Raw genomic sequence first — 57,671 nt, forward strand, 5'->3', positions numbered from 1 at the left:
AGAGATTCAAAAAATCCAGCCGAGGTTTCGGAAGGGAGATTGAAAATCATGAAGAAGACTAACAAAATCAGCGCGGCTTTGCTTGCCGGAGCGCTTCTTATGCCTGCGGCACTTCCGCACTCTGCAGACGCAGCGGCATCCAATATCAAAATCTTTATCGACGGGGTGGAGTTGAAATCGACCCAGCCGCCGATCGCCCAGGGCAGCCGGACGCTTGCGCCTCTGCGCAGCATCTTCCAGGGGCTGAATGCCAAAGTCAACTGGAACCAGAAAACGCAGACGATCACCGCCTACAAAGGCAGCAACACGATCGTACTCAAGATCGGTTCGAAGGTCGCTACGGTCAATGGACAAAAAGTTAATCTCGATGTTCCCGCCAAAGCCATCAAAGGCAATACGGTAGTGCCGCTTCGGTTTATCGGCGAATCGCTTGGACAGGACGTACGCTGGAACGCCGCTTCGCAGAGCGTTATCATCACCACTACCGCGGAGCTGACGGCTCCTACCGCCGTCACGGCGCGCAGCCTCGGCCGGTACGGGGACGGACGCGACCTGCAGGTATCGTTCAATAAATCTTCGGATGAAGGTTATGTCGACCATTACCGTCTGTTCGTCGTGAAATCGGGTACGCCTTTCAATGCGTCCATGGCCACGTCGTCCGGCAACAAATACACGACGGTCCTGCCGACAGGCGCCAACCAGAACGTGACCCTGGCGGCGAACGCTACGGACAGCACCGGTGAAACGCTCAAGTCCGGTCAGGCCTACCAGGTGTATGCCGTTGCCGTAGGCAACACGTATGCGGGCGGCAAGATCGAACTGTCTTCGGCTTCTTCTGCCGTTACCCTGAGCGGAGGCACGGCAGCAGGTACCGCGACTGCCGTCAAAGCGACCGATGTAGGCGACTACAGAGACGGACGCGATCTTACGGTCAGCTTCACGAAAGCCCAGGACGAGACGGGCATTTCCGGCTACCGCGTATTCGTGGTCAAGACGTCCGATGCGGCTTCCTTCAACCAAACTTCGGCGAATGCCGTAGCCGCGCAGAACTATACGTCGGTTCCCAAAGGCTCCGCTTCGCCTAGCGTGACGCTGACCGGGCAAAGCCGCGATACTTCCGGCAGCCTGCTCCAAAACGGCGTGCCTTACACGGCCTTCGTAATGGGCGTGAGCGCTTCTAACACGCCGGCAAACAATACGCTGTCGGCCGGATCCGCTTCGGTGACCCTGGCCACTTCCGGTTCCGATGTATCCGCGTCGAACGTAACCGTGAGCGACGTGAGCGATTACGGCGACGGACGCGACCTTCGCGTCATGTTCGACCGCGCCGCAAACGAAGCGAACGTGAATCAGTACCGCGTGATGGTCGTCAAGGATTCGAAAGCTGCCGGATTCAATATCAACTCGGCGAATGCCACAACGAGCGCCAACTATACGGCCGTCAATAAAACAGGCTCCAACCTGGTGCAGACGCTGAACGCTTCCGTACGCGATACGGACGGAGACGCTATTCGCAACGGCGTCGCTTACCGCGTGTACGTACTGACTGTAGGTTCGGGCACTTCGACCAGCACCAACGTGCTGTCGGGCGTGTCGCAGCCGATCACGTTGGGCGGCAACAATGTAGGGACCGCGTTGACTCCGGTACTTAGCGATTCCGGCAATTCCGGAGACGGACGCGACCTGCTCGTAACCTTCGGACGCGCATCCGACGAGAGCGGCATTTCGGAATACCGGGTGCTGGTCGTGAAGTCTGCCAGCGCTTCGAATTTCAATCTCTCGTCCGCTCTCGGTGTACCGGCGGCCAACTACACGGTGCTGCCGCGGACCGGTTCGAACCAGAGCACGTTCCTGAACTCGTCTACCCGCGACGTGAACGGCGAGCCGATTCGTACCGGCGTTGCTTACCGGGTGTTCGTCCTGTCGGTCGGATCGGGTAACGCGAACAACAATGCCGACTTTGCTCTGTCGGGCGTATCCAATCCGGTGACGCTGTCCAACGGTTCCGCCGCAGTCGGCGTGACGGACGTGACGGCAGCAGTCAAGAGCATGACCGGCAACGCCAGTGACGTCGAAGTTACATTCACACGGGCTCCGGGCGAGACGGATGTCAAAGAATACCGCATCCTGGCGGTTCCTTCGAGCCAATCCGGATCTTACAGCCTGGCGAATGCCAATGCGGCTTCTTCCTACACGCCTGTAGCTGCGGCCGGTACCGGTCAGGTTCGTCAGGCGCTGACTGCAGGCAGCCGTGATGTAAACGGCAATCCGATCTCGAACAACGGAGCTTACCGCTTCTACGTCCTGACGGTATCCAACAACGGAGCCAACCTGCTGTCCGACCGTTCGAACGAAGTGACATTGAGCGAAGCCGGCGCGCCGGCGGCAACCAATGTCAGAACGTCCGCCAGCGGCCAGACCGTTACGGTAAGCTTTACGCCTCCGACCAACTCGGCCGGCACCGCTTATTACAACGTGATGCTTGTGCCTACAAACAGCGCTTCCGCCTTTACGGTAGGTCAGGCTAACAACGTATCCGGTGCGAGCGTCAAGTATTCGACCGGCGGCAATGTAACCTTTACGGTCAATAACGACCGTGACGCTTTCAACAATCCGCTGCAGGCGGGCGTGCAGTACCGCGCCTTTGTCCTCTCGGTTGCCGACGGCGTTCGTGCCACAGGCAACGGACTGTCCGAAAATGTCAACAACGACTTCTCTCTGACCAATTAATCGGGGATAAGCCGGGAACGCCGACCGCACACGCTGCGATTCGTTCCGAAGAAGCTCCCGGACTTTGTCCGGGAGCTTCTTTTTTTGCAGTAAAAAAGGAGTGCCGATCCTAAAAAGGACCGGACGGCTTATCCGTCGCCGTATCGTCCAGGCAAAGTGTTCCGGGCCGGGCGGCGTTTTGCCGTTTGTCACCTGGGACGGGCTGTATTATAATGAAAGTTGCTTTAAATTTTCATTCTATTTCATTTTGCACACTATGAACCCGAAGGGAAGACGCCGATGCTGCCGATTCAACCGCAAGCCGTTCAAGAACTGCTGGACAAGCTGAAAGACCGGGAGCTCTATCTGCATCTCGAACTGACCAACGGCGCCTATACATTCGAGCGCGACCGCTCCAAGCTTGTCGCTTCGAACATGATCCGCAACGTTAAAGTCAGCTATTCGCACGGCTCCATCTCCGGAAGCGGCCCTTACCGGGTCGGCTTGAAAATGCCCGAAGGATGGATCTATGCCGAAGGGCTGACGCACTACGAGGAAAGCGAAACGGAAAAGGCCGTATTGGCCGGCAACGATCGCGACGGCAAACTCGTGGTGAGCCTGATGCTGAGCTCCGAACCGTTCTAAATCGATTTTATCAAGGCGGCTTTCACCGCATTCGGAAAGGAGCGGGTACATCCCGTGGAACGTCATGTTTTGATCGTATTTCCCCATCCCGACGACGAGTCGTTTACCGTCTCCGGCACCGCCGCTTCCCATCTGCAGAGCGGGACTCCCGTCACGTATGCCTGTCTGACGATGGGCCAACTTGGCCGTAATCTCGGCAATCCGCCATTCGCGAACCGAATCACGCTGCCGGCGATCCGCCGCGCCGAACTGGATGCGTCCTGTGCGGCAATCGGTATTACGGATCTGCGTATACTCGGTTTTCACGATAAAATGATCGAATTCGAAGACCGCGAACTGCTCGACGGCAAGCTGCGCGAACTGATCGAGGAACTGAATCCTTCGCTGATTCTTACGTTCCATCCTCTGTACAGCGTGCATCCCGATCACGATGCCTGCGGCGCGGCCGTGGTGCGCGTAGTCGAAGCGATGAAACCGAGCGATCGTCCCAAGGTGCACACGGTCGCTTTTGCAAAAGGCCATGAACGCGCACTCGGTCCGGCCGACGTTCAGGTGGATATCACCTTGTTCCTCGAGCAGAAGGTTGGCTCGATCAAAGCGCACAAGTCGCAGTTTCATACCGATCCGGTCTTCGAAGGCCATTCCATTCACGATCCGGTGCTGCGCGAACGTTTTGCCACCGAGAAGTTCTGGACCTACAAGTTTGATCCGCATCCGAAGAAGCGCGGATAAGAGGAAGAAAAAGGAGCGGCCCCCGTACGGGGGCCGCTCCTTTTTGGTGTGCGCAGCCTAGGGTTGCGCGCTGCGCTCAGAGCGGAACGTCTTTGCGTCCTTTCTTCATCGGCGAGCCGCATAACGGGCAGGGCTTGTGCGCGGCGTTCATGTCTTTGCTGTGCATGATCCGGGTCCAGGCGACGCAGGAACCGGACGTGCACAGCCACGCGGGAACGCTCTGGGTTCTCGCCGGCGTTCCGGCGGCAGACGAACCGCCGAAGCGGCCGGGGGTGCCGGAAGCGGCATCCGATCGGCCGTACCGGTCGGTCCGGACCCTGCCGAACCGGCCGGGATCGGGTGCTCCGCCCCGCCGGCCGCCGTATTCGGCGCGCGCCGCGGCATCCGAAGCCGCGGTCTCCTGTCCGAAAGCGGACAGGAGAAAGCGCGAGACGGCGGCTTTCTTGCCGCGCTGCACGGCGGGCGAACTGACGAACAGCTGCTCCTTCGCCCGCGTTACGGCGACATAAGCCAGTCTGCGCTCTTCTTCGAGCGCTTCGGCGTAGCTGGCTTCGCCTTCGAGGCCGACGCGCGTATCGCGCAGCGAATCGGCGCCGAGCGCGGAAGCATGGGGCAGCGTGCCTTCGGACGCGCCGATCAGGAAGACGGCCGGGAATTCCAGGCCTTTGGACTTGTGAATGGTCATCAGGGCGACGCGGTTGCCCTGCGCCTGAGATTTGACGGCCGCGGTCTGCTGGTTGCGCAGCAGCATGTCGTCGACAAAGGCGAGGAACGAGACGATGGAATCGAACCGTCCGGCGGACGTCTCGAGTTCGTCGAGCATTTCCTTGAGCATCTCGCGGTGCGAGGTCTGCTCGCTGTGCTCGCCCGCCTGGATATAGGCGTCGTAGAAGCTTTGGCGGATCTGGGTGACCGCGGCGGCCGGGACCAGTCCCTTGAGCGAGCGGATCACCTCAAGCCGCTGGCGGATCTTGTCGAGCTGGAAGTCTTTCAGCCCCGGAAGCGTCAGCAGATGGACGAGGGGCCCTTTCTTGGGCCGTCCTTCGTCCGTGGCCTGGATATGCGCCATGCCTTTGTCCCGGGCGATATACAGCGTGGGCAGCACGCTTGGCATCGCATCGAAGTCGCGGCGGTTGATCGACAGCCGCATATGATCCAGTACCGGCTTGACGAGCCAGTGCTCGTACAGCAGGCGCCCGTCGCCGTAATCGATATGCGGAATATCCCGCATGACGAGCTGCTCGAGCACCGCCCGGTTGCTGCTCGAAGACCGGTACAGCACGGCGAAGTCGCCGTAGCTGCGTCTTCCGGCCGCCACTTCGCGGCCGATGTGGTCGACGATGGCCTGGGCTTCGTCGTCGGCCGATTCCGGCCGCATATACGCAGGCAGCAGAGCGCCGCCGTGTGCGGCGCGCAGCGTCTTGCTGCGGCGCATCTTGTTGTGCCGGATCACTTCGTTGCCGAGTCCGACGATCGACGGCACGGAGCGATAGTTGATATCGAGCGTCACCACGCGCGCTCTCGGATACAGCTTCTCGAATTCGAGAATAAATTCGCTGCGGGCGCCGTTGAACGAATAGATGGTCTGGTCGTCGTCGCCCACGACCATCAGATTGTTGCGCGGGGCGGCAATCATCTTGACCACTTCGTACTGCAGCAGATTGGTATCTTGAAACTCGTCGATCATGAGATGGGTGAAGCGGCGGCGCAGCCGTTCCAGCAGTTCGGGCCGGGCTTTGAGCAGCGCGTGCGCATCGGTCAGCACGTCGTCGAAGTCGATTCGCCCCGTCTCCTGCTTCCAGGCTTCGTACCGCAGCAGAATGCGCTTCATCTGCCGGTCGGTATCGCTCTTCTCGGGAAGCTCGCCGGCGGGCATCAGGTTTACTTTGTAGGAAGAGAGCAGTGCCAGCAGATTCTCGGGCGGATAAGCGTCCGACATGCCAAGCTCGCGCATGATCTGCTGAAGCTGGATATGCTGCCGCCGCGTATCCCCGAAAATTTCTTTCTGCATGCCCTGGCTGAACAGCAGCCACAGGCAGAAAGAATGGAATGTCCGGGCCTGGATGCGTCCGGCTTCGTATTCGCCGATGCCGGGCAGTCCGGCGATCCGCTCGCGCATTTCCGCGGCGGCTTTGCTGGAGAAGGTCAGCAGAAGGATGCCGGAAGGATCGACGCCGCAGACATCGAGCAGGTAGCCCGCCCGGCAGACCAGGGTACTGGTCTTGCCCGAACCCGCCCCGGCGAGTGTCAGCAGCGGCCCTTCCGTGCAGCGGACCGCCGCGATCTGCGCCGGGTTCAGCACGATGCCCGTCTGCTCGAGCAGACGGAAATAAGCGGCATCCCGCTCTCCGCGTTCGCCGGCCTGCTTTTTCGGTTCGCGCCCGGCATTTGCCGCGATTTCCGCGCGGGGAAGCTTCCCCGAGGATACGCCGAACGGTTTATTTTCAAATCTGGATGTCGTTGCTTTCTCCACTGTTTGTTCCCCTCATTCTGTGCGCTCGCCTGCTTCCGCGACTGGGATTCGCACCGGCCGGCGGCTGAAATTCCTTTTGGCCGCAGCGTCTCGATTTCCCGCTCCGGCATCCGTTTCCGTCAAAATTCCGATTCTATAAATGTAGCACGCGCCCTTCGGAAGCGTCAAAGGAATCAGCCTTTTTTTTCACGGATGTGGAAGGAAAACAAAGTCCGGATTACGCCAAAAACCTCCGTTTTCGCCGGGGACGACGAAAGCGGAGGTTTGGATACGAAAAAGATTCAGCACTCGCCAGGCGAACTCTGTTCGGTCGAAGCGATCCGGTAGGTGGTTACGAAGGACGGACGGGCGAAGATTTCAGGACGCTGCTGGGTGATGCCTTCCGACGTGTCGCGTTTTTTGTGGGCATGGTTGTACGATTCGGAACTTTGCCAGCTCTTGAAGCTGTCTTCGTCTTTCCAGACGGTCAGAATCACGTACGTGTCGCCCTGCAGCGGCCGAAGCACCCGGATTCCCGCAAAGCCCGGCATGTCTTCGACGCGGCGGGCCCGGCCCAGAAAACGTTCTTCAAAAGCGGAACGCCCTTCTTCGCTGACGGGAATATTGTTCAGTACCGCGAATCCGCCGCTCAGCGAACCGGCACTGTCGATAGCCTGATAGGCGGATCGGGAGTCGATTGAAGTGTCGAGCGGATGGGCCGCTTCGAATACATACAGAGTCTCATCTTCGCCGCTCAGCGTGTACACGTTATCGAGCTGCGGATCTTCCGGCAGCGTGCCGTGGAACAGATACAGAAACATACGAATCAACCTGCCTTTGCGTCAAAGTGGGGCGTGCGGTCCGCGGACCGAATCGGGTCGGTCAACCGGACGTTCGGCTCGATCCGCGTACCCGGCATGGCGGCCGGATTCGGCGGAAAGTGCCGGGCGGCGGTAGGCCGGCCGAGCTTTTTGCACCCTGTATGTTCATTATACCCGCAAGCGACCTTAAGGAAGCGAAAAAAAGGAAAAGCGGCAAAGTGATCCAAACGCACGGAAACTGCGTATATGATTCTTAGGTAACGGTTTTGGCGTAAATAATTGTTTCAAATTCAATATATGAGTCCAATTGACTATGTATAAATAAGGCGGATAGTCACCGAAAGACCCGTTCACGCTCGATGCGGCTGCTTCTCTGCTCTTGTCGACGAAGAAGGTCACCCTTATAACTTCAGAGACAAGGCGGGATGAACGACAATGAAAATGACGATCGGAAAAAGGCTGCAGGCGGGGTTTGCCGGAGTGCTGTTGATTACGCTGTTTCTGGCTTCTTTCAGTTTCTACGAAGTCGAACAGGTGCACCGGAATTATGCGAGCCTGATGGACCGCCGCGTCCAGGAGATTCAGGCGATCGCGGAGATGAAATACGAAGCGACCGCACAGGCCAAAAATTTACGGGGATACCTGATTACGGGCAACGAGCAGCATGTGGATTCTTTTGAACAAAACCAAGCGAATCTAATCGGCAAAATGGAGCAGTTGGAAGCTCTGCTGACCGACTCGCAGTCGCAGGCGCTGCTGAGGGAGATCTCCGGTCTCGAAACCCAATACGGCAAAGTCGGCCAAAAGCTGATCGCTCTCAAGGAAGCCGGAGACCTAGAAGCCTACACCCGGGTCGTCGAGGAAGAATGCGTGCCGCTTGCCGACGCCTTGGCGGACCGTTCGCAGGCGATGGAAGACCTGCAGCGCTCGATGCTGGACGCTTCGGTTGCGGACGCGGCCTCCGACGTACGAAACATCGAGACGATTATCCTGGTGTTGGCTGCGGCGGGTCTGCTGCTGGGCACGCTGATCGCCGTTGGGATCGGCCGCAAGATCGCGCGTCCCGTCTCGAGAATCGCCGCCGAAGCGAAGCGGATCGCGGCCGGAGATCTGCGCGGGGACGATCTGCATGTAACAAATCAGGATGAGATCGGCGAGATGGCGGAAGCGTTCAATGCCATGAAAAACAGTCTGCGCAGTCTGATCGCGAAGATCGGCAGCAGTTCGGAGCAGGTATCCGAGGCTTCTCAGACGCTGCTCAAGAATTCGGAGCAGGCTGCCCAGACGGCTGATGATGTGACGTCCGCGATTCTTGGCGTAGCCGGCGGCGCGGAACGCCAAATGGCGGGCATGAACGAGAACAAAGCGGCGCTCGAAGACGGAGGCCAACATCTTCGCCGCGTGGCGGATACGACATCCGATGTCGCGCGGACTTCGGTCGGCGCGCTGGAAGGGGCACAGGAAGGCACGAAGCTGATCGCGGAAACGATAGAGCGGATGCGGCTGGCGCAGGAAACGGTCGGACGTTCTTCCGATGCCGTGCATGAACTGGAACGCGAATCGAAGCGGATTGCGGAAATCGTCGGAACGATCGGCAGTATTGCCGGACAGACAAATCTGCTGGCGCTGAACGCTTCGATCGAGGCCGCCCGTGCCGGCGAACACGGCAGAGGCTTCGGCGTGGTGGCCGAAGAAGTCAAGAAGCTCGCCGATCAATCGCGAACGGCGGCTTCGGAAGTGGAATCGATTCTGGGGGGCATCGCCGCGCGGCTGCAGGAAGCGGTGCAGGCGATGGAAGCCGGCTCGCGCGAAGTCGAGAGCGGCGCGCAGACAGCCAATCGGGCCGGAGAATCGTTCGGCCGGATCTACGACTCGCTCGAACAGATGTCGGGGCGGGTACGCGAAGCGGCCGCCGCGGTCGGGCATATCTCGGCCGGCATGGAGCAGACGCTGATCTCCGAGCGGGACATGAACGAGCTGTCGCGGGACATTTCGGCCCGTTCGCAGAGCGTGGCCGCCGCTTCGGAGCAGCAGCTCGCCTCGATCCAGGAAGTTTCGGCATCGGCCGAGGTTCTGAGCCGGCTGTCTAGCGAACTGCGGGGCGAGATCGGAAAGTTCCGAGTCTAGCCGGAATTCAAGATCGTTTGAATCCGGGAGCTTTTGTCCAATTCCGGACAAAAGCGGATGGATACGCAAAAAGGCCGCCGGCTGAACCGGCGGCCTTTTTGCGTTGTCTGTCCGAATCCTGCCGGGTCTCCCGAATCTTCCGCAAGGAGGCGGGACTTCGCCCCTTAACCCGTGAAGCCCCGCCGAAATTCATTCGGCGAACAGCCGGTCGCTTTCTTGAATACGCGGCTGAAATACTTCTCGTCCTGGTAGCCGACCAATTCGGCGATCCGGACGACGGTCATCTCGGAGCCGAGCAGCAGCCGCTTGGCGCGTTCCAGCCGGACATTCGCCAGATAGTCGAATACGTTCTCGCCGAACTCCCGTTTGAAGCGCCGCGAGATGTATTCCCGGCTCAGGAAGAAACGGTCCGCCAGATCCTGCAGCGTCAGGTCTTCCCGGTAATGTTCGCGGATATGGGCCGCAATCTCTTCCATAATAGCGGCGCCAGCGGAAGAGCCGCCTTCAAAAGCATGAATGTACGCCTCAACGGCACTGCCCGAAGCGGGCGCCATTGCGGGGAGTGCCGCTGTGCCCGCAGGCTGCGGTTGCAGCCGTTTGAGCGCTTCTTCGGCCTGCAGATACGAGCTTCGCAGGCCGCCTTCCAGCCCTTCCGAGCAGCCGCCGATGCCGAAGTGCATCGGCTCGCCGAGCACGGCTTCCAGCCCGTCGTTGATCAGGGCGAGCTTCTCTCCGGCATGCGCCGCGCCGTTCCAGAAGAACAAGGCGATCTCGCGCTCGCGGCCGAGGTTGCGAAACGCGTAGCCGTCGCGGCCGTATCCGAGCACTTCATTGGCCACATTGGCCAGCGTGAAGAACAGCAGCTCGGTGCGTCCGGCGTATTTGCGCCACAGCGGGAGGTCTTCCGACAAGCGGACGACGGCGCTGCGCACCATGCCGAACGGTTCGGCCAGCCCGAACTCTCCCGCGAATTCCCGTTCGGCCGTCTCGCGCGCGGCGGGAGCGCCGAGCAGATCGGAACAAAGCTTGTCGCGATAGACCGGCTTGAAGCGGTTGACTTCCATAGCCTGCGCAAGCAGCTGCTGCCGGCTGGCTTCGCCGATCTGCCAGCTCTGGACCGCGCGCGAGAACGAATCGTTAAGCTGATCGGCGTCGATCGGCTTCAGCAGATAATCCATGCCGCCGTAACGCAGCGTCTGTCTGGCGAAGTCGAAATCGCCGTGACCGCTTACGACAAGCGTCTTCGTATCCGGCGCGCTGCGGCTGATCCATTCCAGCAGATCGATACCGCCGCCGGCCGGCATGATCATATCCGTCAGCACGATGTGGGGAGCGTGACGCTCGATCATTGCGACAGCTTCGCGGCCGCTCGACGCTTCCAGCACTTCGGCCGGCTCATAGCGTTCCCAGTCGATCAGGAGGCGAATCGCTTCCCGGACATGGGCTTCGTCGTCCACGATGAGTACCTTCATGTTTGGTCTCCTTTTCCTTATCCGCATTAAATCTTCTACTTATACATTATGGCCGAAAATCGCCTTCTCCAAACAGCGGAATCCGGAGGGTCACCTGCAGTCCGCCTTCAAGAGCCTGGCTCAGGAATACCGCGGCCGAATCGCCGAAGTACAAACGCAGACGATCGCCTACGCTGCGCAGGCCGATATGCGCCGATTCGGTGTTTTGTCCGAAGATCAGCGGCCGGTCCAGCATAGCCTGCAGTTCGCGCCGCAGCTCGGGTTCGATCCCGGGACCGTTGTCGGCTACGATGACGATCAATTCGGTTGCTCTGCCGCCCGCGCCGGAATCTTCCGGCTGCGACTTGTACGGATCGAAGAGGGTGTGGGCCCCCGGTTCTTCGATCGGATTGCCGAACCCTTCGAATCCGCCCTGATCGTCCGCCTTCTCCTGTGCATCCTGCGCGCCGCCGCTCCGGCGCACAAAGGCCCGGATCCGCAGCACGCCTTCTTTTTCGAACGTTTCGCCCGCGTGCTTGAAGTAATTTTCCGCGAGCGGCTGCAGAATCATTCTCGGCACCTGAATCCGCCTCGCTTCCGGCTCGATCTCGAGCGAGAAGCGGAAGCTGTCGCGGAAACGGTGACGCTGCAGACCCAGATAATCCTGTACGTATTCGATCTCCCGGCTGAGCGGTACGAAGGCGTCGCCTACATGCATATTGTAGTGCATCATGCGGCCGAGCGAAGAGATCAGTCCATAGACTTCGCGGTCGCCTTTCTTAAGCGCAAGGGTCGCGATCGACTGGAGGGCGTTGTTCAGAAAGTGCGGATTGACCTGCGCTTCCAGCGCCCGAAGCTGATTGGTCTTGTTCATGATCTCCAGCCGGTACTGCTTGAGTACCGAGTCGTTGAGCTGCCTCACCATCCCTTCGAACCGCCGCGACAGTACGCCGAATTCGTCGGTCCGGTTCGTCTCGAGTTCCATCGGCAGACCTCCGGATTCGACCTGCTGCATGCCCCGGATCAGTTTGCGGATCGGCTGGGTGAATTTGAGCGAGATAAAGGCCGTCGCCACAACCACTACGATCAGCGACAAAGCGCCGACCGCGGCATTCAGCAGCAGGATCTGCCGTTCGCGGCGGTACAGCGTACCGGAATCGACGCGTTTGACGATGGTCCAATCGGCGAGCGGGCTGCGTATTTTCTCATAGAAAAGGAAGGAGCCGCCGTCTTTCTGCACGGTGTAGCCGGATTCGGAGTAGGAATCCAGCACATTGTCCAAACCTTCGATCTCCGGCATTTCGCCGAGCAGATCCGGCGGGCCGACGATCAGCTTGCCTTCGCGGTCCACGATATAGACCTGCTCGCCTTCCGCCGCCAGACGTTTGGTCAGCGAGCGGAGGAAGTCGATCCGCACATCGATGGCCAGCATTCCCGCTTTCTCGTTGCGCGGAATATCGTATACGACGCGGTTAAAAGTGAAGACGTCCGTCGACCGCTCTTCGTTCTCCGGCCGCAGCCGGTACGTGCCGGCCCGGTGCGTCATGCCCGCGAAAGCCTGGACGCTCCATTTGCGGTATTCCGGAAGCTGCTCCTGCCGGCTCGGCCCATACGGTTTACCGGCAAAGTACAGATACGAGTTGCTGCTTTTGTCGATATGCAAAAACACTTGATAAATGCCGTCCATGGCATAGTAGGTCCGCCGGAGAGAGCCCATGACATCGTTCTGGTCGATGCCGGCTTCGAGTTCGTCGGAACCCGACAGGATAATATCGATCAGCGTATCGCCGTAGACAGACTCGTCGTAGACCTGAAGAGAGAGCTTGTTGACCGTGTCGAGATAATTGACGATGTTCGTCTGCCCCTGATAGAGCAGGCTGGCATTGTCTTCGATCGCGCCCTGCTTGACGTTTTCTTTGGTCAGATTGTAGGCGACGAGCGCGGAGAGCAGGATGGGAAGCGCGGTGGCGAACGTCAGAAACAGGATCAGTTTGCTGCGGATAGACTGGCGGAACATAGGGCTCTCCTTTCTCCCGGACCCGAATGTCACGGCAGGTCAATATAGTCCACTGTATTCGTCATTTGTTTCCATGTTAGCGCTTTCTTATTCGGCATATAATAAACGCATGGGTTAAAAAAGATCGAAACGGGAGGTGCACCATCTTGGCTGGACGCAAGCGCTGGATGAATTTACTGATGCAGAGCGTTTTTCTGGGTCCGTCGCTGCTTTTCTTTGTCGTCATTGTCGTCATCCCGTTTTTCCTGGGCATGTACTACTCGTTTACGGACTGGAACGGCGTAGCGGTCACGGTCAACTGGGTAGGAACACGCAATTTCGTCGCGATGTTCTCGGATACGAAATTCTGGGTTTCATTCTGGTTTACCATTCGTTTCACGCTGGCGGTCGTGATCCTCACCAATGTGATCGCGTTCCTGCTCGCTCTGCTGCTGGTGCAGCCGCTCAAAATGCGCAATCTGCTGCGGACGCTTTTCTTCATCCCGAACGTCATCGGCGGCCTGCTGCTCGGCTTCATCTGGCAGTTCATCTTCATCCGCGGCTTTGCGGCTGTCGGCAAAGCGACCGGAATCGGATTCTTCAACCTGGAATGGCTCGGTACGGAAGCGACCGGCTTCTGGGGGATCGTGATCGTGTTCGTCTGGCAGGCTGCCGGTTACATGATGATTATCTATATCGCAGGCCTGATGAACGTCGACCGCTCGCTGATCGAAGCGGCGGAGATCGATGGCGCCGGGTACGGACAGAAACTTCGTTTCATCACGTTCCCGCTGATCATGCCGGCTATCACGGTCTGCTTGTTCCTCTCGATGTCCAACGCATTCAAGATGTTCGACCTCAACTTGTCGCTGACACGCGGCGGACCGTTCGGCTCGACCGAATCGCTTGCGCTCAATATCTACACCGAAGCGTTTACGAACAGCAACTACGGACTCGGCACGGCGAAGGCGCTTCTGTTCTTCGTCATCGTAGCCGCCGTCTCGTCGCTGCAGGTCTGGTTCACGAAAAGAAGGGAGGTACAGTCCTAAATGGAAACGGGTCGCAAATATTCCGCACGAACCCTGCTGCTTGAAGTGATCGCGGTCCTGCTGGCGCTGCTGTTCCTAGTTCCCTTCTACTTTGTGATCGTGAACTCGCTCAAGAAGTTTGCCGATATCCTCAAGAACTCGGCTTCCCTTCCGAAGACCGTCACGTTCGACAACTTTACGCGGGCCTGGGAGATCCTTGAGTTTCCGAAAGCTTTCACCAACTCGCTCGTTATCACCATCTTGGCGAACGTCCTGCTGGCGCTGTTCTGTTCCATGGCTGCGTACCGGCTGGTCCGGCACCCGAGCCGCTTCAATAATATCGTATTCATGGCTTTCGTCGCAGCGATGGTTATCCCTTTCCAGTCGATCATGATTCCGCTGGTTCGGGTCGCGGCCAACCTGGGATTGACGGGCAATCTGCCGGGCCTCATCATCTGTTACTTGGGCTTCGGCGCTTCGCTGACGATCTTCCTGTTCCACGGCTTCGTGAAGTCGGTGCCGGTGGAAGTCGAGGAAGCGGGAATCATGGACGGCTGCTCGCCGTTCGGCGTCTTCTTCCGGATCGTCGTGCCGCTGCTTAAGCCGATGATTGTGACGGTATTCATCCTGAACACGCTGTGGATCTGGAACGATTTCCTGCTGCCGCTTCTGATTGTCGGAGGCAACGCGGAGCTTCGAACCATACCGCTTGCGACGAACGCTTTCTTCTCGCAGTATACCAAGCAGTGGGATTTGGCGCTGGCGGGACTGCTGATGGGCATCGCGCCGATCATCGTCTTCTTCCTGGCGCTCCAGAAGCATATCATTGCCGGCATCGCGGCCGGCGCTGTCAAAGGCTGATTCCCGACTGCACAAGAACGACCCACACACCGGCAAGTCGCAATATCACATAAAAGCAATCTTATTGTAATCGCTGGCCGCAGGATTGGGAAGAGCAAGGCCATCAGGCGAAGAAGTCCCATTTTTGCCAGACCGCAACATCGCTTCGACACACACAAAAGGGAGGCTGTACACATGAAAAAAACGAGCTTTCTCACCATGGCGCTGCTGCTGATGATTTCGCTGCTCGCCGCCTGCGGAGGCGGAGGCGCCATGCCGAATCCGGAAGCCGGTACAACCGGAACGACGGGCACGACCGAGACCAAGGAACCGGCAGCCGGAACGGATACGCCGACTTCCGACGTGACGCTCAAGATGTTCCAATTCAAAGTCGAAATCGCGGATGCGATGGAGAAACTGCTGGCCGAGTACAAAAAAGAAACCGGCGTCAACATCACGATCGAAACGGTCGGCGGCGGCGCGGATTACGGCGCGGCTCTCAAAGCGAAATTCGCTTCGGGCGACGAACCGGATATCTTCAACAACGGCGGCTACAATGAAGCGCAGCTGTGGAAAGACCGGATGGAAGATCTGTCCGATCAGCCTTGGGTAGCCGATCTGACCGACAACGTCAAAGATCCGATGACCATGGACGGCAAACTGTACGGCCTGCCGATGAATATCGAAGGCTACGGCTTCCTGTACAACAAAGCGCTGTTCGAACAGGCGGGCATCACGGAAATTCCGACGACGCTTACCGCTCTGCGCGAAGCGGCCCAAAAACTCAAAGAAGCGGGTATCACTCCGTTCGAGAACGGCTACCAGGAATGGTGGGTTATCGGCCAGCATTTGGTCAATGACGCTTACGCTAAACAGGAAGATCCGGACAAGTTCATCGCGGACTGGAGAGAAGGCAAGACTTCCGTTGGAGACAACGAAATCTTCAACCAGTGGCTCGATCTGGTCGACCTGACGATGGAATTCAGCAACGATCGTCCTCTGACGACCGACTACAACACGCAGATGACGGAATTCGCTTCCGGCATGGCGGCAATGACGCAGCAGGGCAACTGGACCCAGGTTCAGATCGACGGAATCGATCCGGAGATCGAAGTCGGCATCCTGCCAATGCCGATCAACGACGACGTAGCGTTGAACGACAACATCTTCGTCGGCGTACCAAACAACTGGGTCGTCAACAAAGCTTCGGCGAACAAAGAAGAAGCGAAGAAATTCCTCAACTGGATGGTCACTTCCGAAACGGGCAAACGCTACACGGTTGAAGAATTCAAATTTATCCCGGCGCTCAAGTCCATCACGTACGAACCGGAACAACTCGGCGATATCGCCGCAGGCATCCAGGAATACGTACAGGCCGACAAGACGCTGGGCTGGCAGTGGCCTAAGCTGCCGGACGGCACGAACCAAGAATTCGGCGCTCTGATGCAGGCTTATGTAGCGAAGAAGATTACGAAGGAAGAACTGTTCAAACAGATGGATGAAACGGTTCTGAAATTGGCTAAAAAGTAAGCATGAATAAGCCGCGTACGGTAAAAAAGCTCCCAGGCCTTAGGTCCTGGGAGCTTTTTTCTGTGAATGCGCACCGGCAAAAATGAGAGGACACCTTTAGGGAAGAAGATTTTCGCTTGTCAGACTCACTATTGCGTTTTCCAGCTCTTCCTGCTTGTAGCCGTCGGCGCTGAATCCGGCATGGAGCGTGATGTCTCCGCCTTTTTCGTAAAACTGCTTGATTTGTGTCTTGGAAGATTGCAAGCTGATCGTTTCGGTGTGCCATTCATCCGCGATAAGGGGTGTATAAATTCCTATCGTATTAACGCCGAAAGGTCCGCCGATTTCTTCGCCGTCGATCGTCAAGATTGCGAGAAAGAGCGGGTCGCCGTGCATAATCTTGACTTCCGGCTGATCCCCCGTATAGCGGATGCCGGCTTCCAGCGTAAAAGTATTATCTTCTTCTTTGATCCGGTCGACGACCAAGCGAAGCTCAAAATCGCTCTCTTCGATCTGCTTGACGGCAGTAAACTTGTCTTTGTCTTCGGTAACGGAGTCCGGCGTACTGTCGGTAGAGCAGGCGGACAGAAGCAGAAGCAGCAGGAAGATCGGCAAAACGATGCGCTTTTTCATCAAATGCCTCCTTATGTTGGGCCAAGCGTTACTTCATAGACGCTTCCGAACGCCAAAGGTTGACCCGATCCGCGAAAAATTCAGGGAAAAGTTCTCATCTGCCCGAAAAAATCGGTCAACCAAAGGATCAGCTCCCGCTGCGCGCCGGTAAGGAACCGGTCCGCGTAATAAGTCAGTTCCAGATGCCGGACCGGTTCTTCTCCGGACAGGGGAACGGCGGCAATATCCGGGTAGTCTGTTCCGTTTTGTCCGATCAGCCCGGCCGGCTGTACGGTTGCGCCTATTCCGGCGGATACGAGCTGCAGCAGCGAGACTGCCGAATCGGTCTCCATCACCGTCGACAATTCGAAGCCCTGTTTGCGGCAGGTCTCGTCGACGAGATCGCGGCCTACATAACCTTTGGGATACATCACCAGCGGGTGACTGCGCAGGTCCGCAAGCGTAATCCGTTTTCTTCGGGCCAGCTTGCTGTCTGCGCGGACGAACAGGCAGTACGGCTCAGATCCAAGCGGAATACGCGTGAGCCGATCGTCTGCCGGACCCCGGAGGCCGATACCCAGATCGACCTTGTGCCCAAGCACTTCTTCATGCGCAAAAATCGTCGAGATCACCCTGAGGCGGGTATCGGGATATTTGGTCTTGAACCGAACGAAGAGCGGAACCAACCGGAAGTCGAGATCCGAAGGCAGAGCAGCCAGCCGAATCTCGCCCTGGCTGCCCGAGCGGAGTTCGGTTGCCGCCGTTTGGATGTCCATTTCCGCCTGCAGCATCTTGGTGCCATAGTGCTTCAGCATTTTACCGGCCTCGGTCGCGACGACTTTTTTGCCGATCCGATCGAACAGAGGGATACCGATCTCCGCTTCCAGAACGCGGATCTGCTGGCTTAACGTAGGTTGGGAGATGCCCAATTCTTCGGCCGCCCGGGTAAAATGCAGCTGTTCGTACACGGCCAGAAAATAGCGGATGCTGCGCGTATCCATGATTGGATTTCGCCCCTATCATAGTTTTTAACTATCATTCTAATAAGAATAGTAGAATTGATCAATGAGAGAAGCCTGCCTATACTGAAACCCATCCGAATAAATAGGGAGGCGAGACGATGAAGAACTTTTATACGCTGCTGGCGATCGGCATGGCCGCTCTGAACCTTAGACCTTTGATGACATCCGTCGCTCCCCTGTTGGGCACGGTTCAGCGGGAGCTTGGAATGAGCGGGGCGGCAGCCAGTTTGCTCACGACAATCCCCGTTCTCTGCATGGGGTTGTTCGCGCCGCTTGCGGCCAAGATCGGCGACCGCCTCGGCCTGGAGCGAACGATATGGGCTTCTCTCCTGCTGATTGCCGCCATGACGGGCCTTCGGGGAGCGGGCAGCTCTGTCGCTCTGCTGATTGCGACGGCGGTCGTCGGCGGGATCGGGATCAGTCTGGCCGGGCCGCTGCTGTCCGCTTTTATCAAAAAGAATTTCCCCCGTAGGCCTGCCGTTGTCAGCGTGTATTCCGCTTCGATGACAGTCGGTGCGGCGCTGGCCTCGTCATTGTCTGTTCCGGTGTATGAGCGGAGCGGAGAGCATCTGAATACGGCGTTGGCCTGTTGGGCCGTTCTGGGCATTGCGGCGGCGGCGCTCTGGTGGAGCTTTGCCCGGCGCGGTGCACCCTCGAAAGGGCGGGCGCGTTCCATACTGCCTCTGCGCAATCGCAAAGCGATTCGGCTGACTTTGTTTTTTGGCCTGATGGCCGGAATTTTCTACTCGGTGACCGCCTGGATCGCCCCGATTGCGATCAATTTCGGCTATCGGCCGGATCAGGCGGCGGTATTCCTGAGCCTGTTTACGATCATCCAGATTCCGGTATCGTTGATCGCTCCGGGTCTGGTATCGCGGTGGGGCAGCCCAAGACCGGTATTGATCGGCTGCGGATTGTTTGAACTGGCGGGCGTCGGCATGCTGCTGCTCGGACTGCCCGTACTCCCGGCGGTCATTATGCTCGGACTCGGAGCCGGAGGCCTGTTCCCGCTGGCCCTGATGCTGCCGATTGCGGAAGCGCGCACTCCGGAGGAAGCCGGAGGATGGTCGGCTATGACGCAGGGCGGCGGTTATATTCTCGGCGCGATGGGTCCGCTCTCGATCGGTGCTCTGCATGATGCTTCGGGAAGCTTTACGGCAGCGCTGGCGATTCTGATGGTTGCGATTGCGGCGATGATCGCCGTGCAGTGGGGACTGGGCGGAAGCAGGAGTTAAACGGCTGCAGATTTCGACTTTTTCCACTTCCGGATCTTGCTTCGAAACGATCCGAACGGCGCTGCCGAGTTGATATGAATCCACCGGGCCATCGGCCAGTTGGGATTCTCTCCGGTCCAGCGCCGTTTTCCTTGGACAAACAGCTCTTCGTCGCTTAATCCGTCGATCCATGCCAGCCACTGCGCTTCCGCCCGGGCGAACATCGCCCGCAGCTCCGTCAGCGAGTAGGCTTCGTACTGCCGGTAAAAGTCCGCGTACATCTCGCCGAGCCGGTTCCAGGTATAGCCGGGTGCAGGCATTTGCGGCGTGCCGCCCGCGAGTTCTTCCGCTTCCCAGCTTCGTACCCGCGCCAGCCATCCCAACTGATAAGCCAGAATCTCGGCCGGCGTCCGGTCGACATCCGGCAGCCGCAGGTCTTTGTCCGATTCGGAGATTTCGTCGTATTCGGCATCCAGTTTGAGATAAGCGGCATGGATAGCGGCGGTCAGCGCTTCTTTTGACGCGTATACGTAACTTGGCATAGACACCCTCCTTTTGCTTCTCTTTTCATTATAGGCCGACAATATGGACAGCGCGGTGTCCGTTATGCAAACGAGGTAGCGGTAGTGTTGACAGCGGATTCGGAAAAGGATTAAGATACATAAAGTTAAATCGTAATAATTACGATTAAATAACTTATGAGAGCGAGCGTGAATTCATCCATGAGCCAATTCTCTAACAGGCAGACCGACAAAGACTCCCGCATTCCGGTCACCGTCCTCAGCGGTTATCTGGGTTCCGGCAAGACGACACTGCTCAACCATGTCCTGAACAACCGAACCGGGCTCCGAGTCGCCGTGATCGTCAACGATATGAGCGAAGTGAATATCGACGCGGATCTGATCCGAAGCGGCGGTGGACTGTCGCGGATCGACGAGAAGCTGGTCGAGATGTCGAACGGCTGCATCTGCTGCACGCTGCGCGAAGACCTGCTGACGGAAGTGGAACGCCTGGCGGAGGAAGGACGCTTCGACTATATTCTGATCGAATCGACGGGAATCGGGGAGCCGGTGCCGGTCGCGCAGACGTTCAGCTACGTGGACGAGGAGAACGGCATCGATCTGACGCAGCTGACGCGGCTCGATACGATGGTGACGGTCGTCAATGCGGCCGAGTTCTGGAACGACTACCAATCGCGCGAGAAGCTGCGGGACCGCGGGCAGGAAGTCGAGGCGGAGGATGGGCGGAGCATCGTCGACCTGCTGGTCGAACAGGTGGAGTTCTGCGACGTGCTGATTCTGAACAAATGCGATCTGGTGGAACCGGCCGAGCTGGACCGTCTGGAACAGGTGCTGCGCAGCCTTCAGCCGACGGCGAAGTTCATTCGCTCCGTCAACGGGCAGGTCGATCCGGCGGAGATTCTGAACACGGGACGCTTCGACTCCGAGCGGGCGAGCGAATCTGCGGGCTGGATTCAGGAATTAATGAAGGAAGAACATACGCCGGAGAGTGAAGAGTACGGCATCCATTCTTTTGTCTACAAAAGGAAAGTGCCGTTTCATCCCGAACGCTTCGGCCGCTGGTTGGGACGCTGGCCGGAATCGGTCGTGCGTTCCAAAGGCATCGTCTGGATGGCCTTCGACAACCGCAAAGCGTATTCGTTCAGCCAAGCCGGAAGCTCCAAAGAATTTACGAGCGCGGGGATGTGGGTATCGGCGCTGACGCCGGAAGAGCGGGACTTCTATTTCGGCGAAGGCGAATCGTTGGAGAATTCCCCGGATTGGGACGAACGCTGGGGCGACCGCGTGACGAAGCTTGTGCTGATCGGCATCGGCATGGACCGGGAAGCGATCGAGCAGTCGCTGGATGCGGCGCTGCTGACGGACGAGGAACTGGAGCAGGATTGGAGCCGGCTCCCGAATCCGTTTAAGCCGGTTACGGCTTAGGCGGTTCGGAAGGCCCTGGCTCCCGAAATAAGCGGCAGGCTCCCGGATGTTCAATTCCCTCGCTTGGCGTTAATGAAGGGAAGAGACTTAAGCGGCGGGGAGCGAGGAGCCATGAACGGATACCGATTCGTCAGCGACTGGATGCTGGAGACGAGTGCGGAAGAATTGTGGAAACTAATCGAGGAACCGGAGCGGGCGGATTGGTGGAGGGGCTGTTCGATCTGCAAGCTGAAATCGGGTACTTCCGGCGACGGGATCGGGGACGAATATCTGACCGTGATCCGGACGCGGATGCTGTACAAACTGTCTTTTACCGCGCGTATTGTGGAGAAGCGCCGTCCGCATCTGATCGAGCTGCGCGCGGCCGGTCACCTGGAAGGCAGCGGCCGGCTGGAGTTCGAACAGGTCGGCGCCTGCACCCGCGTCCGCTACACGTGGGAAGTGCGCACCAGGAAACGCTGGATGAATATGTGGGCGCCTTTTTTCCGTCCGGCGTTCGTCTGGAACCATAACCGGGTGATGGCGGACTGCCTCGAAGGTCTGACGCAGCGTCTGGGCATCCGATTGGTGCGGCCCGGAATAGCGGAATAAGCGCCGGGAGACCTTTTTCTCGCCAAAAACAAAAAAGAGCCGGAACAAGTGCGGATACGCACCTGTCCCGGCTCTTTCCGTTACTCTGCCGCCATACTTGACGTTAAGCTCGCCGCCACGATCTCCGGCAGTTCGGCTTTGTACGCTATGTAAGCTTCCTTGCTGATCTGGCCGTCGGCCAGGCGCTGTTCCAACTGCTGTTCCAGCTCCCGCACCTGCAGGGCGATCAGCTGCTCTTCGCTGCCGCCGCCGAGTACGGCAATTTCGCCCAGCGAAAATCCTTCGTACATCAGATCGTATACCTGCTGCTCATCCTGCGCGCCGAGCGCGTACAGGAAAGCGTCTTTGCTGCCGACCGTTTCGTCGCTCGAGGCCGGAGGCGTATCGCGATAGACCGCTTCCGCTTCGACTTTGCCGCCGCCGAGACTGCTGCCGAGCGTGATGCCGAGGGCCAGGGTACCGACGATCCAGATTCGTTTGAGATTGATGCGATACTTGGCAGGCAGTTCGGATTTTTTTAATGTTTTCATGGAGTTGCCTCGCTTTCCTGAATGGGTTGCGGTGTAAATGCCGCTATATGGAAGTCGTCCGTCTATGTGCGGGGTGTGAGGTGTTTGAAGCTTCCGTCTATCCTTACTATAACCGCCGAATATTAACCCAAGCTTAACGGGAGGTAATTTTTCCGAAAAGACGATAGCAAAAAAAGAAAGTTTCTGCGGCGGACAGCGGGGTACTAATAAGAAGAAGAGGAGGGATGGTTATGTATCCGGACCTGCAAGGAAAAACGGTGATCGTGACCGGAGCCGCATCGGGCCTCGGCAAATCGATCGCTCTGCGGCTTGGCCGCGAGAAAGCGAACATCGTCATCAACTACCACAGCAACAGCGAAGGCATTGAAGACATGGTGCGGGAGATCGAACAGGCGGGCGGCCGAGCCATTACCGTTCAGGCCAGTTCCTCGGAAGAGGAAGGCGTCAAGAAGCTGATCCAGGCCGCGCACGATACGTTCGGCGGACTCGACATCATGATCAACAACGCCGGCAAGGAAAATGAAGTCGAATCGCACAAACTCTCGCTTGACGACTGGAATGAGGTCATCAATCTCAATCTGACCGGCTATTTCCTCGGCAGCCGCGAAGCGATCGCTTATATGCTCGAACACGGCATCAAAGGCACGGTCATCAACATGTCCAGCGTGCACGAGATCATTCCATGGCCTCACTTCGTGCATTACGCGGCCAGCAAAGGCGGGGTCAAGATGATGACCGAGACGCTTGCGCTGGAGTACGCGCCGCACGGCATCCGGGTCAACTCGATCGGACCCGGTGCCATCAACACGCCGATCAACAAGAAGAAATTCGAAGATCCCGAGCAGAAAAAGCAGGTCGAGAGCATGATTCCGATGGGTTATGTAGGCGAACCCGAAGAAATTGCCGCCGTTGCGGCCTGGCTCTCGTCGTCGGAATCCAGCTACGTGACGGGTATCACGCTGTTTGCCGACGGAGGCATGACCAAGTATCCTTCTTTCCAAGGCGGAAAAGGGTAACGATCGAACAGTACCGGGTATGAATGAGGGGGAAGCGGAAGGGGTCTTGAACAGGGCAGCCCTTCCGCTTCTTTTTATTCGCAAACCGCGAAGGAGGAATAGGCAATGAATCCGAAATGGTGGAAAGAAAGCGTCGTTTACGAAATCTATATCAAAAGCTTCATGGACGCGAACGGCGACGGGGTCGGCGATCTGGCCGGCGTTTTCTCGAAACTCGGCTACCTGCAGGAACTCGGCGTAGATGTACTGTGGCTGGCTCCGATCTTTGATTCGCCCGATCATGAAGGCGGTTACGATATTCGCGATTACCGGAAAATCATGGACAAATTCGGCACGATGGAAGACTTCGAACGGCTGCTGGAAGACGCGCATGCACGCGGCATGAAGATCATGCTGGAGATGCCGCTGAACCATACGTCCAACGAACATCCGTGGTTCCGGGAATCGCGTGCCTCCAAGAAGAACGACAAGCGCAACTATTATATCTGGCGCGAAGGCCGGGGTTCCGGTTTTCCGAACAACTGGGGCTCGTACTTCGGCGGTTCGGTCTGGGAGTTCGAACCGGAAACGGAAGAATACTATATGCATCTGTACAGCCACCGCCAGCCCAATCTGAATTGGGAAAACGAGCGGGTGCGCGAAGAAGCGTATCAAATCGTCAAATGGTGGGCGGACAAAGGCGTGGACGGATTCCATTTCAACTCGATCGCCCATGTGGTCAAGACCGAAGGGCACGACGACGAGGACACGGGGAATATGCAGCATCTGCCGGTCGAGCGGGCCTATCAAATGTTTTCGAGTCTGGACAAGGTGAACGGAATCGTGAAAAGGCTGCACGACGAAATAGGCGCGGAATACGATATCGTCGCGATTGGCGAAGCGGCGGGGCTCGATCCGGCGCAGACGCTCGATTCGATCGGAGACGAGCCGGGCAAAGCGAATATGGTGCTCAACTCCGACCATCTGCTGCTCAGCCATTCGTCGCAGGGTATCGGGCGCTGGACGAACAAATCGTGGACCCTGCTCGATATCAAGAACGCGATCAGCCATTGGCAGACCGTGCTGCACGGGCAGGGATGGAACGCCAACAATCTCGCCGACCACGACCAGCCGCGTTCCGTATGCCGGTTCGGCCATACGGGCGAATACCGGGAGCTGTCGGCGAAAATGCTGGCGACGCTGCTGATGACGCTTGAAGGCACTCCGCTGATCTATCAAGGCGAAGAACTGGGCATGGTCGGCGGCGTATTCCATACGGCGGAAGATTTCCGCGACGAAGAAACACTGAATTTCCTGGACCATGCGCGCAAGGGCGGCATGGACGAAGAAGAAGCGCTCAAGATCGCAAGGCGCAATACGCGCGACGCGGGCCGTACCCCGATGCAGTGGGACGCTTCGCGCGGAGCGGGCTTTACGACGGGAGAGCCGTGGATGGGCATCGCGCCGGATTACGAGACGGTCAACGCCGCTTCGGCCCTGGCCGATCCGAACTCGGTGTTCCATTATTACAAGAAGCTGATCGGACTGCGCAAAGTCAGCCGAACGCTTCTCTACGGCGAGTACCGGCTGCTGCTGCCGCTCGACAAAGACATCTACGCGTATACGCGCACGTTCGAAGACGAGACGCTGATGGTCGTGCTGAATTTCTTCGGCGGCACGCCGATGTTCCCGTGTCCCGAGCGGCTATGCGAGCGTCCGCGCGAGTTCCTGATCGGGAACTACGAACCGGGCGTGGTGGAAGGCAGCGACTTCGAGCTGCGGCCGTATGAGGCAGCGGTGTATCGGTTGGGGTGAGGGATCAAACGAAAACAACATCAAAAATGGCTATCCCTATACATAGGGATAGCCATTTTTGATAGAACGTAGTACCCTTTCAACTCTTAATCAGAGGTTTACGTTTTCCTGAAACGCACACGCTTTAGGTGCGATTCAGGGGAGCGTAATCTTACCTTTAGTGTTGACAAGGTAGTAGTTTTTTCATATCAACAAATTTCCATCGATCATTTTAATTTCTCTTTCGCAGCCTTGAGCAAGCTCCGGATTATGGGTAACCATGATAAGTGTTTTTCCTTCTTCAACTAATGATTTGAGCAAAAGAAAGATCTCTTTGCTTGTTTCGGTATCCAAAGAGCCAGTCGGTTCGTCCGCCAGTATCACTTCCGGATTGTTTACAAGGGCTCTCGCGATCGCTACTCTTTGTTTTTGACCACCGGATAAAGTCGATACTTTCTCTTTTACTTTTTCCAAGATCCCTACTTTTTGAAGAACAGATTGAACTCTGTTTCTGCGCTCTTTCTTATTGAGGGCCGGATTCGCATATAACAACGGGATTTCTACATTTTCGTATACGTTATAATGATCGACTAAAGCAAAATTCTGTACGATATATCCAAAAAACTGATTTCGGTATTTTGTTCTTTCTCTTGAATTGATTGTAGAGAAGCTTGTTGAATTTATCAGCAGTTCACCTGAGGATGGAGGAACCAGGAGACCAATCATATTGATCAAAGTCGTTTTTCCGCATCCTGATGGGCCTGTAATAGCAGTGCTTGTACCTTTGTCAAAAGTTAGAGAAACGTCTTCAACCGCGATAATGATATTTTTACCAGATGTAAACTTTTTATGGAGAGCAATGGTTTCGATCAAATGGAACATTTATGCACGCTCCCTTGCCACATAAATGATGTTTGAGCTTTTTAACCTGGATAATCCTATCAAACTTATTACTAAAGGAATGATCATACAAAAACCTATTCCCCAATATACATAAGCAAGGCCAGAACCCATTAAAAATAAAACAGACAGCGCGAGGCTGATCGGTGGAATAATCATGCCCAATAAGTAGACCATGATGCGTTGGAATATCGATTCAAGACGGGCACCGTACAATAGATGCACTGCGTATTCCTGCAGATTTTGTTCGATGAGTTGGATCGTATTAATTGTCAAGCTAACAAAGACAAAAAGTGAAGTTATTAAATAAAAAGCGGTTAACAAAATAGCATTTTTATATAAGCTGCCATAGTGTTCGTGCAGCTGCTGATTGAATGAAATAGGAGATAAGGTGGTGCCTTGTTGATTCATACGCAAAATGTATTCTGCAATTTCGTCACTATTCACATCAAATAGAACAGAGTTTCGCATAAGTTCATCCATATAATAATAGCTATGTAACTCGTTCATTTTTTGTTTGCTTGTTAAAATAACAATCGATTCGTCCAGACTCATCATGGCTTCACGTAAAATATAAGTGGAATTCGCCGGAAGCCTGCCTTCTATAATAGATTTTTCTTTTTTTACAGTACCGTATTGCAGAACGTCACCTACATGAACACTCTTGACTTTTGAGCCGATCCAGATCGTGGAATCCGTAGAATCGGTTCGAACCTTATTGTATTTTTCCAAGTTAAAAACTTCATCGAAAGCACCTACACCCATTACAACCGGGGTATTTTCTAAACCTTCGAATCTTACAGATGTGAGGATAGAGTAGGCTTTTTTCTCGGAGTCCATCAACTTTTGGAGAAAGTCTTCATTTTCTTGAGAGTAATTAAGATGGCTTGTACTGCCGGTTTGAAAATAAATAGAATCATTCGCTTCTAATTTTTTTATAGCGTCCAAGCCATGAAAGCTAAATAGTAATTCCCGAGCAGCCGCAAAAAGGAAAAATAAAGAAACAAAGATTTGCAGCATGAATAGGACTGCCGTCATTGGTTTTTTTAAAATGTCTTTAATCGCTAGCTTGAATTGAATCATAGCATCACGCTCCAAGCCCGTTCTCTCGTTTTTTGTTTGGAGAAAGCTAGCAGCAACAAAACAAACGATAAGACGACATGAATAAGAAACGAAGATCCAATTAAATGCCAAGGAGGCCTCGTACTGGATAACGTAATAAGGGCACTTCCTAAAAGGGTACCTAAGAGAGCGCCTCCGATTATAAAGGTAGACAAATGCTTGAATAGCCTGAGCGCCAATTTTGAGAATGAAGCTCCATAAAGGGTATGAATCAAAAATTCTCTTTTTCTTTTAAAAAGCAAAAAATGATAACTGATCAGATTGGAAAAATAAATAAAAACGATACCTAAAACCATTGAAAGGACAACGGGTTGAAGGATATAAGACCGGATCCAATCCTTATTAGACAATCGGCTTAATCGAAGTTCAGTTTCATAGTTGTAACGATTAAATATGTTCAAGAAGTAATGGGCATCTTTTTTAGGAACGTTTTTCAAAATGTACTGTCCATTGAACTCTTGAGCATTTGCAAGCAGAGACACGCTATCGTATTGATTTTGGTTAATAGCAAAAGCAGATGTAGTTGAATAGACAGCTCTTAAAAATTTATATTCTCCGTCGATAAGAACATTATTTTCTTTAACTAATTTCGAAACTATCGAATTTTCTTTGACCATTACTTGAGAACTTTCGGACTTGAAGTCGGAATTATTGAAGTAGTTCCCTCGCTCTAAGGGTTCGGAAGCGAATGCTCCAGAAGGATCATAAAGATATAAGCTTCTCCCCGAGTCAGGCAAAAATAAAACGGTGATTCTCGGATTTTCATTTAAAAAAGCCATAAGTTCTTTTTTTTCTGGAATAGCATCTATAGAGGGATTACCAGCAGATTTATGTATGTTTAATTCCAAGTCACTGGGTTGAATGTTGAAAGGTTGTTTGGTGAAAAACGCGTAGCCGTAATACATCTGCATAGCAAACAAAAACAAACTACAACTGCAAAAAAGATTAAGCCAAAAGAAAGACCCATTTTTCTTGTAAATAAACTCACCTTCAATCTTTACAAAATGAACATTCCTTCTTTATTTTGGTTCAGTTACATTTTTTATATTAAAAAGAAATAGTTATAAAGTCAAAGGGTCCGGTTTTCGCTTATTTAATTTATGGTTTTCAAATTAGTAGCTGAATAAATCATATAATTAATGTTTTCATTAATAATTCACATAATAATTGACTTGTACGGACATGCATGATACATTGGGTGCGTAAAGGTTCTTCCGCCCGCGAAGACGGCATCGGAGCCTAGAAAAGGCTCGCCCGGATCAGCGGTTTGACGTGAATTGTAAGCGTTTCATCGGAGAGAGCCTTCATTAACTTTGCAGATGGAAAGGATGAGCAGATTGGCAGCATCTAACCTCAAAGCCAGAATGATCGTCGATAAGGCGTTCCGCATTTCCGAGATCGACGAGCGCATCTATGGATCGTTTATCGAACACCTGGGCCGTGCCGTGTACGGAGGCATCTACGAGCCTGGACATCCGACATCCGACGAGTACGGGTTCCGCGGCGACGTGAAGCAGTTGATCCGCGACCTGCGAGTGCCGATCGTCCGTTATCCGGGCGGCAACTTCGTCTCGGGCTACGATTGGGAAGACGGCGTCGGACCGGTCGAAGACCGCCCGAAACGCCTCGAACTGGCATGGCGCACTCTTGAGCCGAACTATGTGGGAACGAACGAGTTCATGCGCTGGGCCAAAGACGCCGGCACCGACGTGATGATGGCCGTCAACCTCGGAACGCGGGGCATCGACGCCGCGCGCAATCTGGTCGAATACTGCAACCATCCGGGCGGCAGCCGCTACAGCGACCTGCGCAAAAGCCACGGGTTCGCGGAGCCGCACAAGATCAAAATGTGGTGTCTCGGCAACGAAATGGACGGACCTTGGCAGATCGGGCACAAGACGGCGGAAGAGTACGGACGTCTGGCGCTCGAGACCGGCAAAGCGATGCGGCTGATCGACCCGGACATCGAACTGGTGTCCTGCGGCAGCTCCAGCACCGGTATGCCGACTTTCCCGTCGTGGGAAGCGGATACGCTGGACCATACGTACGAAGTGGCAGACTTCGTCTCGCTGCACCAGTACTACGGCAACCGGGATAACGACTCGGCGAACTACTTGGCCCGCGGGATGGACATGGACCACTTTATCCATACGGTCATCTCGACGACGGACTACATCAAAGCCAAGAAGCGCAGCAAAAAGACGATGAAGCTCAGCTTCGACGAATGGAACGTCTGGTACCACTCCAACGAAGCGGACGCGCAGATCGACCGCAACCCGTGGAGCGTGGCGCCTCCGCAGCTCGAAGACGTGTACAACTTCGAAGACGCGCTGCTCGTCGGCAGCATGCTGATGACGTTCCTGCGCCGCGCGGACCGCGTGAAGTCGGCCTGCCTCGCGCAGCTCGTCAACGTTATCGCGCCGATCATGACCGAGAACGGCGGACGTTCGTGGAAACAAACCATCTACTATCCGTACCTGCATGCTTCCGTCTACGGCCGCGGGGTCTCGCTCAAGCCGGTCGTGGATTCGCCGAAATACGACGCGCAGGACTATACGGATGTGCCATATCTCGATACCGCCGTCGTGCATAACGAAGAAGAAGACACGCTGACGATCTTCGCGCTCAACCGTCACCTGACCGAAGCGCTCGACCTGACCTGCGACGTGCGCAGCTTCGAAGGCTATGCGATCGAAGAACATATCGTGCTGGAAAACGACGACCTCAAAGCCGTCAACACGGCCGACAGCGAGAAGGTCGCTCCGCATAACCGAGGCGCTTCCGAGCTCAAAGACGGCATCGTAAGCGGACGTCTGGCCAAAGCGTCGTGGAACGTAATTCGTCTGCGCAAGCGGGGCTGATCGCTTGAAGCAGGGCAAAGCAAGGCAGGAAGCAGGAAACATGCCGGCAATCGTTTCGGAAAATGCGAAGCGCTGCGGGCATATTCCCGTTGGCCTGCGCCGGTAAACTTTTTGCGCTCAAAGGTACGTACAAGTTAACATAATATCCTTCAGGGGATCGCCGGGGAGGCCTTTTTCATGACAAAAGCATCGGTAATCGTCAACGCCGACGTGACGCTTGGCAAGATCGACCGCAACATTTACGGACAGTTCGCGGAGCATCTGGGACGCTGTATTTACGAAGGCATGTGGGTCGGGGAAGACTCGGAGACGCCCAACATCGACGGAATCCGCAAAGACGTGCTGCAGGCGCTCAAGAATCTCAGCATTCCGGTCCTGCGCTGGCCGGGGGGCTGCTTCGCCGACGAATATCATTGGAAAGACGGCGTAGGTCCGCGCGAAGGACGCGCCCGGATGGTCAATACGCACTGGGGCGGCGTGGTAGAGAACAATCATTTCGGCACGCATGAATTCTTCCGGCTGTGCGAGCTGCTGGAGACGGAACCGTATATCTGCGGCAACGTGGGCAGCGGATCGGTGCAGGAGATGAGCGAATGGGTCGAGTACATGACGTTCGACGGCGAATCCCCGATGGCCAAATGGCGTCAGGAGAACGGGCAGGAGAAGCCGTGGAAACTGAAATATTTCGGCGTCGGCAACGAAAACTGGGGCTGCGGCGGCAATATGCGCGCGGAGTATTATGCCGACGAATACCGCCGCTACCAGACGTATTCGCGCAATTACGGCGACAACAAGCTGTTCAAGATCGCGGGCGGACCGAACGTCGACGATTACCATTGGACGGAAGTGCTGATGCGCGAAGCGGGCCGCCATATGGACGGACTCAGCCTGCATTATTACACGATGGAAGGCAGCTGGGAAGAGAAGAAATCGGCGCTCGGCTTCGACGAGAACGGCTGGTTCGAAGTGATGAAGAAGTCGCTGCACATGGACGAGCTGATCACCCGTCACACCACGATCATGGACAAATACGATCCGGAGAAAAGAGTGGCGCTGATCGTCGACGAATGGGGTACGTGGTTCCTGAGCGAGCCGGGCACCAATCCGGGCTTCCTGTACCAGCAAAATTCGCTGCGCGACGCGCTGGTCGCCGGTCTGCACCTGCATATTTTCCACAACCACCACGAACGCGTCAAAATGACGAACATCGCGCAGATGGTCAACGTGCTGCAGGCGATGATCCTGACCGAAGGCGACAAAATGCTGCTCACGCCGACGTATCACGTGTTCGAAATGTTCAAGGTCCATCAGGATGCCGACGTGCTGCAGATGGCCGTGGAGACGCCGGATTACGAGCTGAACGGTGATTCGATCCCGCAGGTCAGCGTATCCGCCTCGCGCAAAGACGGCGATGTGCATATCAGCTTGTGCAACGTCAGTCCGACGTCGGGCAGCAGCCTGACGCTCGACCTGCGCGGCATCGGAGCGGAAGGCGCCGTAAGCGGACGCGTGCTGACGGCAGGGCGCATGGATGCGCACAATACGTTCGAGCAGCCGGACACGATCGCGCCGCAGGCGTTCGAGAACTTCAAGCGTGAAGGAAGCGGCTTGAACGTGGAGCTGCCCCCGATGTCGGTGACGGTGCTGACGATCAAAGGCTGAACGGACGATTCAAGCGCGGGAAACCCGATGCGTAGGGAGGAGCGATCGCAATGAAGCATCATGCTTACGCGCAGACGCCGCCGCTCGGCTGGAACAGCTGGGACTGCTACGGCGCGAGCGTCACGGAAGAAGAGGTGCGCGGCAACGCGGACTATATGGCGGAACATCTCAAAGCCCACGGCTGGGAATACGTCGTCGTCGATATTCAATGGTACGAACCGGGCGCGTATTCTTCGCGCTACCGGCCGTTCGTGCCGCTCGAAATGGACGAGTATTCCCGCCTGATGCCGGCGGCGAACCGGTTTCCTTCCGCGGAAGGCGGCAGCGGATTCCGCGAGCTGGCGGACTACGTGCACGGTCTCGGCCTCAAGTTCGGCATCCATATCATGCGCGGTATCCCGCGTCAGGCGGTGCATGCCGATACGAAGATTCTCGGCACGGGCGTCACCGCCCGGCAGATCGCGCATCCCAATTCGATCTGTCCGTGGAACACGGATATGTACGGCGTCGATCCGGCGCAGGAAGGCGCCCAGGCGTACTACGATTCGCTGTTCGCGCTCTATGCGCAGTGGGGCGTCGACTACGTCAAAGTCGACGATATCGCCGACTCGCGGCTGTACGGCTACCACGAAGGCGAAGTCGAACTGATCCGCCGCGCAATCGACGGATGCGGCCGCGATATGGTCTTGAGCCTGTCGCCGGGGCCGGCGCACGTCGACCGGGCCGAGCATTTGATCGGGCATGCCAATCTGTGGCGGATGACCGACGATTATTGGGACCATTGGTTCCTGCTGCGCGGCATGTTCGAGCGCTGCGAAGCGTGGGCGCCGCACGTCGGCCCGGGGCATTTCCCGGATTGCGACATGCTGCCGCTCGGGCGGATCGGCATTCGCAGCGTCGACGGCGGGGACGAAGACCGCCAGACGCGCTTTACGAAGGACGAGCAGGTCACGATGATGACCTTGTGGAGCCTGTTCCGCTCGCCGCTCATGTTCGGCGGCGAACTGCGCAGCAACGACGAGTGGACCTTGTCGCTGCTCACCAACGACGAAGTGCTGGCCGTCTCGAAGCACGGCCGTGAACCGCGCCCGCTGCCTCGGCGCGCCGGAGATCCGGACGGCGTCCGGATCTGGGTCTCAAGCCGCCCGGACGGCGGCTTGAACGTGGGCCTGTTCAATCTCGGCGACGAACCCGCCGAGATCGCATTGGCCCCGGGCGAGATCGCGTCCGCGCCGGATGCGCGCGTCCGCGATCTGTGGGCGCGGCAGGATCTGGCCGCGCCGGAAGGGCTGCTGCGGGCGCAGCTCCCGCCGCACGGCAGCCGCCTGCTGGCGGTGACGGCGCCGCAGTGACGCCGCTGTGGGCTTGACCGCCCTGCGGCGGGACGTCCAAACCCGGAGCTCAAGCTTTCCACCCGCCTCCCGGCGGGCGGAAAGCTTGTTTGGCATGCCGTTTTGTCGTCGGCGCCGCCTTTTTTATTCAAAATTGTTCTTTTCCCTTTTAAGTGCGAGCCTTGCCGGGTAAATGTTTCACACTGCCTATAGTCTTTTTGAAAGCCGCTTCATATTTTTCCGTGACATTGAATTCCGATTCACGCCTATACCCACACTCGACACTCAGAAAGGGGAATCCTCCCATGCTGCAACAATCCGTACGACGCGAACAAGAATCGCCGCAGCAGTCCTCCGCGCAGCACGAACCGTGGAAAGAAAAAGTCGTGTATCAAATATTCCCCCGCAGTTTTCAGGATTCGAACGGAGACGGAAGCGGCGATCTGCCGGGCATCGTCTCCCGCCTGGACTATATTCGCTCGATCGGGGTCGATACGATCTGGTTGAGTCCGGTCTATGAGTCGCCGCGTGTCGATCAGGGCTACGATATCCGCAACCACCGCGAGATCGATCCCCTGATGGGCACGATGGAAGACTGGGAAGAACTGCTGCGGGAGACGCATGCGCGCGGCATGGATCTGTGGATGGATCTGGTGCTGAACCATACCTCCGATCAGCATCGCTGGTTCAAACAGGCCCTCAGCTCCAAAGACAATCCGTACCGCGATTACTACATTTGGCGCGAAGGAGAATCGGAAGGCGAACCGCCGAACAACTGGACCTCCTACCTTGGCGGAAGCGCCTGGACCCGCGATGAAGCGAGCGGCGAGTATTATCTGCACCTGTACAACAAGCGGCAGCCCGACCTCAACTGGGACAATCCCAAAGTGCGCGAGGAGATCCAGGGATTGGTCCGCTACTGGCTGGACAAAGGCGTGGACGGTTTCCGGCTGGACGCGATCAACGTCGTCTCCAAAGACCACCGGCTGCCCGACACGGACGAGAGCAAGCTCGAAGGCAGCGGCTACAAGCATTTCAAAAACGGTCCCCATGTGCACGAATATCTGCGGGAGCTGAACGAGAAAGGTTTTTCGCATAAGAAAGGCACGGTTACGGTGGGCGAAGCTTCGATGGTCTCGATGGAAGACGTGGCGCGCTACACCGACCCCGACCGCCAGGAGCTGAGCATGATCTTCATGATGGAGTCGCCGAACATCGGGACCGATCCGAACGACTCGTTCAAAGAGCGGGAATGGAAGCTGCCGGAGCTCAAAGAGATCGTGACGAGATGGGAAAAAGAACTGCTGAACCGGGGCTGGTTCGGGCTGTTCGCGAGCAACCACGATCATCCGCGCATGGTGTCAAGCTTCGGCCATGACGGGGAGTACCGCGTCGAATCGGCCAAGATGCTCGCCACGCTCGTGCATACGCTGTGGGGCACGCCGTTCATTTACCAAGGCGAGGAGATCGGCATGACGAATTATCCGTTCGAATCGGTCGACCAGCTGGACGATCAGATGGCGCTGCATTATTACGAATCCCGGACGGAACGCGGCGAAGATCCCAAAGAAGTGGAGAGCCGCGTGCTGGCCGGCACCCGGGATCACGCGCGGACGCCGATGCAGTGGACCGACGAAGATCAGGCGGGCTTCACAAGCGGGGAGGCCAAGCCGTGGATGCCGGTCAATCCCAACTACCGCGAGATCAACGTGCAGGCGCAGGAGAACGACCCGGATTCCATTCTCAACTATTACCGCAGGCTGATCGCCCTGCGCCGCGAGCATGCCGACGTGATCGTCCACGGCGAATACGTGCCGCTGCTGGAAGAACATGAGCAGGTGTTTGCCTACGTGCGTCGGAACGCACAGAGACAAGGCCTGGTGCTGCTGAATTTTTCGGAAAAAGAAGCGGAGTTCGAGCTGCCCGACGATATCGGCGTCTGTCCGGAATCGGCGTATCGGCTGCTCGGCAATTATCCGGCGGAGGATAGAGCGGAAGAAGGGACCGATCCGAACGAAGGCGGCGGTGCGGATACGCGGCGCGAAGAGGCGGACACGGGAAAAGAAGGCCGTTCGCGCACAAAAGGCGATGTCGTTCCGCATGTGCTGCGTCCGTACGAAGCGCTCGTTATCGGCGGATTGAAGCCGGCTCCGAGATGAGGAGGGAGCCTTTTTTTGCGAATCCCGACGCGCATGGATGTACCGCGGGCGGATTAATGATATAATTAGCATCGGAATTCAGGAGATAAGTTCAGAGGAGGCATTAAACCATGGCAAAAGTATTGGTTTTCGGTCATAAGAATCCGGATACGGACACGATCGCTTCGGCAATCGCGTACGCGGAATTGAAAAAGCAGCTCGGCGTGGACGCGGAAGCGGTCCGTCTGGGCGAAGTGAACGGCGAAACGGCTTACGCGCTGAAGCATTTCGGCATCGAAGCTCCGCGCCTTGTGGAGACGGTGGCGGATCAGTCCGAAGGCGTTATTCTGGTCGACCATAACGAAAGCCAGCAGAGCGCGGCGGATATCGCGGACGCTCATGTGCTTGAAGTTATCGACCACCACCGCATCGCGAACTTCGAGACGGCTCACCCGCTTTACTACCGTGCCGAACCGGTTGGCTGCACCGCGACAATCCTGAACAAATTGTACAAAGAGAACGGCGTCGAGATCCGCAAAGAGATCGCGGGCCTGATGCTGTCCGCGATCGTATCGGACTCCCTGCTGTTCAAATCCCCGACCTGCACCGAGCAGGACGTGGCGGCTGCCAAGGAACTGGCGGCAATCGCAGGCGTCGACGTCGACGTGTACGGCCTCGACATGCTCAAAGCCGGCGCGGATCTGAGCGGCAAAACGGCGCAGGACCTGATCTCCATCGATGCCAAGGAATTCACAATGGGCGGCAGCAAAGTCGAAATCGCGCAGATCAACGCGGTAGACGTGGACGAAGTGCTGCTGCAGCAGGCTGAACTCGAAGCTGCGCTGAAGGAAAAGATCGTCGACAAAGGCTTGTCGCTGTTCGTTCTGGCGATCACGGATATCCTTAACAACGACTCCGTCGCGATCGCGCTCGGCAGCAAGACCGATGCCGTGGAGCGCGCCTACGGCGTGACGCTCGAGAACAACAAAGCGCTGCTCAAAGGCGTCGTCTCCCGTAAATCGCAGATCGTGCCGGTGCTGACGAAAGCTTTCGAAGAAGCGTGAATCTCGATTACCCCTTGTCTATCCGATCGGCAAAGAGCGGCGTGTCACACGCCGCTCTTTGCTTTTTTTATACCGGACGGCCTGCGGTTGATTTGAATGCCTCCACTTCCGCGGCTCCCCGCAGGTTCCTCATTCCCCGGCTGCCTGGTCCGGTGTCGATTGCGCTTTTCCCGCAACCTCTCATCGCCTATACTGAACAAAGAAAGAACAATACGCAGGCACGGGCCGGGCGCATCCGCGAAACGGCCGACGGACGAATAGACAAACGAATGGACGACGAATGAAAGAATCGAGGAGATTGCCTATGCTGGGATTTGAACGCCGGGAGAAGATTGTCGAATTTTTGCGCCGGGATCAAAAGGTCTTTGTAGCCGCCTTGAGCTCGCTGTTCGAGGTGACGGAGGAGACGATCCGACGCGATCTGGAGAAGCTGGAGAAGGAAGGAATCGTCACGCGTACCTACGGCGGAGCCGTGCTCAATATTCACACCAACGAAGATTTGTCGTATCAGACCCGCCACACGACGAATCTGCCCGAGAAGAACGAGATTGCCCGCAAGCTTGCCCGGCTCGTTTCCGACGGGGATACGCTGATGGCCGATCCGAGCTCGACGGCATTCGAAGCGCTGCGGGAACTCGGAAACACCAAGAAAAATCTGACGGTCATCACCAATTCCAGTATTATTTTCGCGGAATACGCCAAGCTCGGCCATACGGTGATCTCGACCGGAGGTACGCTGCGTCCGCATTCCAACTCGCTGGTCGGTGCCGTAGCGAACGAAACGGCGTCGAAATATGTGGTGGATACGGCGCTGTTCAGCTGCAAAGGCCTATCGGCCGAATACGGCGTGACCGATTCGAACGAGCCGGAGAGCGAGTTGAAGAAAGTCATGCTGAAGCAGGCGCGCAGAACGGTGCTGCTGGCCGACCATACGAAGTTCGACAAGGTAGCGTTCGTGAAGCTGTTCGATCCAAGCGCGGTCGATTATCTGGTTACCGACCGCCGTCCTTCGGATGAATGGATGGAGCGTCTGGAGCGCAGCGGCGTCGAAGTCCTCTACTGATCCGGAGCGCCGGCCGATCCTTCCGGGCGGCGGAAGCAAACGTTAACGTGCCCGGAGCCGCATGCAAAAAAGGCCGTCCGCGTCGTCGAAAGACGCCGGGCGGCCTTTGAAGCTTAAAGGTTGGAGCGTGAAGGTCGCACCCTGAAGTATTCAGGAACCCGCTTTGCGTTCCTCCAGACCGAGGCTGTAGAATTCTTCGGCTGCCACCGGTCTGCCGTAGTAGAAGCCCTGGGCGGTGAAACATTGGAGCGTACGCAGCACTTCGATCTGCTCTTCGTATTCGATGCCTTCCGCGATGATGCGCAGACCGAGCTGCCGGGCCATGGTGACAATCATCTCGACGATCGCCAGGCTGTTGGAATGGGTAGCAATTCCTTTGATGAACGAACGGTCGATCTTGAGGCAATCGATCGGCAGCAGATGCAGATAGCTCAGCGAACTGTAGCCCGTGCCGAAATCGTCCAGACTGACCGAAATTCCGGCCTGCTTGAAGCGCCCGAGGATGGCGATAACCTGCTCCTCGTTGTGCATCATGGCGCTCTCGGTTACTTCCAGTTCGAGCAGCCGGCTGTCGAACTTCAACTCTTCCAGCGTGGAGAGTACGCTCTCGACGATATCGGTCTGCATGAGATGAATCTGGGAGATATTCACGGCCACCGGAATCGGAGCCTTGCCTTCGCGAATCCACCGCTGCATTTGCAGACAGGCGGTGCGCAGCACCCAGCGCTCGAGAGGGACAATCAGCCCGCTTTCTTCGGCGAGGGAGATGAACTTCAGCGGAGGTACCATGCCGAGCTTCGGATGCTTCCAGCGTACCAGTGCTTCAAGGCCGACCAGGATGCCGGTGCGGATATCCACTTTCGGTTGATAAAACAAGACCAGTTCGCCCTGTTCGATGGCTGCCTGAAGATCCCGCTCGAGAATCAGGCGTTCGCGGTTCTCGATGGCGCGGCTGTGATCGAAGAAAGCGAAGCGTCCGCCTCCGCGGCTCTGGGCATCGAAGCGGGCCAGATCGGCATGCTTGAACAGCGCTTCGCCGTCCTGTCCGTCTGCGGGGAATACGGCGATTCCTATGCTTGTCGTCAGCGTCACCATCTGCTGACCGATCCGGAACGGCAGCGAGAATGCATCGCCGATCTGCTGGGCCGCGGAAACCGGATCGAATCCGTGAGGCAGGACCGCGATGAATTCGTCCGCCGTCGAACGGGCCAGGATGCTTGCATCGGGAAGGATTTCCTTCAGTTTCTGTGCGGCATAGCGAATCACTTTGTCGCCGAACTCGTGACCGAACAAGTCGTTGACCTTCTTGAAGCGGTCGAAATCGACAAAGAACAGATGAAACGAGAACTTCGTATCGCCGCGGGTCAATTCGTCGACGTACTCGCGCATGTATTTGCGGTTGTTCAGTCCGGTTAATTCGTCGTAATAAGCGAGCTGCCGGATCTTTTCCTGAATTCTTTTGCTGTCGGTAATGTTCTTCGCGATGCTGTAGGCGCCGGTGAAACGACCGTCGATCAGAATCGGCAGCGAAGTCAGAATCAGGTGCGTCGATTCGCGGTCCGGAACGCTGAACTCCACTTCGATCTCGTCCGCAGCGCCGCCCATTACCTTTTCGTAATGGTTGAGGATTTTGTCCTGCTGTTCGGTCGCGGACCATTCCGTCAGCATATGCAGGGACGTTCCCTCCGGGAGACAGGCGACCATCTCCTGGGCACGGCTGTTCATATCCAGGATGCGCCCGCCTTCATCCAGTGCCAGAACCGCATCGGGATTATGGGCAAACAACGACTTGTAGTGCGTTTCTTTCTCGTGCAGTTCCCGGTATCGGTTCTCGGAGTCTTCCTCGCGATAGCGGTCGGTCAGAATCATAAGACCCGCCGCTACGGCAAACAGAAGCAGATAAGGCGCAAGATGGTCGGTCAGACCGGAACCGAATTCCAGATCGGAGGGCATGGCGGACAAGGTCATAACGGCCGGAATAATTGTTGTGGCGACAGCCGCGAAGAGCAGGCCGGCCGGAGGAAACCGTTCAAAAATCCGTCCGGTTCTGCGCGTCACGAGCATGGCCAGACGAATAAGCGGGAAAAGCGCAGAAAAAAGGCCGATAGCGGCTGTCAAAAGTACTTCTGCGCGCATGTCGACACGCCCGAAGATCAAATAGACGTTTGAATAATTGAAAACGAGAATAAGCAGGGTCAGGACGGCGGCGCTGCCGGACAGATGAAGGGAACCTTTCCAGCCCGCCGCATCGCTCGTCAGGCGAAGCGCCAGCAGGCAGAGGAGAAGACCGGCTGCCGAAGGAAACATCAGGTGCAGCAGTTCATAAACCATAAATTCCGTTGGAAGTACGGACAGCGTGCCGAACAATACCGTTCCGCCGAAGCCTGCGCCCATAATCAGCAGGCGGGGCAGGCGTTCGCGGCTCAGCAGGGTGCGCAGCGAATGGGTACCGCCGACGGTCAATAAGGCAATCATGAGACAGGCGGCAATCGAGCACGCAAGTCCCGCCGCCGCGAAGTATTCATTTAGGATAATCGGTTTGGCATAGGAGTTCATTGTTATTCAACTCACTTTATTTAAAGGTTTCCTTCCTTACTATATCGACGAAAAGAAGATAAACCGATAGACTGAACGGCTTTGCGTTCAAATCTTTTTTCGACGAAATCCGACAATCAAAAAGAGTTTGGATTCGAAAAAAATAAATGTATACTATTGGTAAATGACCGCGCGCGGAAAACCGGCAGAATTCGGGCCGCCGAAGCGGAATATGCGGCAGAACGAGGGGAACTGGAATGAGCAAGCAGCCGGAACAGCAAAATACGATCTTCGAACGAATCTATAGGCAGTCTCCGGTCGGTATCGCCGTACTGGCTGCGGGCAGCGGACGCCTGCTGTACGCAAATGCCAAATTCGGCCGAATTCTCGGCTTCCGGGCCGACGATTTGCAGGGGACCGACTTCATCGGACTGCTGCAGGGTGAAGCGGCGCGTGATCCGGAGCAGTCCGATGCGAAGCTGCGCGAAGCGATCGCGGATCCGGAGGCCGTGCAGGAGTTCGAACGGTTGTTCAGACGGCCGGACGGCAGCTCGGTTTGGATTTCTTTTCATATGGCCGCACTGGAACCGGAACCTGGAGACAGCGAAGCCAGAATCCTGGTTCATTCGCTGGATATGACCAACGAACACAAAGACAGGGAACGGCTGGTGGAGAGCAGCGACGCTTACCGGGTGCTCACGGAGAGTACAAGGGAGCTGATTACGCAGACCACGATGGACGGCATCCTGCTCTACGCCTCTCCGTCCGTGAAGAAGCTGATCGGATATGCGCCGGAAGAAATGGTCGGCCGGCATCGGTCGGAATTTTATCATCCGGACGATCTCGAAGCGGCTTCGAAGCTGTCCGTCGAAGACGCGCAGGGCCAGATTTTCATGCGCCGGATCCGGCACAAGGATGGACGCTACCTCTGGTTTGAGACTATGTTCCGGATCCTGCAGGGGCGCATAGGAGAATCCGATACGATCATGGGCATGGGGCGGGATGTCACGACGCGCAAGATGTACGAGGACATGCTCGACGAAGTGCAGCGCATCGCGCATATCGGTTCGTGGGAGTGGAACCTGGCGGAAGGAAGACTGCATTATTCCGAGGAAACGTTGCGCATTTTCGGAAACGAGGTCGTGCAGGACGAGAGCTATCCCCATTCCCTGCTGCAAATCATCCATCCCGCCGACCGGGCGTTCGTGGAGAATTATGTGGCCGATATGCTGGCAGGCAAAGCCGGGCCGATCGTCAAGTACCGGATTGTCCTGTCCGACCGGACGGTCAAGACGATCCAGGTTCGGCATGAACTGTGGCACGGTACGAACGGAGAAGTGCTTAGGCTCATCGGCATGACCCAGGATGTGACCAAGCAGTCGATTATCGAGAACCTGATCCGCGAGAGCGAGCAGCGCTACAAATCGCTGTTCGATTATAACCCGTCCGGCGTGTACGCGTACGACCTGGAAGGCCGTTACGTCACCGTAAACGCAAGTCAGGAGAACCTGACCGGTTACAAAGAGAACGAACTGATCGGTATTCCGATCGCGGAGCTTGCGGTGCCGGAACATCGGGAGCGGATCGAGGCGGGATTCGAAGGTGTAAGACGGGGCGAAGCCCAGACTTACGAAGTCATCCTGGTCCGCAAAGATAACAGCCGGGTCGATGTCAGCGTGACCAACACGCCGATCATCGTTGATGAAAGAATCGTCGGCGCTTACGGGATCGCCAGCGATATTACCGAGCGCAAACGCCATCTGGCGCAGATCGAGAAGCTCAGCTACGAACATACGCTGATTCTCAATTCCGTCTCCGAAGGGATTTTCGGAACCGATCTGAACGGGAGTGTGGTCTTCATCAATCCGGCAGGCGCGCAGATGTTGGGCCGTCGTCCGAGCGAAGCGCTGGACGGCTTGAATTTGTCTTCGATTCAGCAGACGAGCCAGGACGGGATCCGCTACGATCCGTACGATTCGCCGCTGATGCATGCGCTGCGGACAGGGGAATCGCATCAGGATATCGATTCCGTCTTTTGGCGCAGTGACGGTTCCAGCTTTCTCGCTTCGTACCGGGTAACGCCGCTTTACGATCAGGGCGAACGCAAAGGAGCGGTTGTCGTCTTTACCGATATTACGGGAGAAACCGAAATTATCCGGGCCAAAGAGTCGGCGGAACGCGCAGACCGGGCGAAGTCCGAGTTTCTCGCGATCATGAGCCATGAGCTGCGTACGCCGATGAACGGCGTCGTGGGCATGACTACGCTGCTCGGCGAAACGGACCTTGACGAATCGCAGCGCACCTATGTCGATATCATCGCCCAGAGCAGCGAGAGCCTGATGCATATCCTGAACGAAATTCTGGATTTCAGCAAGATCGAGGCCGGCAAAATGGTACTGGACAAAGAACCCATGCAGGTTCGTCATCTGCTGGACCAGGCGATCGACCTGTTCACGCCCCGGGTGCTGGAGAAAGGCCTGATCCTGACGGCCCAGGTCGCTCCCTCCGTGCCGGAAGTGCTGATCGGAGACGCGGTGAAGTTTCGTCAGGTGCTGGTGAATCTGATCAGCAATGCGATCAAATTCACGGAAGAAGGCGGGGTTGCGATTACGATCGAGCCGGGGTTCTTCCAGCACCCGAACGGATTGATGCTGGAAGTGTCGGTACGCGATACCGGGATCGGCATTCCGCCGGACAAGCAGAACCTGCTCTTCCAGTCGTTCTCCCAGATCGATCCGTCGATCAGCCGCCGCTACGGCGGCACGGGGCTCGGCCTTGCCATCTGCAAGAAGCTGATCGAGCTGATGGACGGGTTTATCGGAGTCCAGAGCCGGGAAAGCGAAGGATCGAACTTTTACTTTACGCTCCCGCTCAAGATTCCGGCCGAAGAGTTGAACGAGTCGAACGGAACGAGAGCTGAGCTGGAAAGGCTGCAGCGGTCCGGCGAACAGCAAGCGGCGGACGCCCAAACGATTTCGGCCTCTTCCGCCGGCAAGCTGTACGTGCTGATTGCCGAAGACCATCCCGTAAACCGCCGTCTGCTGGAACAAATGCTGACGAAGTTCGGATGCGTCTGCGACCTGGCGGTAAACGGAAGGGAAGCGGTCGAAGCGGCCCTGCTTCGGCGGTACGACCTGGTCTTTATGGATATTCAAATGCCGGAAATGGATGGCCTGGCCGCTGCCCTGCGTATCCGGGAGCATTACGGGGACGAAGAACCGGTGATCGTGGCCGTGACCGCTTTTACGGAACGGGAAAACCGCGAACGCTGCCGCGAAGCGGGAATGCGGGATTTTATCGGCAAGCCGCTGTTTGCCGCGGAGGTCGAATCGCTAGTCGAAAAGTGGAAAAGAAGGATTGCCCGCACAGGCGTGTGAAGCCGTGCATCACAGCCGCTCCGCGAGCCTTTTCGAAGGCCTGCGGAGCGGTTTTTTGCAATCGGCGTCCGGGTTTTGCCGTCCGGGAAAGCCTCCGAATGCACGGGGCGGATTAAAGTTTGCCGACGGCGTCGCGCTTCCCCCCTTTTGTGGGTAATGATGCTTAATCGATAACCGGCAAGGGAGGAAGAACCGTGAAGAAAAAGCTGCTGATTACCGGTGCGTCCGGCAAGGTAGGCTGGAGTGTCGCGGAGAAGCTTCGGGAGAGCGGACACTACGAGATCGTCGCAACCGATCTGGAAGAAGATCGGCAGCGCGGCATTGTGCCGCTCGATATGACAGACCCCGATGCGGTTCGGGAAGCGGCGCGGGGGATCGATACGATCCTGCATATCGGCTGGGCGGAAGACCATGAAGATTTTCTCGGCCGGGTACTGCCTGTCAATGTAACGGGCGCTTACCATATTTACGAAGCGGCCCGGGAATGCGGAGTAAGACGGGTCGTGTTTGCAAGCTCCAACCACGCGACCGGATTCTATTCGTCGGAAGAACGGGTGGAGCCGGAAGATCCTTACCGCCCCGACAGCTTCTACGGTCTGAGCAAATGCTATATCGAACTGTTGGGACGTCTGTATGCCGACAAACACGGGATTTCCTCGATCAATATCCGGATCGGCAATTATCCGGGAAACCGTCCGCCGGCTTCGAAGCGGGCCATGAAGATCTGGATCTCCGAGCGGGACCTGGCTTCCCTGTTTGCCTGCTGCGTCGAAGCCGATCCGTCCATCGGTTTTCTCAGTTTGTACGGAACTTCCGCCAATACGGAAAACTATTACGATATCGGCTACTTGAAAGAGCTGATCGGCTACGAACCGCAGGATGACGCGGCTGCTCTGCGCGAGGAAGCGCTGCGGTTGTACGGCGGATTAAAAGACGACGAACTGCCGCTTCAAGGCGGGGGAATGACTCGCCAATAGGGCGAAGCGAGGGGGAAAAGCGATGCGATGCATACAATGCGGGGCGGAGCTGTCCGAAGGCAGCCGGTTTTGCAGCAGCTGCGGGGCGAAGCAGCCGGAAGCGGAGGTCCATCCGCGGACGGAGGAAACTGCGGAGCGAAATACGGCGGACCGTGTGCCGGTGCCGGAGAACCCGGCTTCGTCTGCGAACCGCCCGGAACAAGCCCGAGAACCGTTTCCGCCTGCGGAACGGACCGCGCAAGCGCAGCCCGAAGCGCGCCGTGTTCCGCGGGCGGCTGACACGGAAGACCAAGAGGCTGCCCGGCAGCGCGGCGGCTATTCGCAGGCCGGGGAATCGCCGGTTCCGCCGCCTGTCGAAGAGCCGATAGCCGTGCGGCTGACCAAAGGAGCCGTCCTGCGCGAAGCGGACACGTTCCGTTACGGAACGGACGAAGAGGAGCCGCCGCAGATGCGTCCTGTTTCTTCGCCCGCCCAGTCATTCCGTCAGCCGCTGCCGGCGAGCGAGCCCGGGAACCGAACGGTTTCTCCGCCGGCCGGACGCACGGCCGGCCGGGCGGAACGCCGCAGAAGCGTTGGAGCCTGGATTGCACCGCCTCTGCTTGCCGTGTGTGCCGCCGGGGCGCTGCTGTGGCAGGTGGATTACGAACGGGAGATCAGTACCGAAACGACGGAAATCCAGCGTTCGGCCGCCGACGCCGCGCTCGGCGGCAATTACGAGATTGCCGAGTCGCGGCTGAAGCAGGCCATGGCGAAACGGCCGGACGATTCGGGGATCCGGTTCGATCTGGAGACGGTGCAGAATATCCGCCGGCTGGATGACCGTCTTGGCGAAGCCCAGCGTCTGCTGAGCACTGCGGATTCCGCCGGCGCTTCGGCGATCCTGACCGAAGTGGAGAAGGAGCTTGCCGGATTGAAGAGCGGCGCGTACGACCGGGTTCGGGAGCGGCTCGGCAGAGTCCGCGAGAAAGTGGAATTGGTCGGAATCCGCAGCGATGCGGAAAAGGCCGATACGCTGGACGAATTGACGGGCCTGCTGAAGACGGCATCCGCTTATCCGGCCGCGGACAAAGAACCGGTGCTCGAGCTGATCAACGACCGAATCGTGGAAGTGGGCGGAGACGAAGCCGAGCAGGCGATCGCGAGCGGCAGTTATTACGAAGCGGCGGCGGTGGTCGACGAAGCCCGGAGCTACGTCCCCAAAGCGGAACGGCTGATCGAGCTCGAGAAGCAGATCTCGTCGCTGGCCTCGGAAAGCGAGTCTGTCGATTCGGAACTGCTCTATCTGTCGGGTTCGGAGCTGACGGCCGGAACCGGCGAGCTGGCACTGGACGGCTTGAAGCAGCGCACTTCCGGAGAAAAGCTTCTCATCTCGGGAGTGATCCGCAACGCTTCGAACCATCCCATGCACGAGCTGCTGATCGAATTCCGGACGTATGACGCCGAAGGCACTTTTCTTGGGGAAGACTGGACCGAGGTTCTGCCAAACGTCCTCGAACCGAAAGAGACGGCTTCGTTCTCGGCGAGAGTCGAGGCTGCGGGAGACGGAGCGACCGTTATTATCGATTCCGTGAGTTGGTACAGAAAGTAGAGGGGGAAACGGCGTTGAAAAAACAAACGTTAATCAGCGTGATCGTCAGCGCTTCCGTTCTGCTGGCCGGTTCCGCGGGTTCTTACGCCATTCACCGGAGTTATTCGGCCCATGGCGGGAGCGGAGCACTGCTGGCCGAAGTCCCCGCAAACGCAGCTGCGGCGCCGGCTTCGGGCGGGACCGATGTTTCCCCGGAAGAATCCGCCGACGAAACGGCGGCCTTGGGCGAAGAGCAGAAGCCGGAACCCGATTCCGATACTCCTGCGGACAAAGGGCAGGGCGGCGAAGAAGACGGACGTACGCTGAAAGACATCATCTCTTCCGTGGGAGAAAAAGTCGTCATGATCGAGACGTCGGACGGTTCGATCGGTTCGGGGTTTCTGTATAACGAACAGGGCGATATTCTGACCAATGCGCATGTGGTAGCCGGATTCACCGATGTGACGATTACGACATCGGGTTCCGAAGAGATGGCCGGAACCGTCATCGGAATCGGCGAAGAGACCGACGTAGCCGTCGTTCGGGTAGAAGATCTGGCAGGCGTGGAGCCGCTGGAACTGAAACTGAATGCGGAGGCGGAGATCGGCGATGAAGTGCTGGCGCTGGGTAGTCCGCTGGGACTGCAGAACACGGTCACGACGGGCATCGTCAGCGGGGTGGATCGGACTTTCGATATCGATCCTTATTATTATGAAGGACTGTATCAGATCTCGGCGCCGATCGCTCCGGGTAACAGCGGCGGGCCGTTGGTCGACCGGACGACCGGACAGGTGCTCGGCATCAACTCGGCCGTAACGGACGAAGGCGGGATCGGGTTCAGTATTCCGGTGGTGAATATCGTCGACTCGGCGCGGGAGTGGTCGGAAGATCCGATGGAAGTGCTGCCGGAACCGGAGTACGGTTACGACGATTCGGTTGTGCCCGAGGACGATTCCGGTTCCACGGACGAATACACCGACGAGTACACCGACGAGTACACCGACGAAGAAGCTTCCGAAGGCACGGAGCTGGAATATGCGGCGGAAGACGTGCTGTATGCGTTTTACGACGCGGTATCCCTCAAGGATTATCGCACCGCTTACGATCTGCTGGGACCCAAGTGGCAGGCCAAGCAGTCATATGAGAAGTTCGCCGCCGGCTATCAAGATACGCTCGGCGTATATCTGGATTACTGCGTAGGCGTCGAAAACGCGGACGGCACCGTCAGCGTGTACGTCTCGATTACGGCCGACGAACGCGGCAAAGACGGAGCGGAAGCTTCCGCCGTGGTCTACGACCTGCTGTATCAAGTCGGTTACGGATCGGGAGACGCTTCGGAGGTTCTCCAAATCTTGAGCGGAGAATCGCAGTACGAATAAGCGGGATCGCCGGGATACCGGCACCTGTCCATATCAAACGAGGAGGGCATACACATGGCGGATATCGAGAAAAAAGGAAACGGATTTGTGATGATCCAAGACGGACAGGAAGTAGGCAAAGTGACCTACATGCCAAACGAAGAAGGAGTCCTGATGATCGACCATACGTTTGTGGCGGAATCCATGCGCGGTCAAAAAGCCGGCGAAAGGCTGGTGGAGCGTGTCGTGGAATTGGCACGCGATACGGGAGCGAAGATCGATCCGGTCTGTCCGTTTGCGAACGCGCTGTTCCAGCGCAAGCCGGAATACGCGGACGTTCTGGCCGATCAGTAAAAGCTGCCGGGCAGCCCTGCGCTGAGCGGAACCATAGTCAAGCAACAAACGGACGCCGGTAAATCGCGGCGTCCGTTTGTTTGCGTGGGAGCGCTGCGACTTGCCGGAAAAGTTTTTTGCGAAATGTTCCCAAATTAAGCTGTAAACAATGTTGACTTTATCATTTATATAGTATAAAATTTGATTGTAAGCAATTGAATATGAAATCGGAAAAATACAAATCGAACAGAAAAAGGAGATCATTCACATGAGCGCATTGTATACCGCAACAGCAACAGCAGTAGGGGGCCGCGACGGAAAGGTTACTTCTTCGGACGGCATTATCGACATCAGCCTGAAGACGCCGAAAGGCCTTGGCGGCCCGGGCGGAGACGGAACCAACCCTGAGCAGCTGTTCGCTGCCGGCTACACCGCCTGCTTCGACAGCGCACTGAACATGGTCATTCGCATGCAGCGCGTAAAAGAAGTGACCGGTACAAGCGTAACCGGCGACGTGTCGATCCTCAAAGACGCGGCCGATAACGGCTTCAAGCTCGAAGTGACGCTGAACGTAAGCATCCAGGGCGTCGATTCCGAAACGGCCCACAAGCTGGTCGAAGCGGCTCACCAAGTATGCCCGTACTCGAAAGCGACTCGCGGCAACATTGATGTGACTCTGAATATCGTCTAATCTATAAATAAAGGTCGGATGCGGCTGCGAAGCTTGGCATCCGAACCGCCGGCGCTTCCGTCCGGTACGGAAGCGCCGACGCCGATTGAAACGGATACGGGAGGCCGGAAGTTTGCGGCTTTGCGGGAGGGCGAGACATGCGGCAGGCCAAGGTAGAGATTCAGCCTTACACCCAGTGGGAGACCGGTATCCGGTCTCCCGCTTCCGCATGCGGTCCGGCGGCGATTGCCGGGCTGGTCCGGTTCTGGGAACGCCGTCTGGCCAGGCGCGGCGGAGCTCCGTTCGCCCGTCTGCCGGCCCATCCCGCCGAGGCGGTCAATGCGATGTACGCCGCCTGCTTCGGAACGCCGATCGGGATGAGCGCCCCCGTTCTTGCCCTGGGTCTTCGCCGGCAGATCAAGATGAGGCTGCGCCAGAGCGGTCTGCCGGGCTTTCCGGTTACGCGCCGTCTGCACGTCTTCGAAGCTTACCGGGCGGAGATCGACGCGGGCCGCCCCGTGGCGGTCAAGTTCGACAAATGGTTCTCCCTGCGCTGGAGAGACCGTCCGCTTTTCGACTATCATTGGACGGTCGGCTGCGGCTACCGGATCGAAGACGACGGCACGGAATATCTGATCGTGCACGATGCGGGTACTCTTCACCGCGGCGGAACCTACAGCGCAAGCCGTGAACGGCTGGTTCCTTACGCGCCGCATCGTAAAGTGCTGACCCTGGTCGCTTTTCGGATCGAAGAGACCGCCCGGTGAGTGGGCGCAGCGGATGAACGTTTGAAGACAGCCCGAAAAGGACAGTTCCCGAAGCCGTATCTACGGCCTGGAACTGTCCTTTTTTTGGACCTGGCGAACCGATGAATCCTTGTCCGGAAAGAAGAAGGGTCTTGCTCCCGTGTGATTCCGGCAAGAACGACGGTTATCCCCCCGGATTATTCGCCCGACTTGTCCGTGCTCTCGGCTGCCCCTGTTTCGGCGGCGTCCTTGTCTGGGGCTGCGCCTTTGCCGGAAGCTGCCGCATCGGCTGTCGCTTCCGCCGGAACGGCAATCTCGCCGACGGCGTTCTGCGAGGAGTACGCGCTGTCCGAACCTGCCGTAACGTGCAGCGCCTGCTTGTTCACCTGCAGCGTCGTGTCGACTTTGACGCTGGTGGAAGTCAGCTGGTTCGACTTCCGGTCCACGACGAGGCTGTAGCTGACCTTTCCTTCGGAACCGCCTTCGAACAGCGAAGAGAGCTCGGAAGACTGCTTAGAGTCGCCGAGCTGGCGTCCGAGCGCCTGTTCGATCAGCGCGCTCGCCTGTTCGCCGCTCGCTTCGTACGTCAGCGTATAAGCGGCATCGTCTTCGGCCAGCTTAAGATTGTCTTTGTAAGCGCCGAGTTCTTCGATCAGCGGAGCCGGATCAAGCATCTCCGTCGTAATCGAGACTTCTTCTTCGGCTCCTTCGAGGCTCTGCGTACTCCAGGCGCCGGCGGCGTCCCTGGTATGCAGCTCGCTGCCGGCCGCATAGATCTCGGTCGTACCCTGCTGTCCCTGGGACAGGGTATCGATCTTCAGCCCGTATTGGACTTCCGGCTTCGCGATTACGTCTCCGGAGATATCGATGGCCGTTTCCATCGGATCGGGCGCTTTGGCGCCTTCGGCTGCCGGCTGTTCGACCATATAGTTCGTTTTTGATTCGATCTTGTAGCTTTCCAGCGCCTGGGCTTCTTTGAGGGCCAGATCGTAGACCGAAGCGGCGGTTTGCGTCGTTTCGCCGGACGGCTTGCTTTCTTTTTCCTTGTCGGTCGCTGCGCTGTCCGCCGTGCAGGCTGCCGAGAACAAGAGCAGCGAGAGGGCGCTGATTTTCAGCGTATTGGCCAGATAATGCCGATTGCGGTTTTGTTTTGCCGAGTACATGATGATCCCCTTTCGACTTGTGCGATACTTATTACCTTACCATTTTAGGCTCGCGAAGTAAAAAAGTTGAAGGTTTTCCGGAGGTTTTTTTGCGCAGGGCTTAATATTTCAAATTGTTGTCACTTAACATTAAAGCTTTGGCGCGATATAATAGTTAACGACAAATTCGAAGGAGAATGCGCCCTTATGAGCTCACCCAAGGAGAACGACAAGTACCGTTCGACCACGAATCGCAGCTTTGCCGGATTGATTATTACCATTTCCGTCGTTGCCAACATTATCATCCTGCTGCTGTTCTTCTCGCCGATCGGCTATCAGGGCAGTGTAGATTTCAACCTGACCATTTTCCCGCGTTTGAACGCCATTTTCAACAGCTTCACCTTTATCTTCCTGGTGTCGGCGCTGATCGCTATCATCCGCAAGAACGTTCCGGTCCACAAAGCTTTTATCATTGCCGCTTTTGTCTCGACCCTGCTCTTCCTCGTGTCTTATCTCACGTTCCATTACATTTCTCCGGAAACGGCGAAATACGGCGGAGAAGGCATTCTGCGCCCAATCTACTTCTTTATCCTGATCTCGCACAGCATTCTGGCCGCTCTGATTGTGCCTTTGGCGCTGTTTACGGTAGTCTTCGGCTGGACGATGCAGGTCGAGAAGCACCGCAAGATTGCCCGCTGGACGATGCCGATCTGGCTGTATGTCAGCTCGACGGGCGTTATCGTGTATCTGTTCATGGCTCCGTATTATTGACCGGTTTCGAAGATGAGATGTCTGTTCGGAAGAAGAAGCGTATCCGCGTTAAGCGGATACGCTTTTTTGATGGTTGCCGATGTCAGGTCAATTATGGTATAAAACATGACAATATCTATAGATCATTCTAATGCCTCGAGGCGAAAAGGAGGAAGTTTTATGCCGAACAATCTGTTGGAGGAACTGCTGCACAACCTGCCAAAAGTCGATCTGCACCTGCATCTGGACGGAAGTATCCGCGAATCGACCTTGTGGGAGATCGCTGCGCAGCAGGGTATAGAGCTGCCTGCCGCCCGGGCCGAAGACCTAACTCCTTTCATGAAGGTTACAGGAGAATGCGGAAGTTTACTTGAATATTTAGAAAAATTCGATTTCGTGGCAGGTTTTCTTCATCAAGCGGAGGTGCTGGAGCGGATTGCTTATGAAGTGGTGGAACAGGCTGCGGAGCAGAACTGCCGGTATATCGAAGTCCGCTTCGGTCCGCAGCTGCATCGATCCGAAGGATTGAGCTGCGAAGAAGTGATCGATGCGGTGCTGCGGGGACTGCGTCGGGGAGAAGCGGACTTCGGCGTGATCGCCCGCGGAATCGCCGCCTGCCTGCGCCATCATTCGCCGCACCGGAATATGGAAGTCATCGAGGCCGCCGCCGCTTTCCGGGAGCGGGGATTGGCGGCTGTCGACCTCGCAGGCCCGGAAGCGGCTTTCCCCGCCCACCTGCACCGTGCCGTATTCGAATACGCCCAGCTGTTGGATATGCCGGTAACGATTCATGCGGGCGAAGCGGGCGGCGCCGACAATATTCATGAAGCGATTGTGCGCTTGGGCGCTTCCCGGATCGGACATGGGGTGCGGCTGCGCGAAAATCCCAACGTGCTGAATCTGGTGCGCGAACGGCAGATCGTACTCGAGATGTGCCCGCTCAGCAATTTCCAGACCAAAGCCATGGAGAGTTGGGAGACGTATCCGATCCGCGAGTATTTCGATGCCGGCCTGAAGCTGACGATCAATACCGATAATCTGACCGTATCCGATACGTCGCTGGTCAAGGAGTACACGGTGCTGATCGAGAAGTTCGGCTTCACGCCGTCCGAGATCGCCTCGCTGATTCTGAACGGGGTTGATGCGGCATTTCTGCCGGCTGCAGACAAGGAACGCCTGCGCGCCGATTTCCTGCAGGCGTTCGCTCTGCTGGGGCTGCGGCCACCGGCACCCCCTTCTTCGATATCGGCCGCCGGATAAACGAAAAATGCTGCGAGAAAGATCACAATGAAGCGCTTTCTTTTGATGTAGACTGAATAGACAAACCCCAGTCGGATTTATTCATCAATAAGGAGGCGCTTTGTCATGATTAGGCGGAAATGGCGCAAACGGGCGAAATGGAAAACGCTCCTGCTCGGACTGGTTGGCATGATCATGCTGACAGGCTGCACGGTTCGGGAATCGATGGCCGAGCAGCAGATTTACGGCAGCAACGAGCTGATTGCGCGGAGCGGAGACCGTTACAGCTTCGATTTCCGGGAAGGAGCGGTCGAAGAAGGAACCGCGGCGTTCGATTTCGGACAGTTTACCGGCAGGCAGACGCTCTGGACGGTAGATGCGCCCGAAGCCGCACAGGTTACGCTGGAACTTGTATTGGGCATCGATAACGGCAAATGCAAAGTCGTCCATATTCTGCCGGGCGGGGATGTGGTGAAACTGGCCGATGCCGGAGCGGAAGCGGATGGGGGACCGATTATTCTGGATCTGCCCAAAGGCAAGAATGTCATCAAACTGATCGGCAAAAAAGCCTACGGCACCGTCCGGGCCGAATTCACCGGCACGGAAACGGTGACGATCCGCTCGGCGGCAATCGAGACCGACTCCGCAGACTGAACGATGCAGGGCAAGAATCCCGGTCCCGGGTTCGCCGCCGCGGCAGGTCCGCGATCGGCAGTCCGGGTGAACAAGAAAAAAGGAATCTCCATAGGGAGATTCCTTTTTTTGCGGCCGCGTGACAGCTTGTGCGGCTTATTCCGGTTCTATTAGGCTTTCGCCCCTTCAAAACGCATGATGCGTTCGAGTTTACGCGTGATTTCTTTCTGCCATTTCTTGTCGCCGACCTGAACGGCCACGTTAAGCAGAACCAGGTAATCGTCGAAGTTGAGATTCACTCTTGAAGTCGATGGTTGCATACGAGGGTGCGCTCCTTTGAAGTCAAATCGCCGTGCAGGAATGATAATCATTATCACATCTTCTAATTCCTATTATCCATACTTTTAAGTAAAATGCAACGAGCGATTCAGCAAAAAAAGAGAATTTTCGTTATAATCCTTTAAATTTGACGGAATTGCGTCGGTGGAAAAGAGGGGCCAGCGTAATTGCTGCTGATCTTGTCCCCGTTCTTGTTGAACTTCGATATTCCGGGTCTATTCGCGATTTTGTTGGTGCTGGGGTTTCGGCGGGCGGGCCGGGATCTGGACGAAGCGGACCCGCAGCATCGGCTGGATATTCGGATCTGACGGAGAAGCGGTGCACAAGATACACGGAAGCCATCCGCGACAACAGCAAAAACCCTGAACTTGTCCATCCGGACAAGTTCAGGGTTTTTCCGTCTTCCGCTGCTATGCGCTGCGCATGGGACTTCTATCCGCAAGAATTCGGCTGACCGCCTATCAGGCTATCGGGACAACTTGGCCGATGCCGCTTGATCAGACGCGCAGCTCGATCGCGAAGGTGCGAATCTCATACGGCTCAAGCGTAAAGCCGATCGGCGTTCCGACCTGCCGGTCGCCTTCCGGCCGCTCCAGCAGGTCGCATTCCTGCCAGGAAGCGATCGTCAGATCGCTGGCAAGCGCCAGACGCCGACGGCTGCCGGAGAAGTCGTGCACGCGCACGATGACGGAACCGCCGTCTTCGGAGCGCTTGACGGCCGAGATCATGGCCGTCGGCCGATCGGCGAAGCCGCCTGCACGTTCCGCCGCGTTCTCCAGGCGGAACATCGACAGCGCCGGCCGAGCCGGCGCGCCCGGGGAGACGCGCAGCGGATCGTTGAGCGCCCAGGCGCTCGGGACCGTGCCGCCGGCCAGCCAGTCGCCGGCGTGCGGCAGCAGCGAATACGTGAATTCGTGCGCGCCTTGGTCGGCTTCGGTGTCCGGATGCTGCGCGCACTTGATCAGCGACAGCCGCAAGACGTTGTCCTTGATGTCGTAGCCGTATTTGCAGTCGTTGAGCAGGCTGACGCCGTAGCCTTTGTCCGACAGGTCGGCCCATTGGTGGCCGACCGTCTCGAAGCGGGCCATATCCCAGCTCGTGTTCCAGTGCGTCGGCCGCGTGACGTTGCCGTACTGCACGTCGTACGTCGCTTCGGTCGCGCGGACCTGTACCGGGAACGAAGCTTTGAGCAGGACGCGGCGCTCATGCCAGTCCGCAGTCGTCTTGAAGTCGATGCGGCGATCATGCGCGTAGACGCTCAGATGCTGCTTAAGGCGCGAAGATTCCGTCTCCCAGACGAAGGAGATCACGCAGCGCAGCGGACCGTTCTCGATTACGGAGACATCCGTCAGGTTGTCGAGTTCCCATGATTTCTGCTGGTAAAAGAGATCGACGTCCCAGGCTTCGTGCGCCAGCGGCTTGTCTTCGAACAGCTGCAGGACGTTGCCGCGCTGCCCGGAAGCCAGCACTTCGCGGTCTTCGTCGCGGTCGTAGATCCGAGTCAGCTGGCCGCGTTCGTTCCAGTCCAGCTCATAGAACGGCGTCGAGACGCCGCTCTGGCGCAGCGTGAACGGTCCGGCCGGTTCCGCCGATGCCGGATTTGCCGATCCGACCGGCTCGAACGTCAGCTCCGCATAGCCGAGCGCAGGCACCGCCGAAGCTTCGACCAGCCAGCTTCCGCCTGCATACTGCGCGTTCAGCGGCTCGCCGAGGTGGTTTTTCCAGATGCCGCCCGGTGACTGCCCGTCCGGGCAGCCTGCAAGGACACCGTCTCCGTCGGCGGCGGGAATCTCGATCAGCCCGCTCTCCGCCCACGGCGAAGAGTTCCAGACCGTATAGCGTCCCGGCGCAGTAGACGAAGCGTTCACACCGGATGTTCCTTGCAAGGATTCCGGGCCGCGCACGTCTGCCTCCGCTTCCGTTTCGGGGGCCGCCTCATTTTCTTTGCCTTCGATCTGCGCCTTGCCCGCCAGCAGCCCTTGCTCGGCGGCGTTTCGGGCTTGCAGTCCGAGCCGCTGCGCTTGCGCGTATTCGATCGTGCTGTCCTCGTACACTTCGCGAATCGACGAGCCCGGGATGATGTCGTGGAACTGGTTGCGGAGGATGATTTTCCAGCCTTCGTCCAGCTCTTTTTTGGCATACAGATTCCAGTCTTCCGCCGTCACGGCATGCAGCGCGCTCAGCCATTCGCTGCTTCGGTACAGCAGTTCGAGCTTGCGGTTCATGCGCTTATTGTAGGCTTGGCTCGTATAGGTGCCGCGGTGGTATTCCAGGTACAGCTCGCCGTCCCAGGTATGCACGTAGCTGTCGGTCTGCTCGACCGTCTCGCGCAGCTCCCGGAAATAATCGCCGGCACTGCCGGTCTTCATCTTCGGCAGGCCCGGCATCCGGTCGATCCGGCGGCGCATCTCCAGCATGTTCCGGTTCACCCCGCCGCCTCCGTCGCCGTAGCCGTAGGAGAACAGCAGCTTCTGGTTCATCTCCTTGTCGCGGTAGGCGTCCCAGCTGCCTTGAACCGTCTTGGGCATGATGTTGCCGTTATACGTGTAGAACCACGAGCCCGGACCGGACCACGGCTCCGTCGTCGTGATGAAGTGCGTCAGGATCTCCGTGCCGTCCATTCCGCGCCACATGAAGGTGTCATGCGGCATGCGGTTGTATTGGTTCCAGCTGATCTTCGTCGTCATGAACGTGTGGATGCCGGATTTTTTGAGGATCTGCGGCAGTGCCCAGCTGTAGCCGAACACGTCGGGCAGCCACAGATAATCCGATTCGACGCCGAATTCTTCCCGGTAGAACTTCGTCCCGACCAGGATCTGCCGCACCAACGACTCGCCCGACGTCAGATTGCAGTCCGCTTCCAGCCACATGGCGCCGCCGGCTTCCCAGCGTCCTTCCGCCGCGCGCGCCTTGATGTCCGCGTACAGCTCGGGATAATCGGTCTTGACGTAATCGTAGAGCTGGGGCTGCGTCTGGAGAAACGTATACTCGGGGAACAGCTCCATCAGGCGCATGACCGTCGAGAACGAACGGGCCGTTTTTTCCCGCGTATGCTTGAGGCGCCAGAGCCACGCCACGTCGATATGGGTATGGCCGACCGCCGTGATCTCGACCGCCGAATGCTTCTCCATGCCGTCGATCGCGCCGGACAGCTCATCACGCGCTTCGCGCAGCGACTCGTAGAAAGCGTCGGAGCCCGGCGCGTTCCAGTCGATCCGCAGCAGCGAACGGTCCGCCGCCTTGAGCAGCTGCGAGCGTTCCGGCAGGTTCTCGGCGAGCACCGCCACCGTCTCGGAGACCGCCAGCAGCGTGTAATAGTAGTCGTCCGCCGCTTCGTCGAGCCAGCATACTTCCGCGATGCGGATACCGTGCGTCTGGTCGCGCCGCACGCCGCCGCCTTCGAGGCCGGACCACAGGCGCAGCGTCAGAGGCAGCGCGGTGCCGGCCGTTTCCTCGTTGAAAAAGACTTCCAAGTGGTTGGAATCGACGCCTTGGTATGGCTTGCCGTGCAGATAGAAGAGCGATTCGAACCCGGAGTTGTTGCCCCCGCCGGTCTCGCCCAGGTCGAAACGTCCGAGAATGCGGCGTCCGGCCCATTCGCACGGCACGTCCACTTCGGCGTGGAGCCACAGGTACAGGTCGCGTCCGCTCCACGTATCGCCAATCTTGAGCGTACCGTCGTAATCGGCCGGAGCGGGAATCTCGGGATTGATCTCTTTGCGCGTATCTTCCATGGAGCGGAACGCCGGGATCGGCATCCGGTCGCGGTAGCGGTAATCGGCCAGCTCGTGCAGGCGGGAACGCAGTTTGGCTTCGGTCAAAAACATAGGAAAAAAACCTCCTTGTACGGCGCTTGGATAAACGCTCGGGTAGTTGGGCGATTGTCAAACGGCCGGAGGCGGGCGGGTCTGCGACAAGACCGGGGATCTTCGCCGTTTGCGCGGAAATGTGCCGGAGTTTGCAGAAGCTGAATCGATCTTGGGGGATCATCAAGGCCATTATAAGCGGAAGCGGGACTTTTTTTAAAGCGGAATTCGCGACAAAAATGACCAATATTGCGACATCGAAGCAAAGGGGTTTGCCGCCGGCAAACGCCGGTGGTACACTGTGCGCAGAAAAGAACGGACCGGACGATCAACCCTTGAGCCGGCGGGAAGGGGAGCGGCATGCGCGCTGTTCGCAGATTTTATCTAAATCATTTGAAGCGGAAGATGTTCAACCGGATCGTGCTGCTGTACTCGGTGGCGGCGGTGGTTCTGTTCGTTTTTGCGGCGGGACTGATGTACCAGTATCAATACCAGCGGACGATCCGCGAAGAGACGGATGCCAATCTCAAGACGACGCATGTGCTCAGCCTCTATCTAAACCGGCAGTACGAATATATGCAGAATCTGCTTCGGCAGGTGTACAGCGACGGCACGGTGAGCGACGATATGATCTATTTTCTGAATCACGATTACGAAGATTATCTGGGCTACCGGCTTAACGTATTCGCGGACAGCCAGGGTTCGAGAAGCCGTACGTTCGATCTGGCCGTCAAAAATTATATGGAGCAGGATGCGTCGGTCCGCAGCGTGTCCGTGTACAGTTATGCGCGGGGATTCTCGATGTATGTCGGGCGAAGCAGCCGCAGGATCGATTTTGAAAGCGGTTCCGATCTGCCGTGGCGCGAATGGGCCGCGAACGGCCGATCGGGATTCTGGAGCGTGCCGCCGGGCGGCGGCATACCGGAAGGGGAAGTGCCGGGGAACGGCGGAGTACAGGGGGGAACGATCGGCGGAGAGCGGGAAAGCGGGGAGAGAAGCGGCGAAGAGAAAGCGGCGGAGAGCCGCGGCGCAGCAGACGGCAGG

The 57,671-nt window shown here is 57.2% G+C and carries 45 protein-coding genes (1 of these 45 cut by a window edge); 30 read left to right on the top strand and 15 right to left on the bottom strand.

Annotated elements, in window-relative coordinates:
- Nucleotides 1–48 precede the first annotated feature (48 nt).
- From HOP44_RS11315 to bshB2, 3 genes are all read left to right on the top strand, one after another.
- Nucleotides 49–2,730 (top strand): copper amine oxidase N-terminal domain-containing protein, encoded by a 2,682-nt coding sequence (locus HOP44_RS11315; protein WP_172253337.1) that lies wholly within the window; start codon nucleotides 49–51, stop codon nucleotides 2,728–2,730.
- A 279-nt stretch (nucleotides 2,731–3,009) separates the two neighbouring features.
- Entirely contained in the window at nucleotides 3,010–3,354 is a 345-nt protein-coding gene (locus tag HOP44_RS11320; protein WP_172253339.1) for a YojF family protein, read from the top strand.
- A 54-nt stretch (nucleotides 3,355–3,408) separates the two neighbouring features.
- Nucleotides 3,409–4,086 (top strand): bacillithiol biosynthesis deacetylase BshB2, encoded by a 678-nt coding sequence (bshB2, locus tag HOP44_RS11325; RefSeq protein ID WP_172253341.1) that lies wholly within the window; start codon nucleotides 3,409–3,411, stop codon nucleotides 4,084–4,086.
- A gap of 76 nt (nucleotides 4,087–4,162) precedes the next feature.
- Here the strand turns inward: bshB2 and HOP44_RS11330 are convergent, their stop codons facing one another.
- Both HOP44_RS11330 and HOP44_RS11335 read right to left on the bottom strand, forming a co-directional pair.
- Nucleotides 4,163–6,559: a UvrD-helicase domain-containing protein gene (locus tag HOP44_RS11330; protein WP_172253343.1), complete on the bottom strand. Its 2,397-nt coding sequence runs from the start codon at nucleotides 6,557–6,559 to the stop codon at nucleotides 4,163–4,165.
- 281 nt (nucleotides 6,560–6,840) lie between these two features.
- The gene (locus tag HOP44_RS11335) at nucleotides 6,841–7,359 is read right to left on the bottom strand and encodes an antibiotic biosynthesis monooxygenase family protein (protein WP_172253345.1); all 519 of its coding nucleotides are present in this window, start codon (nucleotides 7,357–7,359) and stop codon (nucleotides 6,841–6,843) included.
- A 435-nt stretch (nucleotides 7,360–7,794) separates the two neighbouring features.
- On the opposite strand from HOP44_RS11335, the gene HOP44_RS11340 reads away from it, so the two are divergent.
- On the top strand, nucleotides 7,795–9,486 hold the full coding sequence (locus tag HOP44_RS11340; RefSeq protein ID WP_172253347.1) for a methyl-accepting chemotaxis protein: 1,692 nt from the start codon (nucleotides 7,795–7,797) through the stop codon (nucleotides 9,484–9,486).
- A gap of 164 nt (nucleotides 9,487–9,650) precedes the next feature.
- Here HOP44_RS11340 and HOP44_RS11345 read toward each other — a convergent pair whose 3' ends face one another.
- Nucleotides 9,651–10,958, bottom strand: a complete 1,308-nt coding sequence (locus tag HOP44_RS11345; RefSeq protein ID WP_172253349.1) for a response regulator — start codon at nucleotides 10,956–10,958, stop codon at nucleotides 9,651–9,653.
- 46 nt (nucleotides 10,959–11,004) lie between these two features.
- A complete protein-coding gene (locus HOP44_RS11350) occupies nucleotides 11,005–12,954 on the bottom strand; it encodes a cache domain-containing sensor histidine kinase (protein ID WP_172253351.1) in 1,950 nt (649 codons plus the stop codon).
- Between the two features lie 167 nt (nucleotides 12,955–13,121).
- Here HOP44_RS11350 and HOP44_RS11355 point away from each other — a divergent pair, with 167 nt between their 5' ends.
- From HOP44_RS11355 to HOP44_RS11365, 3 genes are all read left to right on the top strand, one after another.
- The gene (locus tag HOP44_RS11355) at nucleotides 13,122–13,982 is read left to right on the top strand and encodes a carbohydrate ABC transporter permease (RefSeq protein ID WP_172200649.1); all 861 of its coding nucleotides are present in this window, start codon (nucleotides 13,122–13,124) and stop codon (nucleotides 13,980–13,982) included.
- Nucleotides 13,983–14,822 (top strand): carbohydrate ABC transporter permease, encoded by an 840-nt coding sequence (locus tag HOP44_RS11360; RefSeq protein WP_172200622.1) that lies wholly within the window; start codon nucleotides 13,983–13,985, stop codon nucleotides 14,820–14,822.
- A 174-nt stretch (nucleotides 14,823–14,996) separates the two neighbouring features.
- Nucleotides 14,997–16,331, top strand: a complete 1,335-nt coding sequence (locus tag HOP44_RS11365) for an ABC transporter substrate-binding protein (RefSeq protein ID WP_172253352.1) — start codon at nucleotides 14,997–14,999, stop codon at nucleotides 16,329–16,331.
- A 96-nt stretch (nucleotides 16,332–16,427) separates the two neighbouring features.
- Here the strand turns inward: HOP44_RS11365 and HOP44_RS11370 are convergent, their stop codons facing one another.
- Both HOP44_RS11370 and HOP44_RS11375 read right to left on the bottom strand, forming a co-directional pair.
- Nucleotides 16,428–16,943: a hypothetical protein gene (locus tag HOP44_RS11370; RefSeq protein WP_172253353.1), complete on the bottom strand. Its 516-nt coding sequence runs from the start codon at nucleotides 16,941–16,943 to the stop codon at nucleotides 16,428–16,430.
- Between the two features lie 80 nt (nucleotides 16,944–17,023).
- On the bottom strand, nucleotides 17,024–17,923 hold the full coding sequence (locus tag HOP44_RS11375) for a LysR family transcriptional regulator (protein ID WP_172253354.1): 900 nt from the start codon (nucleotides 17,921–17,923) through the stop codon (nucleotides 17,024–17,026).
- A gap of 119 nt (nucleotides 17,924–18,042) precedes the next feature.
- Between HOP44_RS11375 and HOP44_RS11380 the strand changes: the two genes are divergently transcribed.
- A complete protein-coding gene (locus HOP44_RS11380) occupies nucleotides 18,043–19,179 on the top strand; it encodes an MFS transporter (protein WP_172253355.1) in 1,137 nt (378 codons plus the stop codon).
- Here HOP44_RS11380 and HOP44_RS11385 read toward each other — a convergent pair.
- Nucleotides 19,176–19,700: a ClbS/DfsB family four-helix bundle protein gene (locus tag HOP44_RS11385; RefSeq protein WP_172253356.1), complete on the bottom strand. Its 525-nt coding sequence runs from the start codon at nucleotides 19,698–19,700 to the stop codon at nucleotides 19,176–19,178. The genes HOP44_RS11380 and HOP44_RS11385 overlap by 4 nt on opposite strands.
- 180 nt (nucleotides 19,701–19,880) lie before the next feature.
- Between HOP44_RS11385 and HOP44_RS11390 the strand changes: the two genes are divergently transcribed.
- Nucleotides 19,881–21,104 carry a GTP-binding protein gene (locus HOP44_RS11390; RefSeq protein ID WP_172253589.1) on the top strand — a complete coding sequence of 408 codons (1,224 nt, stop codon included), beginning with the start codon at nucleotides 19,881–19,883 and terminating at the stop codon, nucleotides 21,102–21,104.
- A gap of 111 nt (nucleotides 21,105–21,215) precedes the next feature.
- Nucleotides 21,216–21,695: an SRPBCC family protein gene (locus HOP44_RS11395; protein ID WP_172253357.1), complete on the top strand. Its 480-nt coding sequence runs from the start codon at nucleotides 21,216–21,218 to the stop codon at nucleotides 21,693–21,695.
- Between the two features lie 80 nt (nucleotides 21,696–21,775).
- Here the strand turns inward: HOP44_RS11395 and HOP44_RS11400 are convergent, their stop codons facing one another.
- On the bottom strand, nucleotides 21,776–22,225 hold the full coding sequence (locus HOP44_RS11400) for a hypothetical protein (RefSeq protein WP_172253358.1): 450 nt from the start codon (nucleotides 22,223–22,225) through the stop codon (nucleotides 21,776–21,778).
- Nucleotides 22,226–22,455: 230 nt separating this feature from the next.
- Here HOP44_RS11400 and HOP44_RS11405 point away from each other — a divergent pair, with 230 nt between their 5' ends.
- Together HOP44_RS11405 and HOP44_RS11410 are read left to right on the top strand one after the other, a co-directional pair.
- Complete coding sequence (locus tag HOP44_RS11405) at nucleotides 22,456–23,241, top strand: glucose-1-dehydrogenase (RefSeq protein WP_172253359.1); 786 nt, start codon at nucleotides 22,456–22,458, stop codon at nucleotides 23,239–23,241.
- Nucleotides 23,242–23,346: 105 nt separating this feature from the next.
- The gene (locus HOP44_RS11410) at nucleotides 23,347–25,035 is read left to right on the top strand and encodes a glycoside hydrolase family 13 protein (protein WP_172253361.1); all 1,689 of its coding nucleotides are present in this window, start codon (nucleotides 23,347–23,349) and stop codon (nucleotides 25,033–25,035) included.
- Nucleotides 25,036–25,218: 183 nt separating this feature from the next.
- Here HOP44_RS11410 and HOP44_RS11415 read toward each other — a convergent pair whose 3' ends face one another.
- Genes HOP44_RS11415 through HOP44_RS11425 form a run of 3 tightly spaced genes read right to left on the bottom strand, consistent with a single transcriptional unit; the run spans nucleotide 25,219 to nucleotide 27,956 of the window.
- A complete protein-coding gene (locus HOP44_RS11415) occupies nucleotides 25,219–25,896 on the bottom strand; it encodes an ABC transporter ATP-binding protein (protein ID WP_172253363.1) in 678 nt (225 codons plus the stop codon).
- A complete protein-coding gene (locus HOP44_RS11420; protein ID WP_172253364.1) occupies nucleotides 25,897–26,997 on the bottom strand; it encodes a hypothetical protein in 1,101 nt (366 codons plus the stop codon).
- Complete coding sequence (locus HOP44_RS11425) at nucleotides 26,994–27,956, bottom strand: hypothetical protein (RefSeq protein ID WP_172253366.1); 963 nt, start codon at nucleotides 27,954–27,956, stop codon at nucleotides 26,994–26,996. The genes HOP44_RS11420 and HOP44_RS11425 overlap by 4 nt, the downstream gene beginning before the upstream one ends.
- A gap of 408 nt (nucleotides 27,957–28,364) precedes the next feature.
- On the opposite strand from HOP44_RS11425, the gene arfA reads away from it, so the two are divergent.
- The 6 genes from arfA to HOP44_RS11455 all read left to right on the top strand — a co-directional run bounded on the left by arfA (nucleotide 28,365) and on the right by HOP44_RS11455 (nucleotide 37,155).
- Nucleotides 28,365–29,897, top strand: coding sequence for an arabinosylfuranosidase ArfA (arfA, locus tag HOP44_RS11430; protein WP_172253368.1), 1,533 nt, complete (start codon nucleotides 28,365–28,367; stop codon nucleotides 29,895–29,897).
- 177 nt (nucleotides 29,898–30,074) lie between these two features.
- On the top strand, nucleotides 30,075–31,559 hold the full coding sequence (locus HOP44_RS11435; RefSeq protein WP_172253370.1) for an alpha-N-arabinofuranosidase: 1,485 nt from the start codon (nucleotides 30,075–30,077) through the stop codon (nucleotides 31,557–31,559).
- Nucleotides 31,560–31,609: 50 nt separating this feature from the next.
- Nucleotides 31,610–32,911 (top strand): glycoside hydrolase family 27 protein, encoded by a 1,302-nt coding sequence (locus HOP44_RS11440; RefSeq protein WP_172253372.1) that lies wholly within the window; start codon nucleotides 31,610–31,612, stop codon nucleotides 32,909–32,911.
- Between the two features lie 284 nt (nucleotides 32,912–33,195).
- Complete coding sequence (locus HOP44_RS11445) at nucleotides 33,196–35,049, top strand: glycoside hydrolase family 13 protein (protein ID WP_172253374.1); 1,854 nt, start codon at nucleotides 33,196–33,198, stop codon at nucleotides 35,047–35,049.
- 110 nt (nucleotides 35,050–35,159) lie between these two features.
- A complete protein-coding gene (locus HOP44_RS11450) occupies nucleotides 35,160–36,092 on the top strand; it encodes a manganese-dependent inorganic pyrophosphatase (protein ID WP_172253376.1) in 933 nt (310 codons plus the stop codon).
- Between the two features lie 304 nt (nucleotides 36,093–36,396).
- A complete protein-coding gene (locus tag HOP44_RS11455; RefSeq protein ID WP_172253378.1) occupies nucleotides 36,397–37,155 on the top strand; it encodes a DeoR/GlpR family DNA-binding transcription regulator in 759 nt (252 codons plus the stop codon).
- 150 nt (nucleotides 37,156–37,305) lie between these two features.
- On the opposite strand, the gene HOP44_RS11460 is transcribed toward HOP44_RS11455, so the two are convergent.
- Nucleotides 37,306–39,711 carry a putative bifunctional diguanylate cyclase/phosphodiesterase gene (locus HOP44_RS11460; protein ID WP_172253380.1) on the bottom strand — a complete coding sequence of 802 codons (2,406 nt, stop codon included), beginning with the start codon at nucleotides 39,709–39,711 and terminating at the stop codon, nucleotides 37,306–37,308.
- 236 nt (nucleotides 39,712–39,947) lie between these two features.
- Between HOP44_RS11460 and HOP44_RS11465 the strand changes: the two genes are divergently transcribed.
- From HOP44_RS11465 to HOP44_RS11495, 7 genes are all read left to right on the top strand, one after another.
- The gene (locus HOP44_RS11465; protein ID WP_172253382.1) at nucleotides 39,948–43,067 is read left to right on the top strand and encodes a PAS domain S-box protein; all 3,120 of its coding nucleotides are present in this window, start codon (nucleotides 39,948–39,950) and stop codon (nucleotides 43,065–43,067) included.
- A gap of 194 nt (nucleotides 43,068–43,261) precedes the next feature.
- Nucleotides 43,262–44,044 (top strand): NAD-dependent epimerase/dehydratase family protein, encoded by a 783-nt coding sequence (locus HOP44_RS11470; RefSeq protein WP_172253384.1) that lies wholly within the window; start codon nucleotides 43,262–43,264, stop codon nucleotides 44,042–44,044.
- A gap of 22 nt (nucleotides 44,045–44,066) precedes the next feature.
- Complete coding sequence (locus HOP44_RS11475; RefSeq protein ID WP_172253386.1) at nucleotides 44,067–45,632, top strand: FxLYD domain-containing protein; 1,566 nt, start codon at nucleotides 44,067–44,069, stop codon at nucleotides 45,630–45,632.
- 14 nt (nucleotides 45,633–45,646) lie between these two features.
- The gene (locus tag HOP44_RS11480; RefSeq protein WP_246369742.1) at nucleotides 45,647–46,990 is read left to right on the top strand and encodes a S1C family serine protease; all 1,344 of its coding nucleotides are present in this window, start codon (nucleotides 45,647–45,649) and stop codon (nucleotides 46,988–46,990) included.
- 54 nt (nucleotides 46,991–47,044) lie between these two features.
- Complete coding sequence (locus tag HOP44_RS11485; RefSeq protein WP_172253387.1) at nucleotides 47,045–47,323, top strand: GNAT family N-acetyltransferase; 279 nt, start codon at nucleotides 47,045–47,047, stop codon at nucleotides 47,321–47,323.
- 247 nt (nucleotides 47,324–47,570) lie between these two features.
- Nucleotides 47,571–47,993, top strand: coding sequence for an organic hydroperoxide resistance protein (locus tag HOP44_RS11490; protein ID WP_172253388.1), 423 nt, complete (start codon nucleotides 47,571–47,573; stop codon nucleotides 47,991–47,993).
- Between the two features lie 137 nt (nucleotides 47,994–48,130).
- The gene (locus HOP44_RS11495; protein WP_172253389.1) at nucleotides 48,131–48,739 is read left to right on the top strand and encodes a hypothetical protein; all 609 of its coding nucleotides are present in this window, start codon (nucleotides 48,131–48,133) and stop codon (nucleotides 48,737–48,739) included.
- A gap of 176 nt (nucleotides 48,740–48,915) precedes the next feature.
- On the opposite strand, the gene HOP44_RS11500 is transcribed toward HOP44_RS11495, so the two are convergent.
- Nucleotides 48,916–49,881: a DUF6612 family protein gene (locus HOP44_RS11500; protein ID WP_172253390.1), complete on the bottom strand. Its 966-nt coding sequence runs from the start codon at nucleotides 49,879–49,881 to the stop codon at nucleotides 48,916–48,918.
- Between the two features lie 186 nt (nucleotides 49,882–50,067).
- Between HOP44_RS11500 and HOP44_RS11505 the strand changes: the two genes are divergently transcribed.
- From HOP44_RS11505 to HOP44_RS11515, 3 genes are all read left to right on the top strand, one after another.
- The gene (locus HOP44_RS11505) at nucleotides 50,068–50,631 is read left to right on the top strand and encodes a DUF420 domain-containing protein (protein ID WP_172253391.1); all 564 of its coding nucleotides are present in this window, start codon (nucleotides 50,068–50,070) and stop codon (nucleotides 50,629–50,631) included.
- A 159-nt stretch (nucleotides 50,632–50,790) separates the two neighbouring features.
- The gene (gene add / locus HOP44_RS11510; protein WP_172253392.1) at nucleotides 50,791–51,870 is read left to right on the top strand and encodes an adenosine deaminase; all 1,080 of its coding nucleotides are present in this window, start codon (nucleotides 50,791–50,793) and stop codon (nucleotides 51,868–51,870) included.
- A 105-nt stretch (nucleotides 51,871–51,975) separates the two neighbouring features.
- Entirely contained in the window at nucleotides 51,976–52,503 is a 528-nt protein-coding gene (locus HOP44_RS11515; protein ID WP_172253393.1) for a hypothetical protein, read from the top strand.
- 149 nt (nucleotides 52,504–52,652) lie between these two features.
- Here the strand turns inward: HOP44_RS11515 and HOP44_RS11520 are convergent, their stop codons facing one another.
- Complete coding sequence (locus tag HOP44_RS11520) at nucleotides 52,653–52,802, bottom strand: hypothetical protein (protein WP_172195629.1); 150 nt, start codon at nucleotides 52,800–52,802, stop codon at nucleotides 52,653–52,655.
- Between the two features lie 186 nt (nucleotides 52,803–52,988).
- Between HOP44_RS11520 and HOP44_RS11525 the strand changes: the two genes are divergently transcribed.
- A complete protein-coding gene (locus tag HOP44_RS11525; RefSeq protein ID WP_172253394.1) occupies nucleotides 52,989–53,129 on the top strand; it encodes a hypothetical protein in 141 nt (46 codons plus the stop codon).
- Nucleotides 53,130–53,318: 189 nt separating this feature from the next.
- Here HOP44_RS11525 and HOP44_RS11530 read toward each other — a convergent pair whose 3' ends face one another.
- Nucleotides 53,319–56,648 (bottom strand): alpha-mannosidase, encoded by a 3,330-nt coding sequence (locus HOP44_RS11530; protein WP_172253395.1) that lies wholly within the window; start codon nucleotides 56,646–56,648, stop codon nucleotides 53,319–53,321.
- A 384-nt stretch (nucleotides 56,649–57,032) separates the two neighbouring features.
- On the opposite strand from HOP44_RS11530, the gene HOP44_RS11535 reads away from it, so the two are divergent.
- A protein-coding gene (locus HOP44_RS11535; RefSeq protein WP_246369744.1) for a sensor histidine kinase crosses the window boundary here: on the top strand, nucleotides 57,033–57,671 show its 5' end (the start). 1,488 nt of this gene lie beyond the right edge of the window; the window shows 639 of its 2,127 coding nt (coding positions 1–639); it begins with the start codon at nucleotides 57,033–57,035; the stop codon falls past the right edge of the window.

This window comes from Saccharibacillus deserti, from assembly GCF_013618475.1.
Taxonomy (GTDB): Bacteria; Bacillota; Bacilli; order Paenibacillales; family Paenibacillaceae; genus Saccharibacillus; species Saccharibacillus deserti.

Bases quoted from the DNA above. Each gene is read 5' to 3' on its own strand.
- HOP44_RS11410 (WP_172253361.1), top strand. From the start codon at position 23,347: ATGAATCCGAAATGGTGGAAAGAAAGCGTCGTTTACGAAATCTATATC.
- HOP44_RS11460 (WP_172253380.1), bottom strand. From the start codon at position 39,711: ATGAACTCCTATGCCAAACCGATTATCCTAAATGAATACTTCGCGGCG.
- HOP44_RS11355 (WP_172200649.1), top strand. From the start codon at position 13,122: ATGAATTTACTGATGCAGAGCGTTTTTCTGGGTCCGTCGCTGCTTTTC.
- HOP44_RS11415 (WP_172253363.1), bottom strand. From the start codon at position 25,896: ATGTTCCATTTGATCGAAACCATTGCTCTCCATAAAAAGTTTACATCT.
- HOP44_RS11495 (WP_172253389.1), top strand. From the start codon at position 48,131: ATGCGGCAGGCCAAGGTAGAGATTCAGCCTTACACCCAGTGGGAGACC.
- HOP44_RS11335 (WP_172253345.1), bottom strand. From the start codon at position 7,359: ATGTTTCTGTATCTGTTCCACGGCACGCTGCCGGAAGATCCGCAGCTC.
- HOP44_RS11375 (WP_172253354.1), bottom strand. From the start codon at position 17,923: ATGGATACGCGCAGCATCCGCTATTTTCTGGCCGTGTACGAACAGCTG.
- add (WP_172253392.1), top strand. From the start codon at position 50,791: ATGCCGAACAATCTGTTGGAGGAACTGCTGCACAACCTGCCAAAAGTC.
- HOP44_RS11520 (WP_172195629.1), bottom strand. From the start codon at position 52,802: ATGCAACCATCGACTTCAAGAGTGAATCTCAACTTCGACGATTACCTG.
- HOP44_RS11465 (WP_172253382.1), top strand. From the start codon at position 39,948: ATGAGCAAGCAGCCGGAACAGCAAAATACGATCTTCGAACGAATCTAT.
- HOP44_RS11390 (WP_172253589.1), top strand. From the start codon at position 19,881: ATGAGCCAATTCTCTAACAGGCAGACCGACAAAGACTCCCGCATTCCG.
- HOP44_RS11345 (WP_172253349.1), bottom strand. From the start codon at position 10,958: ATGAAGGTACTCATCGTGGACGACGAAGCCCATGTCCGGGAAGCGATT.
- HOP44_RS11380 (WP_172253355.1), top strand. From the start codon at position 18,043: ATGAAGAACTTTTATACGCTGCTGGCGATCGGCATGGCCGCTCTGAAC.
- HOP44_RS11395 (WP_172253357.1), top strand. From the start codon at position 21,216: ATGAACGGATACCGATTCGTCAGCGACTGGATGCTGGAGACGAGTGCG.
- HOP44_RS11455 (WP_172253378.1), top strand. From the start codon at position 36,397: ATGCTGGGATTTGAACGCCGGGAGAAGATTGTCGAATTTTTGCGCCGG.
- HOP44_RS11360 (WP_172200622.1), top strand. From the start codon at position 13,983: ATGGAAACGGGTCGCAAATATTCCGCACGAACCCTGCTGCTTGAAGTG.
- HOP44_RS11340 (WP_172253347.1), top strand. From the start codon at position 7,795: ATGAAAATGACGATCGGAAAAAGGCTGCAGGCGGGGTTTGCCGGAGTG.
- HOP44_RS11385 (WP_172253356.1), bottom strand. From the start codon at position 19,700: ATGCCAAGTTACGTATACGCGTCAAAAGAAGCGCTGACCGCCGCTATC.
- HOP44_RS11365 (WP_172253352.1), top strand. From the start codon at position 14,997: ATGAAAAAAACGAGCTTTCTCACCATGGCGCTGCTGCTGATGATTTCG.
- HOP44_RS11435 (WP_172253370.1), top strand. From the start codon at position 30,075: ATGACAAAAGCATCGGTAATCGTCAACGCCGACGTGACGCTTGGCAAG.
- HOP44_RS11400 (WP_172253358.1), bottom strand. From the start codon at position 22,225: ATGAAAACATTAAAAAAATCCGAACTGCCTGCCAAGTATCGCATCAAT.
- HOP44_RS11475 (WP_172253386.1), top strand. From the start codon at position 44,067: ATGCGATGCATACAATGCGGGGCGGAGCTGTCCGAAGGCAGCCGGTTT.
- HOP44_RS11420 (WP_172253364.1), bottom strand. From the start codon at position 26,997: ATGATTCAATTCAAGCTAGCGATTAAAGACATTTTAAAAAAACCAATG.
- HOP44_RS11515 (WP_172253393.1), top strand. From the start codon at position 51,976: ATGATTAGGCGGAAATGGCGCAAACGGGCGAAATGGAAAACGCTCCTG.
- HOP44_RS11445 (WP_172253374.1), top strand. From the start codon at position 33,196: ATGCTGCAACAATCCGTACGACGCGAACAAGAATCGCCGCAGCAGTCC.
- HOP44_RS11530 (WP_172253395.1), bottom strand. From the start codon at position 56,648: ATGTTTTTGACCGAAGCCAAACTGCGTTCCCGCCTGCACGAGCTGGCC.
- HOP44_RS11490 (WP_172253388.1), top strand. From the start codon at position 47,571: ATGAGCGCATTGTATACCGCAACAGCAACAGCAGTAGGGGGCCGCGAC.
- HOP44_RS11350 (WP_172253351.1), bottom strand. From the start codon at position 12,954: ATGTTCCGCCAGTCTATCCGCAGCAAACTGATCCTGTTTCTGACGTTC.
- arfA (WP_172253368.1), top strand. From the start codon at position 28,365: ATGAGCAGATTGGCAGCATCTAACCTCAAAGCCAGAATGATCGTCGAT.
- HOP44_RS11500 (WP_172253390.1), bottom strand. From the start codon at position 49,881: ATGTACTCGGCAAAACAAAACCGCAATCGGCATTATCTGGCCAATACG.
- HOP44_RS11370 (WP_172253353.1), bottom strand. From the start codon at position 16,943: ATGAAAAAGCGCATCGTTTTGCCGATCTTCCTGCTGCTTCTGCTTCTG.
- HOP44_RS11505 (WP_172253391.1), top strand. From the start codon at position 50,068: ATGAGCTCACCCAAGGAGAACGACAAGTACCGTTCGACCACGAATCGC.
- HOP44_RS11440 (WP_172253372.1), top strand. From the start codon at position 31,610: ATGAAGCATCATGCTTACGCGCAGACGCCGCCGCTCGGCTGGAACAGC.
- HOP44_RS11450 (WP_172253376.1), top strand. From the start codon at position 35,160: ATGGCAAAAGTATTGGTTTTCGGTCATAAGAATCCGGATACGGACACG.
- HOP44_RS11405 (WP_172253359.1), top strand. From the start codon at position 22,456: ATGTATCCGGACCTGCAAGGAAAAACGGTGATCGTGACCGGAGCCGCA.
- HOP44_RS11485 (WP_172253387.1), top strand. From the start codon at position 47,045: ATGGCGGATATCGAGAAAAAAGGAAACGGATTTGTGATGATCCAAGAC.
- HOP44_RS11315 (WP_172253337.1), top strand. From the start codon at position 49: ATGAAGAAGACTAACAAAATCAGCGCGGCTTTGCTTGCCGGAGCGCTT.
- HOP44_RS11320 (WP_172253339.1), top strand. From the start codon at position 3,010: ATGCTGCCGATTCAACCGCAAGCCGTTCAAGAACTGCTGGACAAGCTG.